The organism is Oceanobacillus sp. MO10714A (assembly GCF_037072045.1).
Lineage (GTDB): Bacteria > Bacillota > Bacilli > Bacillales > Amphibacillaceae > Oceanobacillus > Oceanobacillus indicireducens.
Genome location: NZ_JAXHDC010000029.1, coordinates 1 through 44,611 on the forward strand (window position 1 = coordinate 1; position 44,611 = coordinate 44,611).

Annotated in this window: 45 protein-coding genes and 2 pseudogenes; 34 read left to right on the forward strand and 13 right to left on the reverse strand. The window is 34.9% G+C overall.

Annotated features, from left to right (window positions below; genetic code table 11):
• The 7 genes from SPD53_RS13480 to SPD53_RS13510 form a co-directional block, all read left to right on the forward strand.
• A partial coding sequence (locus SPD53_RS13480) for a helix-turn-helix transcriptional regulator (protein WP_336252870.1) occupies nucleotides 1-190 on the forward strand: 190 nt, incomplete at its 5' end.
• On the forward strand, nucleotides 191-661 hold the full coding sequence (locus SPD53_RS13485; protein WP_336252871.1) for a hypothetical protein: 471 nt from the start codon (nucleotides 191-193) through the stop codon (nucleotides 659-661).
• A 780-nt stretch (nucleotides 662-1,441) separates the two neighbouring features.
• Nucleotides 1,442-2,026 (forward strand): RNA polymerase sigma factor, encoded by a 585-nt coding sequence (locus tag SPD53_RS13490; protein ID WP_336252872.1) that lies wholly within the window; start codon nucleotides 1,442-1,444, stop codon nucleotides 2,024-2,026.
• Nucleotides 2,019-2,795 (forward strand): hypothetical protein, encoded by a 777-nt coding sequence (locus tag SPD53_RS13495; RefSeq protein WP_336252873.1) that lies wholly within the window; start codon nucleotides 2,019-2,021, stop codon nucleotides 2,793-2,795. The genes SPD53_RS13490 and SPD53_RS13495 overlap by 8 nt, the downstream gene beginning before the upstream one ends.
• Before the next feature lie 34 nt (nucleotides 2,796-2,829).
• On the forward strand, nucleotides 2,830-3,657 hold the full coding sequence (locus SPD53_RS13500) for an ABC transporter ATP-binding protein (RefSeq protein ID WP_336252874.1): 828 nt from the start codon (nucleotides 2,830-2,832) through the stop codon (nucleotides 3,655-3,657).
• Nucleotides 3,635-4,786, forward strand: coding sequence for a hypothetical protein (locus SPD53_RS13505; RefSeq protein ID WP_336252875.1), 1,152 nt, complete (start codon nucleotides 3,635-3,637; stop codon nucleotides 4,784-4,786). The genes SPD53_RS13500 and SPD53_RS13505 overlap by 23 nt, the downstream gene beginning before the upstream one ends.
• Nucleotide 4,787: 1 nt before the next feature.
• The gene (locus tag SPD53_RS13510) at nucleotides 4,788-6,014 is read left to right on the forward strand and encodes a hypothetical protein (RefSeq protein ID WP_336252876.1); all 1,227 of its coding nucleotides are present in this window, start codon (nucleotides 4,788-4,790) and stop codon (nucleotides 6,012-6,014) included.
• Nucleotides 6,015-6,966: 952 nt separating this feature from the next.
• Here the strand turns inward: SPD53_RS13510 and SPD53_RS13515 are convergent.
• Entirely contained in the window at nucleotides 6,967-8,388 is a 1,422-nt protein-coding gene (locus SPD53_RS13515) for a sensor histidine kinase (protein WP_336252877.1), read from the reverse strand.
• The gene (locus SPD53_RS13520; RefSeq protein ID WP_336252878.1) at nucleotides 8,385-9,110 is read right to left on the reverse strand and encodes a response regulator transcription factor; all 726 of its coding nucleotides are present in this window, start codon (nucleotides 9,108-9,110) and stop codon (nucleotides 8,385-8,387) included. Before SPD53_RS13520 ends, SPD53_RS13515 begins: the two co-directional genes overlap by 4 nt.
• A 240-nt stretch (nucleotides 9,111-9,350) precedes the next feature.
• Here SPD53_RS13520 and SPD53_RS13525 point away from each other — a divergent pair, with 240 nt between their 5' ends.
• The 3 genes from SPD53_RS13525 to SPD53_RS13535 are packed head-to-tail and all read left to right on the forward strand — an operon-like array spanning nucleotide 9,351 to nucleotide 11,764.
• Nucleotides 9,351-10,262 (forward strand): ABC transporter ATP-binding protein, encoded by a 912-nt coding sequence (locus SPD53_RS13525; RefSeq protein WP_336252879.1) that lies wholly within the window; start codon nucleotides 9,351-9,353, stop codon nucleotides 10,260-10,262.
• Nucleotides 10,259-11,017: an ABC transporter permease gene (locus SPD53_RS13530; protein ID WP_336252880.1), complete on the forward strand. Its 759-nt coding sequence runs from the start codon at nucleotides 10,259-10,261 to the stop codon at nucleotides 11,015-11,017. The genes SPD53_RS13525 and SPD53_RS13530 overlap by 4 nt, the downstream gene beginning before the upstream one ends.
• 9 nt (nucleotides 11,018-11,026) lie before the next feature.
• Complete coding sequence (locus tag SPD53_RS13535) at nucleotides 11,027-11,764, forward strand: ABC transporter permease (RefSeq protein WP_336252881.1); 738 nt, start codon at nucleotides 11,027-11,029, stop codon at nucleotides 11,762-11,764.
• Between the two features lie 662 nt (nucleotides 11,765-12,426).
• Here the strand turns inward: SPD53_RS13535 and SPD53_RS13540 are convergent.
• Nucleotides 12,427-13,255 (reverse strand): annotated as a pseudogene (locus tag SPD53_RS13540) (class I SAM-dependent methyltransferase).
• A gap of 514 nt (nucleotides 13,256-13,769) precedes the next feature.
• Here SPD53_RS13540 and SPD53_RS13545 point away from each other — a divergent pair.
• The 7 genes from SPD53_RS13545 to SPD53_RS13575 all read left to right on the forward strand — a co-directional run bounded on the left by SPD53_RS13545 (nucleotide 13,770) and on the right by SPD53_RS13575 (nucleotide 20,196).
• Nucleotides 13,770-14,240: a DUF6323 family protein gene (locus SPD53_RS13545; protein ID WP_336252882.1), complete on the forward strand. Its 471-nt coding sequence runs from the start codon at nucleotides 13,770-13,772 to the stop codon at nucleotides 14,238-14,240.
• Nucleotides 14,240-15,679 carry a DUF6179 domain-containing protein gene (locus tag SPD53_RS13550; RefSeq protein ID WP_336252883.1) on the forward strand — a complete coding sequence of 480 codons (1,440 nt, stop codon included), beginning with the start codon at nucleotides 14,240-14,242 and terminating at the stop codon, nucleotides 15,677-15,679. The genes SPD53_RS13545 and SPD53_RS13550 overlap by 1 nt, the downstream gene beginning before the upstream one ends.
• A 140-nt stretch (nucleotides 15,680-15,819) precedes the next feature.
• On the forward strand, nucleotides 15,820-16,452 hold the full coding sequence (locus tag SPD53_RS13555; protein ID WP_336252884.1) for a TetR/AcrR family transcriptional regulator: 633 nt from the start codon (nucleotides 15,820-15,822) through the stop codon (nucleotides 16,450-16,452).
• Between the two features lie 68 nt (nucleotides 16,453-16,520).
• Nucleotides 16,521-18,776, forward strand: a complete 2,256-nt coding sequence (locus SPD53_RS13560; RefSeq protein ID WP_336252885.1) for an ABC transporter permease — start codon at nucleotides 16,521-16,523, stop codon at nucleotides 18,774-18,776.
• Between the two features lie 3 nt (nucleotides 18,777-18,779).
• A complete protein-coding gene (locus tag SPD53_RS13565) occupies nucleotides 18,780-19,538 on the forward strand; it encodes an ABC transporter ATP-binding protein (protein WP_336252886.1) in 759 nt (252 codons plus the stop codon).
• A 45-nt stretch (nucleotides 19,539-19,583) separates the two neighbouring features.
• Complete coding sequence (locus tag SPD53_RS13570) at nucleotides 19,584-19,931, forward strand: class I SAM-dependent methyltransferase (RefSeq protein ID WP_336252887.1); 348 nt, start codon at nucleotides 19,584-19,586, stop codon at nucleotides 19,929-19,931.
• 10 nt (nucleotides 19,932-19,941) lie between these two features.
• Complete coding sequence (locus tag SPD53_RS13575) at nucleotides 19,942-20,196, forward strand: hypothetical protein (RefSeq protein ID WP_336252888.1); 255 nt, start codon at nucleotides 19,942-19,944, stop codon at nucleotides 20,194-20,196.
• Between the two features lie 274 nt (nucleotides 20,197-20,470).
• On the opposite strand, the gene SPD53_RS13580 is transcribed toward SPD53_RS13575, so the two are convergent.
• Both SPD53_RS13580 and SPD53_RS13585 read right to left on the reverse strand, forming a co-directional pair.
• A complete protein-coding gene (locus SPD53_RS13580) occupies nucleotides 20,471-21,337 on the reverse strand; it encodes a DNA-3-methyladenine glycosylase family protein (RefSeq protein ID WP_336252889.1) in 867 nt (288 codons plus the stop codon).
• 407 nt (nucleotides 21,338-21,744) lie between these two features.
• Complete coding sequence (locus SPD53_RS13585) at nucleotides 21,745-22,299, reverse strand: CGNR zinc finger domain-containing protein (protein WP_336252890.1); 555 nt, start codon at nucleotides 22,297-22,299, stop codon at nucleotides 21,745-21,747.
• A 98-nt stretch (nucleotides 22,300-22,397) separates the two neighbouring features.
• Here SPD53_RS13585 and SPD53_RS13590 point away from each other — a divergent pair, with 98 nt between their 5' ends.
• Nucleotides 22,398-23,687, forward strand: a complete 1,290-nt coding sequence (locus SPD53_RS13590) for an MFS transporter (RefSeq protein WP_336252891.1) — start codon at nucleotides 22,398-22,400, stop codon at nucleotides 23,685-23,687.
• A gap of 97 nt (nucleotides 23,688-23,784) precedes the next feature.
• On the opposite strand, the gene SPD53_RS13595 is transcribed toward SPD53_RS13590, so the two are convergent.
• Together SPD53_RS13595 and SPD53_RS13600 are read right to left on the reverse strand one after the other, a co-directional pair.
• Nucleotides 23,785-24,003 carry a hypothetical protein gene (locus SPD53_RS13595; protein ID WP_336252892.1) on the reverse strand — a complete coding sequence of 73 codons (219 nt, stop codon included), beginning with the start codon at nucleotides 24,001-24,003 and terminating at the stop codon, nucleotides 23,785-23,787.
• A gap of 297 nt (nucleotides 24,004-24,300) precedes the next feature.
• Nucleotides 24,301-25,266, reverse strand: a complete 966-nt coding sequence (locus tag SPD53_RS13600) for a hypothetical protein (protein WP_336252893.1) — start codon at nucleotides 25,264-25,266, stop codon at nucleotides 24,301-24,303.
• 260 nt (nucleotides 25,267-25,526) lie between these two features.
• Here SPD53_RS13600 and SPD53_RS13605 point away from each other — a divergent pair, with 260 nt between their 5' ends.
• From SPD53_RS13605 to SPD53_RS19880, 3 genes are read left to right on the forward strand one after another with little or no spacing between them, the layout of a single operon-like run.
• Nucleotides 25,527-25,901, forward strand: coding sequence for a MerR family transcriptional regulator (locus SPD53_RS13605; protein WP_336252894.1), 375 nt, complete (start codon nucleotides 25,527-25,529; stop codon nucleotides 25,899-25,901).
• A gap of 7 nt (nucleotides 25,902-25,908) precedes the next feature.
• A complete protein-coding gene (locus SPD53_RS13610; protein ID WP_336252895.1) occupies nucleotides 25,909-26,628 on the forward strand; it encodes an MFS transporter in 720 nt (239 codons plus the stop codon).
• A 54-nt stretch (nucleotides 26,629-26,682) separates the two neighbouring features.
• Nucleotides 26,683-27,081 carry a hypothetical protein gene (locus tag SPD53_RS19880; protein ID WP_442946219.1) on the forward strand — a complete coding sequence of 133 codons (399 nt, stop codon included), beginning with the start codon at nucleotides 26,683-26,685 and terminating at the stop codon, nucleotides 27,079-27,081.
• A gap of 352 nt (nucleotides 27,082-27,433) precedes the next feature.
• Here the strand turns inward: SPD53_RS19880 and SPD53_RS13620 are convergent, their stop codons facing one another.
• Nucleotides 27,434-27,877 carry a hypothetical protein gene (locus SPD53_RS13620; protein ID WP_336252897.1) on the reverse strand — a complete coding sequence of 148 codons (444 nt, stop codon included), beginning with the start codon at nucleotides 27,875-27,877 and terminating at the stop codon, nucleotides 27,434-27,436.
• Nucleotides 27,874-28,179: a PadR family transcriptional regulator gene (locus SPD53_RS13625; RefSeq protein ID WP_336252898.1), complete on the reverse strand. Its 306-nt coding sequence runs from the start codon at nucleotides 28,177-28,179 to the stop codon at nucleotides 27,874-27,876. Before SPD53_RS13625 ends, SPD53_RS13620 begins: the two co-directional genes overlap by 4 nt.
• 611 nt (nucleotides 28,180-28,790) lie before the next feature.
• Between SPD53_RS13625 and SPD53_RS13630 the strand changes: the two genes are divergently transcribed.
• The 4 genes from SPD53_RS13630 (at nucleotide 28,791) to SPD53_RS13645 (ending at nucleotide 32,847) form a co-directional block, all read left to right on the forward strand.
• Complete coding sequence (locus SPD53_RS13630) at nucleotides 28,791-29,699, forward strand: DUF2268 domain-containing protein (RefSeq protein WP_336252899.1); 909 nt, start codon at nucleotides 28,791-28,793, stop codon at nucleotides 29,697-29,699.
• An 833-nt stretch (nucleotides 29,700-30,532) separates the two neighbouring features.
• The gene (locus SPD53_RS13635; RefSeq protein ID WP_336252900.1) at nucleotides 30,533-30,772 is read left to right on the forward strand and encodes a hypothetical protein; all 240 of its coding nucleotides are present in this window, start codon (nucleotides 30,533-30,535) and stop codon (nucleotides 30,770-30,772) included.
• 79 nt (nucleotides 30,773-30,851) lie between these two features.
• Nucleotides 30,852-31,085 carry a hypothetical protein gene (locus SPD53_RS13640; RefSeq protein ID WP_336252901.1) on the forward strand — a complete coding sequence of 78 codons (234 nt, stop codon included), beginning with the start codon at nucleotides 30,852-30,854 and terminating at the stop codon, nucleotides 31,083-31,085.
• 1,561 nt (nucleotides 31,086-32,646) lie between these two features.
• Nucleotides 32,647-32,847: a hypothetical protein gene (locus SPD53_RS13645; RefSeq protein WP_336252902.1), complete on the forward strand. Its 201-nt coding sequence runs from the start codon at nucleotides 32,647-32,649 to the stop codon at nucleotides 32,845-32,847.
• Between the two features lie 180 nt (nucleotides 32,848-33,027).
• Here the strand turns inward: SPD53_RS13645 and SPD53_RS13650 are convergent, their stop codons facing one another.
• Entirely contained in the window at nucleotides 33,028-34,434 is a 1,407-nt protein-coding gene (locus SPD53_RS13650; protein ID WP_336252903.1) for a sensor histidine kinase, read from the reverse strand.
• A gap of 6 nt (nucleotides 34,435-34,440) precedes the next feature.
• The gene (locus SPD53_RS13655) at nucleotides 34,441-35,151 is read right to left on the reverse strand and encodes a response regulator transcription factor (protein WP_336252904.1); all 711 of its coding nucleotides are present in this window, start codon (nucleotides 35,149-35,151) and stop codon (nucleotides 34,441-34,443) included.
• Nucleotides 35,152-35,261: 110 nt separating this feature from the next.
• Here SPD53_RS13655 and SPD53_RS13660 point away from each other — a divergent pair, with 110 nt between their 5' ends.
• Both SPD53_RS13660 and SPD53_RS13665 read left to right on the forward strand, forming a co-directional pair.
• Nucleotides 35,262-35,675 (forward strand): ABC transporter permease, encoded by a 414-nt coding sequence (locus tag SPD53_RS13660; RefSeq protein WP_336252905.1) that lies wholly within the window; start codon nucleotides 35,262-35,264, stop codon nucleotides 35,673-35,675.
• A 19-nt stretch (nucleotides 35,676-35,694) separates the two neighbouring features.
• Nucleotides 35,695-36,057, forward strand: coding sequence for a YxeA family protein (locus SPD53_RS13665; RefSeq protein WP_336252906.1), 363 nt, complete (start codon nucleotides 35,695-35,697; stop codon nucleotides 36,055-36,057).
• Between the two features lie 158 nt (nucleotides 36,058-36,215).
• Here the strand turns inward: SPD53_RS13665 and SPD53_RS13670 are convergent.
• Nucleotides 36,216-36,836, reverse strand: a pseudogene (locus SPD53_RS13670) (ABC transporter ATP-binding protein); the annotation flags it as partial.
• Nucleotides 36,837-37,417: 581 nt separating this feature from the next.
• Between SPD53_RS13670 and SPD53_RS13675 the strand changes: the two are divergent.
• From SPD53_RS13675 to SPD53_RS13705, 7 genes are all read left to right on the forward strand, one after another.
• Nucleotides 37,418-37,588 carry a hypothetical protein gene (locus SPD53_RS13675; RefSeq protein ID WP_188859630.1) on the forward strand — a complete coding sequence of 57 codons (171 nt, stop codon included), beginning with the start codon at nucleotides 37,418-37,420 and terminating at the stop codon, nucleotides 37,586-37,588.
• A gap of 363 nt (nucleotides 37,589-37,951) precedes the next feature.
• The gene (locus SPD53_RS13680; RefSeq protein ID WP_229782801.1) at nucleotides 37,952-38,419 is read left to right on the forward strand and encodes an N-acetyltransferase; all 468 of its coding nucleotides are present in this window, start codon (nucleotides 37,952-37,954) and stop codon (nucleotides 38,417-38,419) included.
• 87 nt (nucleotides 38,420-38,506) lie between these two features.
• Nucleotides 38,507-39,640 carry a sugar diacid recognition domain-containing protein gene (locus SPD53_RS13685; protein ID WP_336252907.1) on the forward strand — a complete coding sequence of 378 codons (1,134 nt, stop codon included), beginning with the start codon at nucleotides 38,507-38,509 and terminating at the stop codon, nucleotides 39,638-39,640.
• Nucleotides 39,641-39,769: 129 nt separating this feature from the next.
• Entirely contained in the window at nucleotides 39,770-41,038 is a 1,269-nt protein-coding gene (locus SPD53_RS13690) for a GntP family permease (RefSeq protein ID WP_188859631.1), read from the forward strand.
• A gap of 99 nt (nucleotides 41,039-41,137) precedes the next feature.
• The gene (locus SPD53_RS13695; RefSeq protein WP_336252911.1) at nucleotides 41,138-42,292 is read left to right on the forward strand and encodes a glycerate kinase; all 1,155 of its coding nucleotides are present in this window, start codon (nucleotides 41,138-41,140) and stop codon (nucleotides 42,290-42,292) included.
• Between the two features lie 139 nt (nucleotides 42,293-42,431).
• Nucleotides 42,432-42,620 (forward strand): hypothetical protein, encoded by a 189-nt coding sequence (locus SPD53_RS13700; protein WP_336252908.1) that lies wholly within the window; start codon nucleotides 42,432-42,434, stop codon nucleotides 42,618-42,620.
• Nucleotides 42,621-42,842: 222 nt separating this feature from the next.
• The gene (locus tag SPD53_RS13705) at nucleotides 42,843-43,856 is read left to right on the forward strand and encodes a S66 family peptidase (protein ID WP_336252909.1); all 1,014 of its coding nucleotides are present in this window, start codon (nucleotides 42,843-42,845) and stop codon (nucleotides 43,854-43,856) included.
• Nucleotides 43,857-44,231: 375 nt separating this feature from the next.
• Here SPD53_RS13705 and SPD53_RS13710 read toward each other — a convergent pair.
• Nucleotides 44,232-44,611, reverse strand: a 380-nt coding sequence (locus tag SPD53_RS13710; RefSeq protein WP_336252910.1) for a TIGR00730 family Rossman fold protein, incomplete at its 5' end; no start/stop codon positions are given.

The window sequence follows — 44,611 nt, forward strand, 5'->3', positions numbered from 1 at the left end:
AAGTAAGTTGAAATTAGCAAGGGTGGAAAAAGGTTTAACTCAGGCACAACTTGCAAAACAAGTGAATGCTACAAGGCAAACAATCGGACTGATTGAAAAAGGGGAGTATAATCCCAGTCTGAATTTGTGTATTGCTATTGCTAAAGAGTTAAACAAAACATTAGATGATTTATTTTGGGAGGGTGATTAAATGATACGTTCATTTTTAAATGCTTTTTTACCAGAAGACGAGTACAAACGGACGAGAATACTTTATTTTATGGCTGAGACCACATTTTTAACAATAGTAATTTTACTAGTATTAGGGCTTTTAAAGTATTTTTTAAATATTAATATAGATACTCAATTTATATTATTGATAGGACCATTCCTTATGATGGGATATTCTTATTTCCGCTATATTTTCTCAGGAATAGAACATACGGAAGTATCGGATAAGCAGGATTATATTAAAAGAAGACGAAAGGTTGTTAAACGTTCTTTGTTAGTAGGCGTGATCTTTTTTATTATAATTCTAATAGTTAAAGGAATTCCGGGTAATTGGGAAGATAGATTAGACTTGATTGCATTGCCGATACTTTTCACGATTTTTTATTTTTTATTTGACTACATTTCACTGAAGCGTTCTTACAAAAAGAATAAGGATCTGACAGATGACTAACGGTAATTCATCAATCGGGAATAATTCACTAAGAGCATTTGAAGCGAAAACGTTGATTTGACTGCATTTTGATGGTACATAAAATGGATGAAATGAATATAATGAATAGGTTCTCCGCCAAGACTCCGCCAGAGGAAACGGAGAAAAGTGAGGGATATTGTGTAAAAGCAATATCTCTTTTTTATTTTCTAGATATTTGCAGGTCTCTGTTTATCAAGCCTTTTTTGCATATTCTTAATTAAGTTGGGATAAACATTTATAAATTTATCAGCACACCTAAGCGCCCTTTGAAGGACTTTCCTCCGCCAAAAGGTCGTTTTTTAGTTGTAGCTAAACTTTGGACTGGTGAAAAATGAAATACAACATTATTTATGCTGATCCACCGTGGCAATATCGACAAAGTAAACACTTGTGTCATTACAAAAAAAGGGAACACGAGCAATAGATTTTGAAATGAAAAATGGAATTATACGAAGAAATTATATCCTTAAAAAGAAGGTTGATTCAGATTGGTTATGTTATGGTACTTTTAATATTCAATCTTGAAAAAGGTTGAAGGCTCCTTTCATATATAACCCCGCCATAAACATCTAAAATGTTCATTTTTCAGGAATATTTTCCTGAATCTTTAACTTTTCATAATAAGCAACAACTAGGGAAGGTGAAAGCTCGTATTTTTTGGAGGAAAGTTAAGTTAGGTAAGGCACAATAAATTTTTATTCTTAGAAATCTGACTTTGATATAGTTTAAAAATAAAAAGTAAAAAAGTGCAACGATTGCATGTTGGATTTCGAATATAAGAGTAATGAAGTCGAAAGGAGTAGAAAAGTGTTAACTGATAAGCGTTTAATCCGTTACATATTAAAAAAAGGGTCGAATCAAGCTGCGGATGAATTGATTCGGCGTTATTACGATGACCTGTATTTTTATCTTTATCGTCAAGTGGGTAATGGAAATGACGCTCTTGATTTAACACAGGAAGTTTTTATCGCTGCTCTAAAAGGGCTTAGCTCTTATGATGATCGCAAATCTTCATTTCGGACGTGGCTCTTTCGTATTGGAACCTATAAAGTCATTGACACACGACGTAAGGTGAAAATGACTTGGTTAGAATTGAAAGATGTAGAGTGGATAGAGGAAAAGGATTTTGATCAAAGTTTGTGTCAGAAGGAACTGTTAGAGGCGATTAATCAGTATGTTGCAAGTTTTCGCCCGGAAATTCAGGAAATTTTCCGGTTACGAGTTTATGGGGAGTTATCATTCCCAGAGATCGCTTCATTGCTTGATCAAAAAGAAGAACGAATCAAAGCTCAGTATTATCGGTTGATTAAAAAAATTAGAGAGGAGTTTCGTGACTATGAATAGAGAAAGTAAACATATCCCTTTCACACAAGATGAAAAAGAAAATAGCATTGCTTTTATTTTAAAAGAAGCCAATCTTCAACCTGTAACGTTTAGAAGATTTCTTCGTTCTTATTTTCAAGAAGTTGGTTTCCGTTATCTTTTTTGGGGAATGGGAGATATTTTATTTATTGTTGGTCTTTTGTTGTTCGGAGCATGGATACTGTATTTTCCTGATTTACATTATTCACTTGAGAAAGGCCATAGTGATAGAATTTATTTTGCTGTCTTTATGGCTTCGCCTCTTTGCTATGCACTTTTGTATTTTCTTGGGATTTGGAAAGAAAAACTATTAGGAACCTTCGAACTAAAGATGACACTACGAGTTTCTTTAAAGGAACTACTCATCTTACGTATGTTGGCGTTTAGCGGAATTTCTTTGATTGTTTCTGTAGGTACTAATGTCCTTATTTGGCAATTACTCGGTCAAGAACTTTCGTTGATAAGATTGTTTAGTTTGTCATTTACTTCTTTGTTTTTATTTGCGAATATTCAACTCCTTTTAGAATTTAAAATACCGTTGCGTTGCAGTTATTGGGTGACGCCAATGATATGGGGTACTGTGGGAGCTTTCTTTATTTGGAAACAAGAAGGGATTACTCAGCTTCTGTTGTATCTCCCGCATTTAATTGTCGCAGGGATAGTTTTTGGATTACTCCTTTTGTTTATCTATTTATTGCGTCACAACTATTTTATGAAAAAGGAAGGAACGATTACCTATGCTAATGCTTAACCACGTCAGTAAGAAATTTCAGTCCAATCTCGTTTTGGAAGATATTTCTTTAACTTTTGAAAATGGTGTTTACGGATTACTGTCTCCAAATGGCGCAGGAAAAACGACATTATTAAAAATGATTACAACACTTTTATTCCCTACTTCTGGTGAAATATTATGGAATGGACAATCAATTAAAGAGCTGGGAGCGGATTATCGTGGAATATTAGGTTATTTGCCGCAAGACTTTGGTTATTATGGCAATTACACTCCTGTAAGGTTTTTAAAATATATTGCAGCATTACAAAAAATGGATAAGAAAGAAGCAAAAAAAATGATTGATGAGCTTTTAGAGCTTGTTGCACTTTCTGAGGTAAAAAACAAGAAAATGAAACGTTTTTCAGGAGGGATGATCCAACGGGTAGGCATTGCTCAAGCGATGTTAAATAATCCGAAGTTACTAATTTTAGACGAGCCAACAGCAGGCCTAGACCCAAAAGAACGTGTTCGTTTTCGTAATTTGATTCATCGTCTTGCTCAAGACAGGATTGTCATTTTATCTACACACATTGTTTCGGATGTGGAGACGATTGCCAAACAAATCATTATGATTAAAAACCATCAATTGCACTGTTGCGAAACGCCCTCTCAAATTACGCGATCAGTGCAAGGGAAAATTTTTGAAGTTCCTGCTACTTATCAATTAACTCAAGAGCAATTGCTATTAAGTGAAACAGAAAGCGATGAAGGTCATTTACTTAGAATTGCCAGTCCATTTATCCCAAAGGAAGGGTTGGAAGTACGCCCAAGCTTGGAAGACGCATTTCTGTATATTTATCGAGATGGGGTGGCTGCAAATGCTTCGGATCATCCCCTTTGAAGTTCGTAAACTATTGGAACAGCCAATGATTCTCCTGTTTTTTATCGCCAGTTTATTGTTAAATACAATCTATATTGCAACAGCAGGACTGGATCAATCTTATTTAGATTATGTTCAGGAAACTAAAGAAAAATCAGGGTCGTTCATTACATCTGAATTTCGGGAAAAGCTTTCCAATCAATCCGCAAGTAGGCAACAACAGCGATTACTGACAGAAACTGCTGAACTGGAGGATATTTTTCAAGGTTATTCAACAGAAGCATTAGGGCAGGAAATCATCAACTTTTATCAAATACAAGGCTCGGTCACCGAAAAAATGAAGCGAAAATATGAAAAATTAACTCCCATTGTCCATGAATTAGCAGAAGAACAAGCTGCATTGGAAATGGGCGCGGCAGGAGAAACAATGAGCGTTTTTACCTTTATTAGAAATCGATTATTTCATGCAATCTTGGGTGAAAGTTTAATTTTTGCTTTATTGCTTGGGTTATATGGAAGTACTTCTGAGAGATTAACCAAAACAGATGTCCTAGTGATGACTTCAAAAACAGGACGTAAAACACAAGTGAGCAAATATGCAGCGAGCTTCATTCTCACCTTTCTTTTTTATGGAGCGATGGTCCTGTTGACTTTTGGTATTTTTAATTATATACACCCTATTGGAACTTTGTGGCAAACAAGTATGTCGACACAATTTCATGTCAATATTTATTTTCCACAATTGCTGGAAATTCCCTTTATCCCTTGGCAACCAATGACATTGTTAAACTACACTATTTTATCTATTGTACTAGGCGGCTTATTAGTCATCTTCTGTCACGGATTTAATTTTCTTGTCGGCTTATGGACAGATCAATTATTTCGAGGATTTATTGTATTCATTGTAATTTATGTTGTCTTTCTTGGGCTGGAACAAATCATTAATCAAATGGGTTGGTGGAATTTGCATTCTCTATTGATGTGGCATCCAATTTCCTTGTGGAAAGTACAAGGCTATTGGTTTACGGAAATGGGACCTTATGCAACAATTCCGTGGCAAGAATCAATTGCAATGGTCATCAACATATTTCTCTTAGGTATTGGCGGTATTTTAACAAGTAAATTCTATGCCACGAAGGAGGTAAAATAAAGTGTTTACTGTGGAGTTTAAAAAATTATTTCAACCGATTTTACTTCTTGTCGCACTCTTGATAACGATTGTGTTCTTCAATCAAGAGTTGACTTTTATCCATAAATTGTGGCCGAATGGCGGTTTAATTCCTATTTATGAGCATGCTTCTGATTGGCAAAATCGATTTGGACAAACGCTTGAAGATGAAGAAATAGCAGAAATCGAAGCGGAGTATGTTACCTTGGTCAAACAAGCGGACAAGATTGTCTCGGAAAACCCTATCGCAAAAAAACTTCAACTTGGAAATTATGCTGAGTTTGAATCATGGTATCAAGAAAATGCTCCCCTTGGGGCAATTAACGAGATGAATGAAGAAGAGATAGAAATCGTAAAACAAAAAGAAGCGATTGAGCAAGATTTAACAGATAATACAGGTCATTCAATGGCGGATCAAATCGATGTCTTACAAAAATTATATCACTCTATGAAACAATTTGATTCATCAGATGTGTTTCTCAATGATGAACATTATACGGAAAAAGAAAGAGAAAGGCTTTCAGAAACATTGTTTATGGAAGAAGGTTGGCGGAATATTTTGCCCAGTTATTTAACTTCAACAGTTGCTAGTTATTTTGAAAATATTCTTATCTTGTTTATTTTTCTATTGTCTTTATTGATTCCTTCTGTTTTTGTTAGAGATCGCTTGTTAGGGTTACAAAAAATTCAATGGAGCAGTCGTCATGGGCGAAACATTCTTTGGACACAATTTATTATTGGTATGACTGCTACTTTTCTGTTGATTACTTGTGTCGTAGGATTTTTTGGAAGTTTGTTGTATTTTACTGATTTTACACAATATTTCTCGAATGGGCTGAATTCATTTTTTATCGATAATGAAGAACCTTTATTACTCTCTTTTTATCAATGGACATTTGCCGAGTGGATAGTGAACGTTGTATTGTTAGTTTATTTGATTGGGATGGCTTATAGTGGAATTCTCATATTCCTCTCTCAGACCAGTCAACATTATTTGTCATTATTAATGAAAATCATTCCAGTTGGCTTTGTTTTTATTTTCATTGCTAATCGAGTACTTAAAGATGCATTTTATCTCAAAAATGATTTGTATCAATGGATAAAAATTCCAATGATTGAATTATATGCGAGCATCCTATTATTGGTTATCAGTATCAGTTTACCGATCATCTTTTGTATTCGTCAACAAAATAAAGATTTATTGGATTGATTTACCATCATGGATTTAAAAAGAAACTTATTTAGAAGAGGATTGGATATCTAATGTTTAAGATGTCAACTATTCCAAAAAAATTGACACTTTCAAATCGATCAAAACACTTATACACCAACGTTTCTACGTATGATTTACTGTTTCCTAATATTTTTTCTCTTCCTGTTTGAAACAGGGGAAAGCGCTGTTTTTCTAAAAAACAGAATTACGAAAGGGGGATTAAGTTCGGCCATTTTTAAGAACACGGTGGTAGGAAGGAGGTTATCGTGTGCAAACACATAATTTTTAACAAAATGAGTCAATTTTTATGCCTAGCTGGCTTATGTTCAGTTAGGATTTTTTGTGTATTTCACAATTTTTTCAAGCAAATCACTCTTATTTTTTGCATTTCATAAAAATTCTTGTTGAAGGTTATGAAAGGGGAAATCATCACCCTCCTTTGCAGTTGCGAAGGGAGAAGAAATGCATGACAGACCCAGATCGCCGTGCAATATAAACACAAAATCAGATACGTTCTGCTGATGGTGAGCTACCTGATTCTTGTGCCATGACTTCTCATAGAAACGAGCGAAAACCAATGAATCTAACGTAATCGTGGTGAATTATTGGTGATGCCTCATCAGTTTGGATAATGATACTCCCCTACCGTCATGGTTCCAGCGTTTGAAGCGTCGCAGGCTATGAGTAGGGCTGGAACCAATACTTGCAGGGGTGAAATTCCCGTGGGGCTGTACCAACAGCCGTCTGATTTTTTAAATAGTCGATTTATCTATGTATATACTTTTGTATACAAAACATCTTTATATACAGATGCAGGTGAAACGCAATGATTGATACATCTTTTTAAAAATACAAATTGATGATGCATTGGGACAGTACATTCTTAAACAGATTGACGAAAAGATGAAGGAAATCGGAACCGATAAGTTATTTTATAGTCTTGATGATTCTATTCGATTGGGAAAGTAATATTACACTGGGTTCCTAATTGAAGTTTACTATTTATCTCAACTTCTCCGCCATGAGCTATTATGATTTGCCTTGCAATTGCCATTCCTAGTCCTGTTCCGGAATTATTGGAAGTTGCATTCGTCCCCCGGAAGTATCGATCGAATAAATGTTCAATCGTTTCTTGATCCATACCGACCCCATCATCTTCAATTAAAACACGAATTTGTCTTGGATGAGACAGGTTTTCATGAAGTATGATCTTAATTTTAGTATTAGGCGGATTATGTTTGATACTATTCGCGATTAAGTTTTCAAATGCTCGCTTTAAGTATTTCGTATCCATATTAAAAAGTATTTGTTCCTTATTCGTTTCAAATGAAAACACCTTATTTTTTGATTCAGGCATTTTTCTCAATTGTTCCAAAGTACCTTTGAGAACATTTACAAGGTCTTTTTGTTCAAGTTGTATCGGAATAGTATCATTTTTCAATTGAAAAGTTAAATTGAAGTCTTCGATTAGTTGCTCCATATACTCCACACGTTCCTCCATGATTTTGGAAAAGTGACGTACTTTATCTTGTTCCCAGTCATGTTCATGTGAAGAAAGGAGTACAGTATACCCTTTGATAACAGACAAAGGCGTCTTTAGATCATGTGAGACTCCCGTCATCCATTCTTCCCTTGTCTTTTCTAATAACTCTCGTTCTTCTTTGTTTCTCTGAAGAGTTGATGTAAGCCTAGAAAGAGCCTGCGTCAATTCTTGATACGTTTTATATTCAGCTTTATTTCGCCAGCGTTGCTTTGAATTAAACTTTCGATTATTAAAAGGTTCTTCATATTTACCTATAGATAGATTTTCAATCCAAGATACAATATAGAGTAAAGGAGCACCTAATTGTCTTCCAAAAAATAAGGCAATTAATATTCCAATAATAATGATGATGGAAAGAACCCATAAATTATTCACCCAATATTGAAAGGGATTATTACTTGTCATCGGTTTCCCCAAAACCCATGTTAGATCCTGATTATCTTTGGTTTCATACCATGTAGATAACTGAAAACCCTTTTTGGCAGGATATAAGTAGTCAGACACTAGTTCTCCAGGGGCATAATGATCTGGCATGCTTTTTGGTTTGTTAATGGAAAAGACTTCATTACCCTGCTCATCCAAGATTTGTACCCACATGTTGTTTTTTATCAAATCTTCTTTTGTCTTCGAGCCTATTGTAGGCTTTTGATCAACCATATCCGTATGTTCAACGATTTTGCTAATCGATAATTGTGGATTTTCTTCTTTGTTATGACCGAGAAAAAAGCTAATCAAAATAACACTAAGAACAATGAGTAAGCCCCAAATAAGCATTAACCAGAAAAGTCGTGATACGAAGTAATAGGCGACACGGTTTTTTAATTTCACAACAATTCCTCATTTACGTCTGTTTCAAATATATATCCTAATCCTCGGACTGTTTTAATCCATTTAGGTCTGCTTGGATCTTCTTCTATTTTTTCACGTAAACGCCGTACATGTACCATCACCGTACTGTCCCCACCATACAATTCTCCCCATACATCTTTATAAATTTGATGCTTACTTAAAATTTGGTTAGGGTGTTCGCAAAAATAGAGTAAAAGTTTCATCTCCTGGGTAGGGCACTCTATTCGTGCACCATTAACAATGAGTCTTCCAGTATTGGGATCTATATTAAAAACGCCATAATCGTAAACTTGCTTCCGTGTATGTTGGGATGGAATTTGAATAGAACGTCGTAATTGAGCCTTCACACGAGCTACTACTTCTAATGGATTAAAAGGTTTTGTAATATAGTCATCTCCTCCAAAGCTAAAACCCTGCAACTTATCTAAATCTGTTGTTTTTGCTGTAAGAAACAATATAGGCACATCTGTCTCCGAACGAATTTTGCCACATAGGGTAAAGCCGTCTATATCAGGCAACATAACATCTAACAATATAATGTGGGGATGATTTTGTGTTGTCATTAAAAGTGCTTCTGCTCCAGTAGCGGCTGTTAAGACATTTTGAAAGCCTTCCTTTTCAAATATTGTGATTAATAAATCTAAAATATGCCGATCATCATCAATGATAAGAATTTTATGATCCTCAAGTTTTAAAGTCACACTTTATCTCCCTTCCTATCTTCATTATTACATTAAACATAAATAAAAAAGCCCATTTAGTAAAGAATTTATATCCCGTTTAGGTTACTGAAAAGTGTAATTACTCCATAACCCAAGCTACTCTAAGTATGTAATTGAGATGGAGAAATATTCGGAATTGGATTGTTAAGCAAATGTTTAGGGAAAGTTTCATTCATGTTTAATTTATTTCGTTTACGATAGAAATGAGGTGAGAAACAGATGAATGATCAAATATTAATGACAAATGATCTAACAAAAAAGTACAAAAAACACATATCTGTAGATGGACTAAATTTACGGATTGAACGTGGACAAATTTACGGATTCCTTGGGCCAAATGGGGCTGGAAAAACGACGACGATTCGCATGTTACTAGGCTTGATAAAACCCACAAAAGGTAATATTGAAATTTTTGGGCAAAGCCTGAAAAAAAATCGTCTGCAAATTTTACAACAGATTGGATCGTTGGTGGAGTCCCCAACATACTATGGAAATTTAACTGGCCGTGAAAATTTAGAGGCGGTTCGAAGGTTACGAGATCTTCCAGAAAAACGTGTGAATGAAGTATTGGAAATAGTTAGATTAACCAAAGTTGCGAACCGGCTAACAAAAGAATATTCTCTTGGAATGAAGCAACGCCTGGGGATTGCCGCTGCAATGCTTAGTAATCCAGATTTATTAATACTTGATGAGCCAACTAATGGTTTAGATCCATCTGGTATCCAAGAGATTAGGGAGTTGATTAAAAAATTGCCTGAAGCAGGAATGAGTGTTCTTGTATCCAGCCACTTGTTAAGTGAAATAGATCAAATGGCTACACAGGTAGGGATCATTAATAATGGAAAAATGATTTTCCAAGATTCGATTGAACGCTTAAGGCAAAAACAGAAACCACTATTAAAAGTCGGCGTTAGTGATGTCATGAAAGCAAATGCAATATTAAAAGAGCAAGGAGTAAAGGCTGATTTACAAAACGATTTCTTGTGGTTAGCCCAAACGGAACCTGCGTTTGTTTCAGATATTAACGCTACTTTGGTTCATTCAGATGTATCTGTCTACCGACTGGAAGAAGTGAAAAGAACACTTGAAGATATCTTCTTAGAATTAACGGGTACAGAGGGTAGCTTATGAGAAAGATATTGTGGGCAGAACAATTAAAATTAAAACGTTCATCGTTATTGATTATTGTATTATTGGTTCCATTACTTATCTTGGCATATGAGTTGGTGAATTTCACCTATCGTGCTGGGTTTGTGGAAAAACAGGCGGAGATGTTCGGTGCTGATTCCATGTGGATATTTTTATTGTATGACAATAGCTTGTTATTTGGACTAGGTTTCCCATTAGCCGTTACACTTACTGCATCAGTGATAGCGAATATTGAACATCAGGCAAATGGATGGAAACAAACCCTTTCAATGCCTATTTCAAGAGGAAAAATCTATTTAAGTAAATTTATTTGGTTAATGATTAGTCTATTCTTTTCTGTTACTATTTTTCTGATTGGAATGGTTTTTCTAGGGAAGGTACTCGGATTTGAAGGGAATATTCCATGGGGCTTATTGATAGGCGACAGTTACGGCATGTTGATTACCGTATTACCAATTATGGCGTTTCAATTTTGGTTATCCATGACCATTAAAAATCAGGCTTTCTCAATTCTTATTGGAGCAATTTCTGCTATTATGGGTTTATTTTTAGCAGCTGCTCAAACGACAAGATGGTTACCCTTAGCCTATCCAAGTCAAGTCTCAACGATTATATTGCAATATGAAGGATTAGGGTATAATCAAGATTTTTCTGCCTTCCTCGTCATCAATTTGTTATTAGGTATCATCCTAATGTTTATCGGAACTATACATTTTGCTAAACAGAATGTGCAGTAAGGAGGGATTATGTTGAAAAATATATTATATGTTGAACGATTAAAGTTAAAACGCTCCAAGTTGTGGTTACTTTATTTGCTAGGTCCGTTATTAGGTGTGTGCCTGGCTTATATCAATTTCTTTAAAAACTATGACCTTTTTATGCAGCCTGGGGATAATGAATGGATAGAGGCGTGGACACAAGTAGCATTGTTTATGGGTCCTTTTGTATTGCCAATTCTAGTGGGGATATTCACGGCTCTTGTTTGCAGAAGTGAACATGTCGGCGGAGGATGGAAACAACTATTAGCCTTACCAATCAAATATTCGGATATCTTCTTAGGGAAGTCTTTAACGGTAGTAATAATGGTAGTTATTTCAATGGTTATCCTATTAATCTTTTTTATAGGATTTGGTTATGTAAAAGGAATAGAAGGCAGTCTTCCGATATTTACAATATTCGGATTCGTGATTAGAGGGATTTTTGCGTGTTTACCATTGATTCTTCTACAACTAACGATATCCATAAGGGCTAAAACCTTTGGTATACCATTGGCTGTTAGTATTGTTTTTACTCTCCCAGCTATTATAGTTGCCAGCACACCTTTAGGGCAGATTTATCCTTGGACGCAACCTATGCTAGCTATGTCACCTGAAGATGAATCACCTATTCAGTCTTACTTGTTATTTTATACGCTAGTTATTGGAACCTTCGTAGTTTTACTAATATATGGTTTACGGAATTTTACTAAGCGGGATACTTTTTAATTACATTTAGCGGGCTCGAATGAGTTATTTCAGTCGATAGAATTCGGAAAATGACTAAAGAACTTTAAAAAGCTGGTTGAGGAACAATCTCTTGATAAAATCTTTGCGTAAAGATAGCTGAAACTGTCGGTGTTGATGAGAAAACCATTAGAAATATTTTAGGGTAATCGGATTATCTTATAAAATTTATAAGCACATTAGGTTTTTGACTGAGGTCTAAACAGAAAAATTTTAAAATCTTAAAAATGGGATCTGATTTTTTGAGCATACTGCATATTTCTTCACTCACTAATACAACCTAAAACCGTTGTTTGTTTAGAGTGCAAAAACAATACAGACAGCTAATATATCAAACGGCGGTTTTGAAAATAAGAAAATTCAAAGCCGCCGTTTTCCCTTTTTAAAAATAGGATTTCGGAGGGTGTATTAAGTGCGCCCTTTTTTAGGACACGGCGGTATGAAGGAGGTTATCACCGTGTTTATTTATGCAGACATTGATTGGTTATTACAATTCATATCAAGAAGCATTTTAAAGTGCTACCGAGTCATTATGCCCATAAAGTGGGAAGTAAAACTGTTCCAACACCCAATAAAAGAGTACTATCAGAAAAAGATATAAAAATATCTATAACTAAATATTTTTTCATTTTTTAGTTGGGGTATTAACTTTTTACAGCATGGATGTAGTGAATTGTTTCGAATGCAGACAAATAGTCCGTACGGTCATGAAAGAAATTTTCGTTAATCGCAACAGGTGATAAATGTTCATCAATGACTAAACCTAAGTCTTTTAATAATTCTTTTATTTCATAATAGGTAAAACATGATTTCATAGACTCTCCACTAGCTGAAGCCAATTGAACCATATTTTGAACGCGATTAGACAATCCTTTTTCTTTAAAAAGATTCTCATCTGCATAATCAAAAACGATAGAGCTTCCCGATGGAACCTTGGTAAATAACTTATTAAGTAAGTTGGTTGTTTCCTTTTTTGTTAAATAATAAGAAACACCTAAAAGACTAAATAAAGTATTTTTATCCGTCTCAAAACCTTCTTCGATAAGATGTTGAACAGTAAAGTCTTTAGTGAAATCGGCTGAAACAAAATGAAGATTGTCTGGAATTTGATAATTAGCCTCTGTTAATCTGATCTTTTTAAAATCTTGTGTGGCTGGGTGATCGACTTCAAATATTTCTAAACTATCGTTTAAATTGGGATGTCGGAAACAAAAGGTATCTAAGCCAGCTCCTAAAATGACATACTGTTTAACACCTTGCGACATCTCATGCAATAATACATTTTCACAATAGGCAGCACGTGCTAAAGGGGTTGGAGAAAGTTGGACTTGTGTAATCCATTTTAATATTTCTTCTGGATCATTTTGAAACTCATTTGCAATTTGACTATTAAAGAATTGAATTCCATTTGCTGTGATAAGCTCGCCCAAAAGCTGAGATTAAGGAAGTTAAGCTTGATTCATTTTTTTTCATACAATAATCCTCCTAAAAACAAAAATAAGATTCCCCTGGCCAGGAGAATCTTATTATATACACAAATGTTTTAACTGTAAATTATAGCATAAGTGAATTTTTTGTCAAATAAAACGACTTCATTTTAATGAAAAAGATTTCTTTCATAACGTGGGCAATCATATAATAATTGTTTTACAATCCTCTATCTATTCGCAATTAGATTGCTTTCCTTATTACCTCTTTCGAAGCCACGCTTTTATATTATGTTAACGATATGAAATACGATTTATCATACATCAGTTAGGTATGAATTTATAAGTTTAGGTGAATGTATGACAAAGGATACAAATATTCTGATTTGTGTTTTGAATATTCAGTTTTTTGTATGGAGAATCAAACGTTGACAAAAGAGGAAGAGAAGAGTAAAATATACTCTTGAATCTTAATTTTTACGCATGTAATTATATCGTAACATTTTTCCGTTTGAAAGTCAATAGTTTTTTAAAAATATTTCTAAGGAGGAAATGTGTATATGTTTTTACCCAAAATGCTTCACACTCTAAATTCTTCGATGTTGGAAAAACATACCGATGAAATAGAAGAGATAAACCAAAAAGCAAAAGAATTTGGGCTCATATTAACTCGTAATGAAATAAAAAACATCATAGTTGCTAGAAATCAAGTCCTCCAAAGCTATGGTCGAGTGGAACTAAGTGTTGACGTAATCAAAGAATTAGCGGGGGTCTTCTGTGCTTCCCCTTACGTTGATGATCAGAATTATGTATCCACCCTATATGAACTGCAAGAAATATTTTATTACTTAAAAAATGAGACGGAAGATAAGATTGGGGACATTCCATTGATTTGTATCATGAAGGATTACTTTGATAATGTTTGCAATGGTTCTTTGGAACTTTTAAAGAGTAAGCTTGAAGAATTTGCGGAACAATTTAGAAGTGATCTCTCATTTAGGAACTCTTTTCTTGAAAAGGAGGAACAATAATGGAATCAAAAAAACGATCCAACGATTGCTCCTTAGTAACACAAGGAAAAATAAATCAAGCTCGTTTATTACAAAACCAGTATACACTTTCCATTTTAAATGAAGGATTACGAGTAGGTTTACTAAATAGTGAAGAAGTACAGGGTACACAAAGACAATTGATGTCTATATTAGAAAGTTTGATTAGACGGTATACCCAGGGAGAAAGCTCTTCTGTCACGTCTGAAACAGCTGTCAGTATACTCACTTCTATTTTATATGCTGTAGACGCTTATCTGTATCATTTAGATGATCCAGATAAGGCAATTGACGTATTAAAAAAAGGCAATATAGCAAGTGCATACGAGCAAGGTGTGGATTTGATTCGCCATTGTTTGGAGGAAACAAAACAACTATATAAAGAGCTCAATAATAATAAACTGGATATTGCGGTAGAAGCTTATAATATAACCATCGATGAGTCCATCCCTGTGTTTTTAAAGAAATATGGCATTATTTTTGATGCACATAATACAATGGCCAGTATTGATTATCCATTAGCGATTGACGATATGAGCATTCAAGGTGTTTATTACCTTAGACAATATTTGACGCATTTAAAAATGGAGACCCAGTTTTGTCTTTTGTTTGATAAAGATGATCTTCAACATCTTTTGGTTAACTATGGGAGAATATGCGGTTTCGATTATCGAATAGAACTATTCAATATATTTGAATTAGTATTCAATAATGCAGTTTTTTCCACGTTATCAGGAGGACATGCTAATCAAATAAAAATCTCAATCAATCAATATGAACAGTTAAATGATTTGTTTCATAAGTTAAATGATAGTCAGATTCAATCCATTATTTTAAAAGCTGTGGATCGTTTACAAGAACATTTCAATATTATTGATCTTCAAATGAATGATTACTTGAACCAATGTGGAATGAACCTTGTGCAGAGGATTAAAAATGTTATAAAACATAACCGCCTTGAGACCGTGGTCATCGTAGAGAAGGAATTGACTTCTAAATCTATTGTAACAGCATTCAAAGCCTCCGATAGAATGAGTGATAATCGTTTTCGATCATTAGTTGAAAAAATCACAAATTACGAAAAGACAGTGGATAAAGTGAACCTGATTCGAAATAATTTTCATTCACTTCCTGATTATATCGATATGCTGAATAGCGACTGTTTATTGGCGGATGAGTATAAACAACTTTTTAAGACGTTTGGCGAAGTAGAGCTGGCCATTTTGGTGAAGATTGTATTCTATGAAGAATTACGGGACAATGCCACAGATTTATCTTCTCTTTATGTCGAGGAAAAGATGTATGAAAACGAATGGCAAAATCATTTTATTGAATTCATTCAAAGCATTGATATTAATAAAAAAAACGCCATTGAGGGGTGCGTTAATGATATTGATTATGAAGAAATTAGTTTTTACTAACTTTGAATTGTAAAGTAATTATAACTATAAGGAAAATCAACTTTATACTATAGAGAAGAATACATTTTGTGTTTTTTTTGATTATAATCTATACTATTCAATAGACAGACAGACGGTCTAAAGTTAAAGGAGCGGTATAGATGAGGAAGTCTAAAGAAGCGCAGGAAAGAAGAAATGAAATATTAGATGTGGCAGAAGTATTATTTAATGAGAAGGGTTATGACGGAACGAGTACGAATGATATCTTAAAAAAAATTGGAATTGCTAGAGGTACGCTTTATTATCATTTTGAAAGTAAGGAAGCCATTATGGATGGGATTATTGACCGCTATCATAAAAAGGTGATCGAAGGAGCACAAGCCATTGCAGAGAAAAAAGAACTGCCTGTGATTGAACGATTACTTATGTCAATTACTTCATTGAATGTGACTGGAGCTGTTTCTGAAGAATTGATGACACATATTCATAAGCCGCAAAATGCTCTTATGCACCAAAAGATTCAAAAGGTGTTATTTAAAGAAGTCACACCGATTATTACACTCATTATTGAAGATGGAATAGAAGAAAACATATTTCATACAGACTATCCTTTTGAAACGGTAGAGATGTTGTTGATATATGCTTCTACTATTTTCGATGATGGAACCATCGAATTAACACAAGAGGAACAATCTCAGCGAATGACAGCTTTTGCTTATAACGCAGAAAGACTTCTCGGGACAGAGCAAGGTGCAGTTAGTCAACAGTTGATTAGAATTTTGACAAAAGAATAGAGGAAAAAATGTATTCTCGAATCATACGAAATGATCTTTTCAGAAATAAACTGATAAGTATAACGACGATGTTATTTATTACTGTTGCGACAACACTTGTCAGCTTAGTAGCTATTCTAACGATTAATCTTATCGGGTCCATCGATACCTTAACGAAACAAGCACAGGTTCCAGATTTCCTGCAAATGCACAGTGGAGATATTGATAAGCAACAAATACAAAGTTTTGCAGCAGCACATGAGAATGTTAAAGATATGCAGGTCCTTGACTTTCTGAATATTACAGGGGCAAAAATTCAATTAGGTAAAAACAGTTTAATAGATAGTGTACAGGATAATGGTTTCTCCACGCAAAGTCCGAATTTTGATCATCTATTAAACTTGGATGGACAGCCGATTCAACCAGCTGAAGGAGAGCTATATGTACCAATCGGCTATATGAAGGAAGGAATTACTCAAATTGGTGATGAAGCTAAAATAGCTGGAAAGGAATTCCAAGTTGCCGGTTTCTTAAGAGATGCACTGATGAATTCACCGTTAGCCTCCTCCAAACGTTTTTTAGTACATGAAAAGGATTATCAGGAACTGGTATCAGAAGGAGCCCTTGAATATTTAATCGAATTTCAATTGAAAGATCCAACTAGAACCAATGAATTTGAAACGGCATATGCTGAAGCAGGCCTAGAGGCAAATGGTCCCACATTAACAGGTGGTTTGTTCAAGATTATTAATGGATTATCTGATGGGATTATGATCGCAATGATTCTATTAGTCGGCTTTTTAATTGTGATGATAGCCTTTATGTGCATTCGTTTTACCTTATTAACCAAAATAGAAGAGGATTATCGAGAGATTGGAACGATGAAAGCAATTGGTTTACGACTGACGGATATCAAAAAAATCTATCTGGCTAAGTATGCTTTGCTTGCTTTTATAGGATGTTTCATCGGGTTATTGCTATCATTTATTTTCAGTGAACCTTTATTAGAGAATATCCGCCTTTATATGGGAGAAAGTGATTATGCTAGTTGGAGTATCTTACTAGCTATTTTGGGAAGTGGCCTTGTTTTTCTATTCGTGATTACTTACATTCATTTTTTATTGAGACGCTTTAGAAAAATATCTGCCGCTACAGCCATCCGTACAGGTAGTCCAGAGGAAAAAATTGCTCGAAAAAATTATTTTTTCCTTAGTAAAAATAGGCTACTACCTGCCAATGTATTTCTTGGAATAAAAGATGTCCTGTCTCGAAAGAAGCTGTATACAACCATGCTGATTGTATTGTTGCTTTCTTGTTTTATAATGATTGTTCCTTGGAATACTTACCAAACTGTTTCTTCTCCAACCTTCACGAAATATCTTGGCTTTGGAGAGATGGATTTGATGGTCAGTATGTATCAGTCCGATGAACCAGTAGATAATGAACAACAAGTTGTAAACTATTTAAATGAGAATGAATCTATTGAACAATACGTCCAAATTACCTCAAAATCCTTTAAAGCAAAAAAAGAGGACGGTTCAGAAGAAAAAATAATTATTGAAGTTGGTGATCATACTGCGTTTCCTATCGAATACACTGCTGGAAAAGCACCAGAACAGCTCAATGAAATTGCATTATCTTCCATGAATGCTGCTGAATTTGATAAACAAGTTGGGGATACGATAGAAATTATTTCGGATCATGGTTCGGAGATTTTTATTGTATCTGGTATTTACTCCAATATTTTAAATGGGGGAAAGACAGCGAAAGCTATTTCTTCTGATGAGTCGGCTCCAACGATGTGGCTAAACTATTATATCAAGCTAAGCGATACGACACAGATAGCGGCTAACGCCAAAGAAATGTCGGAAGCTCTGCCTTTTGTGAAAGTGACAGATGCCGATAACCATAAACAGCAAGTATTTGGAGCGACAATGGCTTCCATTAAAACAGCAGCGAATGTTTCTTTGATTGTAGCTTTATTTATTACAGGATTAGTAAGTCTGTTATTTATGAAATTACTAGTTGCCAAGGATCGACCAGCGATTCCGATGTTAAAAGCCATTGGTTTTACCAATCAAGACATTCCTAAGCAATATACAACTCGTGGAATGTTTATTCTAATCATTGGAGTTGCAGGTGGAAGCATATTGGCTAATACCTTTGGAGAATCCATCGCAGGAATGGTTATGGCTTCTTTTGGTATAGAGGCACTTACCTTTGTCAGTCATCCACTCATTTATTTGGGTTTTCCAATATTGATGTTATTGGTTACGTTACTGGCAACGAAACTAGGTACGAGTCAAGCGGGGAAAATAGCAATTGCAGAAAATATAAAGGAGTAACTGATGAAAAAAGTAATTCATGCACAACACATTCATAAAACGTTTGCTGTGGAAAAAGAAAGAGTCAGGGTCTTAGAGGATGTATCTACAACCATTTACGAAGGAGAATTTGTCTCCGTTATGGGACCATCAGGATCAGGGAAATCAACGTTACTTTACACTTTGAGCGGCATGGATACAATCGACAGTGGTGAGGTAATCTTCAACGACCAAAGCCTTACAGCATGTGGAGAAACAGAACGCTCAGATATCCGTCGTCAACAAATGGGTTTTGTCTTTCAACAGCCTACATTCTTAAAAAACTTAACGATTATCGATAATATTGTACTTCCAGTAATGCGAGATAATCGTAAAAAAGGAAAAGAGTTAGCAAATAAAGCAAAGCTGCTTCTAGAGAGAACTGGGATTGGTGATCTTGCCTACCGAATGACAAACCAAGTATCTGGCGGGCAGCTGCAAAGAGCTGGGATTTGTCGGGCTTTGATTAATGAACCGAAAATGATTTTTGCTGATGAACCAACAGGAGCTTTAAATTCAAAGTCTGCCAAAGAAATCATGAAAAGTTTTCTACAAATTAATCAAGAAGGGTCAACAATTCTCTTGGTGACGCATGACGCGAAAGTTGCTGCCCAAAGCGAACGGATATTATTTATGAAGGATGGACAAATTGTCGATGAACTGCATTTAGGTAAGCTTTCTAATTCGTTTTTAGAGAATCGAATAGAAAAAGTAACAAGGAAAATGTTAAAAGTAGAAATGTAGCCTATTTTACGGAATAGGAATTTAGGAACTAGGAGGTGGTTTTAAGTGAAAACATTTAAATATATAATTTTTATTATGATTCCTTTGAGTATTATTGTCTTTTATCTATGGCGATTTGCTTCACGTAAACATGAAATTCCTTGCCCTTTTTGGTTGCGAGGTTTAGTGGAGATGGATAATCCATTGACAAAAAGTAACAAAGCTAAAGTAATCATTGAGCAATCCAACATTCAACCGGGCATGCATGTCATTGATTTTGGCTGTGGACCTGGCCGGCTTACTCTTCCATTGGCAGATTGTGTTGGTCCCAATGGAACAGTTACAGCAGTAGATATGCAGGTGAAAATGTTACAAAGGGTAGAAAAAAAAAGCGGCAGAAAGAAATTTAAATAATATTAAATTTGTGCAAGGAAAAATAGGGGCAGGAGAACTACAGCTTTCTTCGTGTCATCATGCCTTGCTTGTCAATGTTTTAGGTGAAATTCCCGATCAGCAAGCAGCTTTTAAAGAAATTTATAATACATTAAAGTCTGGTGGCGTTTTGACGGTAACAGAAACAATATTCGATCCACATTTTCAAAAGAGAGAAAACGTGCTGACATTAGCCAATAAAGTAGGATTTCTCTTGGCAATTGGTCATCATATTCATTGTTATTAGAGAAACCAGCAAGGATAATATCAGGTGAATAAAGAAACATAGTCAGATTATTACTTTCATTATTTCACTTTATCCCGTCAAGTAACTTGAGCAATATTTGTTCTATGATATAAACGGTGAACAACAGATTGTTCAAGTTACACACAACTACAGAACTGATGAATAAATAAACATTAGCTTTTATACATGTATTATGGGGCTGTTTTATTCTACGTTATGCCAATTATAGGAAATTACAATTCATTATAGTTCCTCTAATTGTAGGAGTTTCCTTTTAGGAATATATATCATACCAATATGCAAGGAATTTATAATTTCCCCATTTATCGTATACACTTTCAAGTTTTTGCTTACCAGGCTTCTCCCCATTAAAATATTTTTTGATAACATGAGCTTTATATTCTGAATCAACAGGCAACAAATCATATTTTCCAAGTATCATTGCGAGAGTATTAAATGCATAAGGACCAATACCTTTAATATCACTTAAATTTGTAATATCACTTTTTAATAATTTATAAGATTCAAGGTCAAAATCAGGGTCTAAAGCTTTTGTGGATGCATCGATAATATATGTACTTCGGTATCCCACTCGCACGTGTTCTTTTAGGTAGGCCTCTCCTGCTTCTAACACGCGTTCTGGTGTGGGAAAGGTTTTAAATTCATGCTGATGATTGGTTTCTACTGATTCGCCCAATCCATTCACAAGATTGCTCACCATATTCATGGTCTGCTTCCATCTCGTATTTGTTGTTAATATTACCTTTACTACATCTTCATAAAGCGTAGGCGAACGCAAAAGTCTTCCCTTTCTTTTAGTAGGAATATGTAAAAGCTCTTCATAATCGTGACATAGAGCATAGAACGGTTCAAAGGTATCTTGCAATCTAAACATCCATGATACTTGGTCTTTAATCTCTTTGATGTCATTATTTTCTAAAGAAATATTTGTTTCAGTTTCGATAATTAATTGATTATCGTGTTTTGAAATACACAATAATATATTTTTACCATTACTTAACTGGACAGGGCGATAAAATAAATGGTCTTCGTTATTCCAATAGTTTGGTGCCAACATCCACCAGCCATAATCAGTGATAGCAGCTTTGAAATTAAACGGTTCATGTAAAGGAATTATCATGATATATATACCAACCTTTCAAATTAATCTACACCAAGTTCCGACTTCTAAGCGCCTTGTTGCTTTCGAATGTCTACAATTAGCCCAATATGATAAGCATTATGAATTGTTAAATGGGTAAGATTCTCCACTTTTTCACTGAAGTGATTACATATGGATCTTCAATGACTTGCTTCCATTCCTGCATAATTTGATGAATAGAAATTAATGTTTCCTCCTACGAATATCCTTCTAGGTTATTAAAGGACTGTGCATTTGTGTTAATTTTATAACGAGTTCCTCTAGGACACCTTGCTTCGTCAACAGTTACATCTTTTAATGCTTGTGTTATCAAGACGTGACAAACCAACCAATCTTGTTATGAACTGCATCTAACTGTGATAATGATAACTCTTTAGTATTCAATGCTAGTCCTCCTTGAGAGTATCTCTATGCTTTCGTACTCTGGATAAGTTTCCGCATGTATCACTACTGCACCAGTGTTTACGGCCATTCTTTGTATTGTCATGAAAGACCCAACGACAATCTTCATTCTTGCAAAATTTCACACGCTTATATTCATTTTTTGTGAATAACTCTGAAAAGGAAAGAGCAATTTCAGACATGAAAGTGCTCCAACTCTGTTTATCAGCTACCAATTCTAATTCAAAATGATTTTCTTTTTTGATTAATACGGGACTCCGTTTTGCTTTATCCATAAAAGTATTTAATTTCATTAATTCATCGGCTGAAGGTAATTGATTCTGAGTTGTTTTTTGAAGAATATCCCTCATTAGTTGACGTAAATTCTGCAGTTCCTTAATTGTTTCATCGGAAGGGTAAGATAAATGAGTCAGATTCCAATCCTTCATAAAATATTCTATCCATTTAGGGTTTGTTAACCTGTCTTCGGACTTTCCTGTCCCGCGATAGTCATACCACATCGTATTAATAATATCTAAGCAAATCATATCATTAGCCAAATTGTTTTCTCCTTCTTTATTTTTTGTGTTGCTTTTATTTATTATATCATGTAATGTTTAAAATAAAAATTAACCATTACAAAAAGGGGATTTAATTTATGAAAATAAAGATGGGTGAGTTATGGAAACACGCAGATTTTATGAAGTTTTGGACAGGTGAAACACTGGCTATGTTTGGCTCTACAATTGCTGCGTTTGTATTTCCATTAGTTGCAGCAATAACATTATCAGCTACACCAATGCAGATGGGGTTATTAAATGCTGCACAATTTGCTCCATTTCTACTTGTAACACTATTCGCTGGTGTTTGGATTGATCGTGTAAGAAGGAAACCTTTAATGATTATCGCTAATTTACTTCGGGCTTTTCTTTATCTATCTATACCTTTGAGTTATTATTTTGGAATTTTACAAATAGAAGGCTTATATATAATTGCCTTCTTTATTGGTACTCTAACCGTTTTATTTGATGTTTCTTATCAATCCTTTTTACCTTCTTTAGTTACTAGGGATTCTCTTGTTGAAGCGAATAGTAAGCTTGAAATGAGCCGTTCAGTTGCACAAATAAGTGGTCCTGGAATTGGGGGAGGATTAGTCAGCTTAATAGCTGCACCTTTTGCAATGCTGATTCATTCAATTACACTTTTTATATCTGCGCTTTTTTTAATTTTTATTCGTTCAAAAGAAACTGCTCCTATAAAACATCAAAAAGTGACACCAATATTTACCGATATAAAAAAGGGATTACAGTTTGTACTATCAAATAAATACATACGTGCAATTTCGGGCGAAGCTGCTACGTATAACTTTTTTAATCAAATAACTTGGGCAGTTGTAATTTTATACATTACTCGAGAATTAGAAATAGGACCTACTTTACTTGGAGTCATTATGGCTACCTCTAGTATTGGTGCTATTATTGGTTCGCTGATTGCAAATTACTTAGCTCAACGGTTTAAAATAGGTAGGACGATTCTCTGGACAATGTTTATTGCTTGTAGTTCACCTTTATTAATTCCTATAGCTACAGGTCCTATTTACATTTCAGCACCTATTTTAATTATTTCGTTCTTTTTCGGTGGAATGGGAGTTGTGATTTCTAATATTCATGTCATTAGTATGCGCCAAACGGTGACTCCTGACCGAATGTTAGGGAAAATGAATGCTAGCTATCGTTTTTTGGTTACTGGAGTGGCTCCATTGGGAGCATTGTTAGGTGGCGCTCTCGGTACCATTATTGGTTTGAGACTAACACTTGTGGTAGGTGGGCTAGGATCTATTGCAGCAGTTCTTTGGGTTCTATTTTCACCTGTACCTAGTGTAGAAACTTTGAATGAAGAAGAATTAAAAAATAAGGAATCTTTAATTGGAGGAAAAACAACATTTTGACAGTAAACCCAACAACTGCTTAAGTATTCTTAAAGGGTCAGGAGTTCTCGTTAACTGCAAAGGAGTTTTTTGTGAAAATCCAATAAGATGTTTAGTATCAGTCCCAACCCTCATAAACGATCGCATGGCTTACCTCGTGACTCTTATTCTTTTCTGTTGATTGAATGAATACCCCATCAGCTTCTGCATAGAGAAACTCAACTTCTTTACCTTCTGGAAATTCAGCGGACTCCTCTAAATCGATGACTAAATCAATTAAGTTGTCTGTTTGCTGTATTAATCCGTATAATTTTGAAAAAAGAACGCTTATAAACATATGAATTGAATCGAAAATTGTACTTTGCAGAAATAGAAGAAATTAGTTAAAGATACCTATAGTTTGAAGGCAGACGGGGTTTATACATTAGAGCATGCTATTCCTGAATTAATCAAAATTATTGATTTACTTGAGCTAGAACAGCGAGCTATAATGCTTGAAATTAATCGTATAGTGGACTTATCTGATTAAATATGAATCTATGTCAAGAAGTTCAGCATTTCTAATGTCCAATTTCTTGACATAGTTCCAAAAATCATCTGGTAATGAAAGCAGAAACGGAATCAGGATAGTACATCAATCATCTTCAGATACTGGACCATCATATTCGGGATTATCAGAAGGGGGTTGAATTTCAGTCATCAATAAAGCGACATGTCCTTCTTCGTCTCTAATGGTGAACAACAACGACTGCCCTTCTTGCAATCCTGCTTCTCCTGCTGCTACGTATGGGAAATTAGAAAAGTCCCCGCTAAAATCTCCGTTCTCATCAGCTTCCAATTCCATTGTATCTCCGATGAATGCGTCTACCTCTGAGACTTGCACATCAACTTCTGGTAATGTTTTTCCATAATAGGTCGATGTATTCTCGTAAAATTCCGGTAAATAAGTAGCCTCTTTGATTTCTTCTATTGCTTCTGTTGCTGAACTACTTTCTATCAATTCCATTCCTTCTTCTGCCGGCTGAATAGGGAGAACAAATTGCTGCTCATGGGGCATGTCACCCATAACATACACGATCAACTCATCACCAGCATCAAGTTCTGTTCCTCCAAGTGGAATTGTAAAATAACCTTCGTCTGACACATCTGGTTCAACCGTTTCCGTATCATCTGTATCTGGCAACGGTAGCTCAAATCGAATATTTTGATTAGGATTAATCGTACCGCTATAAACAACCGTATTTTCATATATATAAGGTAATTCAAGATTCTCTAAGGCTTCAGGGTATACGATATTACCATCACCATCTGGATCTTCTCGCCCGCTCACTTCCTCAGGGTCATAAATGCCAGGTTCAGATGTTTCTCGATTCTCTTCATTCCCCTCGTTTTCTCCGTTTGTATCACTAGGTTGCTCTTGATGGTTTTCTTCATTATTAGAAGATACGTTGTCTTCCGGCTCTGCTTCTCCATGCTGTTCATTTTCTTCGTTTTCTGTTGCATTACGATCTTCAATGTCTGTTTCCTCTGAGCCTAAACCGGTGCATGCTGTAAGAATAACGATGAAACTTAGTAAACCAGGGTATACAAATGCTCGCATTAATAATTCATCTCCCATTTTAAAAGATTGTATAGTGACTTATTCCCAATGGTAGAGCTGTAAAAACGTTTATTGTTCTCTGTATTTGCCTTTTGGGAATATTCTTTGAATTTGAATCAATTCTAAGTCATGTACAACAAATTATGCTTGTAATTCATTCTAATAATGACAAGTGTACTGGGTAAAGTAAACAGTTGACCCTGACACGGTGTTATGGTTTATGATGTGTCTACAGTAAAAGATCAAAAGGGGAATGAAAAATGAAAATTGGAGAATTATCAAAAAAAACGGGAGTAAGCATTCGTTCGTTACGTTATTACGAACAGAAGAATCTGATTCGACCTTCGAGGTTAGAAAATGGATATCGAGAATTTGAGAAATCTGATATTGAAAAAGTAAAAGCTGTTCAATTGTTTTTAAAGATAGGAATGAATACAGATGAGATTTATCATGTATTATCTTGTGATGATTTCCATCTCACTGAAAATAATGGGTGTGCTCATATTGCAGTAGAGCTTTACTCTGAGCGATTAACAAATGTCCGTCAGCAGATAAATTACTTGCAAAAGATTGAACACCAGCTAGAAAACCTTGTGGATTATTGGGATAAAGAAAAAGAAAAAGCTAGAAAGTAGGGATTAAATGAATTACAGACTTCTTATATTAGTACTTGGAATATTTATCATTGGGACAGATGATTTTGTAATTGCTGGCTTACTGCCTCATATTTCTAATGAAATGAATGTTACAATTGCTACAGCAGGTCAGCTAGTAACTGCATTCGCTATTGCATATGCTATAGGAGCTCCTCTTTTCGGAACTTTGATGATGAATTTACCTTTAAAATCGCTTTTGGTTATATCTATGTTGATGTTTGCTATTGCTAATACACTGTCATCAGTTGTGACTTCTTATGAAATGCTCTTTTTAACAAGAATATTAGCTGCGTTAGCTGCTGCTATATTCACCCCGTTAGCGATGACTGCTTCTACCAGTCTAGTACCCGATAAAATGAGAGGCAAAGCATTGTCATTTATATTAGCAGGAATAACCATGGGATTAGTTTTAGGAGCACCGATTGGAACATGGCTTGGAAATGTTTTTACTTGGCGTTATTCTTTTGTTTTTGTTGCTGTAGTTTCTTTCATTACTGTCATAGGAGTTCTGATATTCTTGCCTAAAATTGAAAGAGAAGCAGAACTAACGATTAGGGAAAGATTAAAAGGTTTCAATAAAATTATTCTATTAACGTTATGTGTAAACATTATTGGTACCACTGGCGGTTTCATGACATATACGTATATAGCTCCTATCATTACAGGTATCACGAACGTAGAGAATATTAGTATTTTTCTTATGTAGTTTGGAATAGGTGCACTTTTCGGGAATTTAGTTGGAGGTTACTTCACAGATAAGATTGGCGCTCCAAAAACATTAAAACTATCGCTAGGAGGCTTTGCTATATTATTAGCAGCATTCTCATTATTATCACTGTTAAATCCATCTACATTTGCAATTATAATGGTTTCAATTGTGGCGATATTGTGGGGAATCCCTGGTTTTGGTATGAACCCTGCTCTTAATTCATTTCTCATATCTTTGAATCCTAAGCAGGCCCAAATGGTTTTATCATTCAGTGCCTCGGCTCTTTATATTGGAATTGGATTAGGAGCATTTGTGGGAGGAGGCGTTATAAGTATAAGTTCAGTAAATTATGTGGGAATAGGAAGTAGTGTATTAGTTCTTATTGCATTAGTATTATTTACTTTTATTAATAGAACAGCTAATAAGAAAGTAAAATCGAGATTTTCCTAATATAATATATAATGAAAGAAGAGCCAGTTATAAATGTTTCACCCTTACTTTAAGGGAGTAAAGAGCTAACTTAATTTGAAAAGAGAATGCCTGTTTAACAGCATTTGTTTTAAGCTAAAATGGACAAAATAAGTTAAAAATAATATAGTTCCCTGCCAAAAACCCTGCCAATAAAAAATTTTGGCAGGGAAATTTTTGAACTAAATTAGGTAAGAGTTAGACATGATTAATTAATAAAACAAAAAAAGAATCCATTTTGAGAAAGGCTTGGTTCAAAATGGATTCTTTCTAAAATTCATTTATACTGTGAGAGAAAGAACCGTACAACTTTAGTAACACAATGTTTGATTAATTAATTTGCTAAGACTAAAAATGTTATAAAAAAGATTGCATATGATCCCATTAAAGCAACTGATATTTTAGCTAACCTTGTTTTAATTGAAAAGGCTGGTATAATTCCAACTTTAAACATATTCACTATTAAAACAACAATCGCTAAGAAAAATGATAACATAGCGACTATCAACGCAATTTGTTCCAACAAGATAACCTCCCTTAATGATATCAATTTTGAAATAATAAGGACATTAATTAAGCTAATTAAAGCTAATACTTGACTCATACGAAATCCATAAATCTCCCTTTCCCTTAGTTCTATGTGCCAAGCATCAATTCCGCCTAAAAGCAAGTCAAATATTGTTTTAAATGACATGTCTGTTTGTTTTAATACCTCAATTAACTCATTGCCATACCGTTTTCTCCAGCTTTTAGGATAAAGATAAATAAACCACTTCATACTAAACCAAGCCTTTTCATACCAAGTGAGGTAACTTTTTGAATTTCTTTAATTTGCTCAGTTAAATATATTTGTCCTTCCTCTGTCAGCTTGTAAGGTTTTTTACGGTCTTGTGATTCAAGGACACTTATATACCCTGCTTTCTCTAAACGTGAAATTGCTCCGTATAATGTACCTGGGCCTAACTTGATGTCGTAATTTTTTTCAATGTCCTCCATAATTGCATAGCCGTGACGTTTTTTTTCAGCAAGACTTATTAATATCAATAATGAAGGTTCCGAAAATCTGTTTTTATTAACCACGTTCCCACTCCCTTCTAATAATTATTACGTTCAGTGTTATATCGTATGACGTAATAATAAACTATATTTGAGATAATGTCAATAAAATAAATTAATTCGTGTTAAGTTATATCGTTAAAAGTATTTCCACACGATAATCCGAATACCCGATTAATTAATTATCTAATTGACCGCGGTTTTTATTTGTAGTTGCAGTCGATGCTTATAATTTTACTTGACTTTAACGTAGCGTAATACCTTAGTCTTGAAATATGGAGGTGAATTACACCACAACGGGCGACGTTTGCAAAAGAACTGGACTTACATACGATACTATTCTAATTTGGATTAATTAAAAGCAAAGAATGCTAACGGCCAGTTAGTTTTATCCAAATTAGTCTTAGAAAAAATTGCATAAATACTTGCCGGGAAGATTACAGGTTATAAACTTAAAGATTTAGTAAACCGACAACCTTCATTAGGATTTGTTAAAATTGACTTAACACAAATAATTGCTAACTTAAAAAATATATTATTTCATTTAGACCTAACTGACTCCGTGAAAATTTTATGGAAAATATAAAGTTGCTTCAAGATTATAATGTTAAATATTTGTTAAAAAGGTGATTAAAATGGGTGTGACTTATAAGGTAATCGATACAGTGGAACAATACGAAGAATTACTTGCGATTACGGATTTGGAAAAAAGAAAAAATTACTTTCGTTATACAATGATGGAGCCATTTAAGGAAATGTGGAATTTAATTAATGTTCCTTTAAAAGCAAAACAAGAAAATGGTTATGATGTTATAATGGCTACAAAAATGCTTGGTTATGCAGATATTTCCAACGGTAAACAAATCGAACAGGGGTTATCAATCCTAAATGAAAATAACGCTTATATAGTGGCGGATAATACCATCAAAAACTGTATAGAAAACGCTAATAAGTCGGGTTTGAAAGTAAACGCTGATGAAATAAAGTTTGGATTGTATGTTGCAAATCCTGATAAACTAAAGCTACAGAAAGGATATACAGGGTTCGGAGGTATTCCCGGGTTTATTACTGTGAATATCTATCCAAATGAATATAATTTACCGAAACTTCCCGCAGTTATAGCTCATGAATTTCATCACAATATTCGTTTTTCTTATTTTGATTGGGACCATGGTAACGTAACATTAGGAGATTATCTTGTTATAGAAGGTTTAGCCGAGTCATTTGCCAAAGAATTATACGGAACAGAACAATTAGGACCTTGGGTTACTAGCATGGATAAAGAGGAATTAGAGTATTCAACCGATGTTATTAGGGAAGCTCTTGACGTAAAAGGGTTTGCCGAAGTGAGCAGTTATATGTTTGGTGATGAAATTGCGGCACAAGAAGGGTATCAACCTGTTGGGCTTCCTTTCTGTGCCGGTTACGCAGTAGGATATAAGGCTGTTCAGTCCTATATGAAAAAGTATAATAAGACAATTTACGAAGCAACTTTGGCTTCCACTGATGAAATAATTCATGGATGTGACTTGTTTTCTGAGTAACCCTCATAGTCTGCAAAAGGGCGCTATTTTGGGACAAAAAGGATACACATACTAGTTATGTGCTATCCTCTTTTATTAAAGAGTGGGAATGACAGGCAAAGTAACCAAGGGCAACTTTCCTTGTTTTAAATGGATTTAAAAGAAAGTTATTTGTTTAGCGTAACATTTAAGCAGATAGTTCCTTGCAATTTCTCCCACCGAAGTGGATTTTTAACCAAACTTGAGTAATCGATTTTAACGAAAAAATATATTTTAGTAAAGAGAAGGGGAAATTCCTAACGGGTTCTCTTGAAAGTGTAAGAACGCAATTTATATCGTAAACAGGGTATTAAATCAATTGGGATGTAGTACCCTGTTTTTTATTGATGTACCAATGTTTTTAATAAAAATGACCTTATAATTGTAAACCTATTAGCAATCCAATTCGTTACATTAAAAAATAGTGTATCGGTGCTAATTGGTGTGCGAATTAACATGCGAATTGATCCACAAGTTAAGACGATAAAAAACACCCAGATTATAAATGTCTAAGTGATAGTGAGTATTGTGCAATTAATATCTTGCACTGCAATCGCACCCTGTTCCGTAAGATATTACAAGTATCTCATATAAAAAATTATATCCCATCATTATTAAGTTTTTTCAGTATTGATTATATGTTATTATAGGTTAAATGAAAGTTATTCTAATTGAGGTGATTTTCTTTCATAAACACGTGTTAAAAAGAATGGTATTGATGATTTTTTCTATCAGCCTAGTAGATGTGGAAATTCAGAAGCTAAAACAAAAAAATTTAACCTATGAGGATATAGTAAATTTAGCTACTTGAGAAAGTGCAGTCAGAAATCGCTGAACGAAGTAATATAGAATATAATATTTCTAGTATAGATTATAGAAATGATTTGAGAAGTAGTTTAGATATTATAATGAGAGAAAATGGAAAATATATAGAATTTGTTGTTTATGATAAAGAAGATAATCTTCGATTTGGAGTAAAACGTTATAGATTAAAAGATGATGAATTAGTGAATATAAACGGTCATCCAGACATTGACTTTGATTCTATAGAGTAACAAGAGCCCGATTATATAGAAGAAAAAGGAAAAATAATTTAGCAGTAATTAATTAGATAAAACTATAGGAGGTAATAATATGAGTAAAGAAGTGACTAATGAGCATATTTTACAAGCTATTACTGAATTGTCAAAAGAAACAAGGGATGTAAAACAAGAGGTAAATGATTTAAAACAAGAGGTAAGAGATGTAAAACAAGAGATAAAGAAAAATGCTGATAAAATCGACAAGTTGGATGCTAAAGTAACCGTATTATCAGAGGGGTTACTAGACACGCAAGCAGAAGTAAAAATTCTTAAAAATGCAAAATGATAATTGCAACGAAAAGCAATGTTTTGAGTTAAATGGTTCCGATTAGCGTGTGGAATTATGGTTGATTGGCGTATATTAAACTAACTATAAAATTTATAGGCCCGTTTCCTCCAACAAACGGGCCATTTTACGTAATAAAAGCTGTGTATTTTACGTACTAACTGAAAGAATAACAGGAGTGACTATAGAAAGGAGAAATAAAATTATGCATGATAAAAAAATACAGAACCTGACCACACAGCAATACGGGTTGCATTGTGGCGTACTTTGCATGTACAGGTCGATTCACCACCATATGTGCTTGATAGATGAGATCGGCTTACAATTGATTGCTCCTGACAATGAATGGCGCCAAAGACCCGACATGGATCAAAAGTTTTCTAGGGGTTTCTGTGCTTCTAATGTTGCACTTTTTTGTCATCTTATTTTCTTAAAGCGTCTACAGTAAAATGAAAGTTGTGAAGTTATAAATACTCTTAAAGTTATGGGTATATTGTTAATAATAGGTGGTGTTATAATATTAAATACTACAAAAAGTAATGAAACAGCGACAGAACCTTTAAAATAAGGTTCTGTCTTTTATCGTTAAACTAAACTGCCCCTTTAGTTTAAGTGCATTTCTTCACAATTCCACATAAATATCCAGTCTTGTTTAAAGTCTTACTCCCGTTCTGCCATTATGGCTGGGTATAACAAAATATGTTGAAAACATATGCTTCAACCTAGGGCCTTGCTTAGTAATCATGATATTAGCTAAACGTAAGATAAAGAAGAATGAGGAACGATGTAATAAATAACAATTTATAAGAAGTTTTGAGAGCGTTACCACACTTGATTTGGTAACATTTGATGCTCCAGAAAAATTTGAAATTTTATAAGCTAACTACAGATACAATTTATATATCTACAGATATTACCTAATATATATATATTCAGTTGGGTTTTTTGTAGTTTGGATAATTTTTTTAAAAAAATTTTACTTATTTTTGCCATTTCTTAAAAATACTTGTTGAAAGTTATGAAGAGGGAAATCTTCACCCATCTTTGCAGTTACAAAGGGAGAGGAAATAAAGCCACATAACAAACTTGTCCATGCGTAACTCCGTGTTAAGCATGGGTTACTTATTGGAGCGTTGTTGAAGATGCATGTAATCGCTTGCAGCCGAAGCTTATATAATCCGTTTTACCTTTCAAGATTTGAACACAAAATGATTAGTTTTCTCCTTTCATTCATCATATCTTTGTTCTTTGACAAAGAAAGCACGGAAGATAACGCCGTGCAATATAAACAAAAACCAGATATGTTCTACTGATGATGAGCTACTAGATTCATACTCCATGACTCCCAATAGGGATGAGCGATAATCAATGAATCTCGCGCAATCGTGGTAGATTGCTGATGAAGACTTATCAGTTAGGGCATTTTTGTTTTTTTCATTAATTTTGGTAGGGAACAATATAGCAGGAAACATAGGTTGATTATTAGGCATTTTTCTCGGACAGATATGTACATGTGGGTTTAGTAAAAGGTGGTTAGTGTAGTTAAAAATAGAAAGAAGGAATGTTTTTAAGGAATGAATTGAATCGAAAATTGCACTTTTCTGAGATAGGGGAAAAACTAGTAAAAGTCACCTATGGCTTGATGGCAGATAATGTGTATACAATGGACTATGCTATTCCTGAATTGATAAAATTTATTAATTTTCTTGAGCTAGAACAGCGGGCCATAATGCTTGAAATTAATCGAATAGCGGAGAATTAACTGATTAAATTTTGATAAAGACGGTGAAGTCCTTTAATTTACTTACCTTTCCTTTCAATGACTCTAAGAAAATAAAAAAATCACTACTTGAACAAGTGGTGATCTTTTCATGATTGTATATCCATATATTACTTAACTGTATGCAGGCTCTGCCATATGAGACAGTTGACAGTATACTACTTACTTTTTATCTATTCCATTATTGGATAAAGGAATTGTTATGATCACTTTCACACCTTGTTGAGAAGTATTTCTTTCAATCTGAAATGTTCCTTTATGTGCTTCAATAATTCTGGATACCATAGGCAATCCCAAGCCATGCCCTTTTTTGACCTTATTTATTCTTTCTGAAGCATAAGGTAAAAACGCTAATTGAGAAATAACTTCTTCGGGAATACCTATTCCATCGTCTTTAACAATTAAATAATACACCGAAAGGTCTTCGGATATTTGTGTTTCTATGACGATATTGCACCCTTCAGGATTATGAGTAATACTATTTTGTACTAGATTCGTAATAGCACGTGCCAGTAATTTTTCATCGGCAATAATTTTTCCTTCATCATTAGAAATTTTTAAGTCAATCGTATATTTCTCTTCTAATCCTCCATTCAAAAATTCTGCTGCTACATTCCGTACGATGACAGAAGGTCGCAACTCTTTTAAATCTAGTGGTTGCATTTCATACTCCAACATTGAAATTAAGTTTAAATCATTGACAAGTTCTCGAATTTTTTCCGTACGACGTCTAATGATGGAAGCCTGCTCCTTTTGTTCATCAGGCAAATTTTTATTATCTTCCAAATCACTTGCGTAACCTAATATAACGGATAAAGGAGTTCGTATATCATGAGAAATACCAGCAATCCAATTGGACCGTGCCGCATCTCTTTCTTTTAACGCTTGTTTATTTTCTTGAATATTTGAAGATGTTGCATTAATACTTCTTGCTAAATCGCTGAATAACCCTTTTGTATCTAAGTTTACTTTTTTCTCTTTACTTAAATCATGAATACCGCTAATTAATGGACGAATCCCCTTAATGAACTTTGTACTGATAATAATAGAAATAAGTATCGCTACCACTATATTCACGATCACTAAAATCCCTATTCTTAATGGAATGGACTGTGCCCCTTCTGACCAAAATTGTATTTGGTATTTCCATAAACTAGCTTTGGGATAGCCAACTACTACTAATCCATCTTGGTGTTCCCAACTGTATACCGGATATTCATTCAAATAGTACCTTGAAAACTTCGCAACGTCTGTAAGGCTATAGGAATGTGGAATATCACTTGGTAAATCATATTCCCATACCACATTGCCGTCATCATTTATTAACATTGCCCACATATCGTTATTTTGGAGAAACGTCTGACTACGATTTTGTAACGTATATTTATCATCTTGTAATGTTAAATCCTGTGTTACACCTTTCATTACTTTTTCTGGAGAAGGGGTATTGCTCATTTCATCGCTAAATATCAAGGTTCCTAATAGAATAAAATTGACAATAACCAACAAAAAAGCAATTAATATTGTAATCATGAGATAACGACGTATTATTCGAATTACACCAGCCATTTAAACTCATTCCTCTTCTGCTTGCAGTTTGTATCCAAGTCCTCTTACTGTTAATAAAAATTGAGGTTTGGAAGGATCAGCTTCAATTTTCTCTCTAACTCTTCTTATATGAACCATCAGAGTGTTCTCATAACCAAAGTTATCTTCACCCCATAGAAATTGACATAAAGAATCAATGGTTACAATCCTGCCTTTGTTTTCATAAAGTTTTATTAATATTGCATGTTCTTTCGCTGTTAATTGTAACGTACGCTCACCTTTTTGTACCGTTGCACTTTCTAAATCGATCATTGTTTCTCCTAATTGAAATTTGCTAGTCAGATTGGTTTCTTGAGGGGCATACACTCGTTTTAAAACAGCTGTTAAACGTAATACAAGTTCCCGAGGAAGAAAAGGCTTCACGATATAATCGTCTGCACCAAGCCCTAAACCAAGTAACCGATCATCTCCCTCATCTCGAGCAGTTAGAAATATCACTGGTAAATCACTAAATTTCCTTATCGATGACAACAAAGTGAATCCATCTCCGTCTGGTAACATCACGTCCAATATCGCAATATCTGGTTTAACAGAATGGAATGTTTCAATTGCTGTTTTATAATCTTTGGCTGGATATATCTGCGTAAACCCATTTTTTCGTAGTATATCTTCTATCATTACTCTTATTTCCTTTTCATCTTCCACAAGTAGTATTTTTTTATCATTAATATTATTCATAAAATACCTCCGCAACATTTCATTCATATTAATAAATATACCAAAAATAAAAAATGGAATTACAGGCTGTAATAAGTTTACTATAATACATCATGATTTAAACAATTAGCATGTTAATCTTGTTTGCCCAACTTGTCTTTGTTGGCCTATATTGGGTCGCAGGAACTTTACTATCCTTGCAAGGTTCATTTCCTGTGGAAATAATCGGATGGACATTAAGAGGCTGGTTTGCTTCTTTATCTATTATTACTTTTCAATTAGGTCTTTCACTCCGCTTACGTAGTTTTGCTACCCCGATAGGAATAAGCTTGTGTGCCGTCTTTTTTGGTTTATTGATGTATGTATCACGTGTAGGTGTGCTTTTTCCATTTTCTTTACTGACGATTGGCTTAAGTGTACTTAGCCAGGATAGCTTAGCAGGGATGCAAAATATATTATTTTGGGTAATGACTATTTTCTTCATTGTACTATTCTCCAGCCTATCTATTCGCCATTTGAAAACAAAAGATATTGTTTCATCTTAATTTACGAGGAGGTTCTTATATGAAATTTAAGTTATGGAAAGTCATACTATTGATTGTTGGTTTAGTAATGATTATTGGAATAGGCTCATTGGTACTTTTTTATGATTATGATAAACTCTCTCATGATCATCCAAAAGGGAAAGATATGTATTATACCGTCATTACTAGTGAAGGAACGAAAGACAGTGATGATCGATACACTTATGAAGTGATGGCATATGATGAAAATGCAAAAGAAAAAGAGCTAGAGTTTTCGGCAAGTAATCAACTTAGAGAGGGCGCTTATATTCAACTCTATTATACAAGATTTCGGGGAGTTACTTATTGGGAAGAAGTTGACTTAGAAGAATTATCTGCAACAGTTCAAGAACAATTTGAATAGAAGCTATAAATATGCATAATAAAAATTCTATGTCCTCTTCCATCAAACACATCAACCAATAGATGAATTTTGATTCATGTGTTTTCATTTTAATAGAACATCATTATGTATGGCAATAAGAATTGGCAGAAAAAACTCACCATAGAAAAGACCGACCTGATAATCCCGACAGATGTCGCCATTTGTTCAATTTCTGATAGAAGATGACTGGATAGTAAAACTGTTATTCCATAACGGGATGGTAAAGATTTAATAAGTTCCCTCATCTCACCAATACCTGATGGATCAAGCCCATTGGTTGGTTCATCCAAAATTAATAATTTGGGAAACGATAGTAAGGAGATAGCCATTCCTAATCGTTGTTTCATACCTAAAGAGTATTGGTTTACTTTCTTATCTTTTTGCTTTTCTAATCTGTCAATACGAAGTACTTCATCAACATTTTTCCTTGGGACATTTCGAAGACGTTTCATAACGAGCAGGTTCTCTAAACCTGTTAAATGTCCATAGTAAGATGGAGACTCCACTAAGGAACCCGTATTCTGTAAAATAGATGCCCGAGACTTACGAAGATTCTTTCCAAATACCTGAATGTCTCCTGCAGAAGGTTTAATCAAACCTAATAACATTTTGATAGTTGTTGTTTTGCCCGCCCCATTTGGCCCCAAAAAACCATAAATTTCACCTTCTGGTACGTGAAGGTCAACATTGTTTACACTTTTAACAGCACCATGTGTTTTGGTTAAATTTTTTGTTTGTACTATAATCGGTTTATTCATCATGTCATTTCCTCCATATCATTATGATTAATGTAAGTATAACGAGTGAACCTTGCGCCTTCCTGAAAGCTACCTGAAGATTACCTTAAGAATTTAAAAATCAAATTCATTCACTTCACTTGATCAACTAAAAAGGCATATTCAGAGTTCCATTAATCAAAATTATTAAACCAGCAAGTATGTAACTTTTTCTTATTGAGACATGTATTTTTAAAGAATAATTGCTTGAATAATTTGGTCAAAATTGGAAATTGCCTTTTGCGAGAGAAATAGGGATTTGGAACATTAAGTATCTTTTTATTAAAAAACCTAACTTAACTCTTAAATTTTAAGTGAAAGTTAGGCTTATTTTCTTTCATGAGGAAGGATATATTTCAAAGAATCCAGCTGTTAAACTGAAAGAACCAAAATTAGAACAACAAATTCCAAAGTTTCTCTCCAAACTTGAGATTGAACATCAACACGGGTGGTGTCATACTCCAATGGTATCTTGGGAAACGCGATGATGAAGGAAGATCGTTCATTTAGGCTAGCGAAAAAATAAGGTATAATAAGTGTATGGAGTGACGGAGGTGCGTCATATGTCTATTCCTGATAAAATCATAAAAGAAATTGATATGTTAAGTGAACAAGAACAGCAAAAGGAACTAGATAAAATTAAAGAAATATATATGGCTGAGGACGTTGTTTTATTGGGGGAAAACTACTCCTGGTGGGATAACGAAGCGGATGATATATACAGTGAGCAGTAAAAAGAAGCAGGGTGAAGTTTGGTTGGCAGATGTTCTATTTAAAGGCATACGGCAAACTAAACAGTGCTAATGTTTTATTGTCGGCAACGAATTAGCCTTGGATATAGATGTTATTATTGCACCAGTTACCGATCAGGAAATCAATTTGTCCCCAATTTGTCAAAGTCTTAAAGTATTGGGAAGAAGCCGGATTATTAAAACCGTCAGTTTGTACGTACTTCCAAAATTACTTCCATTCACGACACAGAATTGAAACGTCATTTGGGAGAATTACATAGCCATGATCTTGAAAACGTATTAAATATGTGTAGATAGTTATTTTAATATTTAGTTATCAATTCAACAATAGGGTCTTTTAATTGAATGAAGCATTTAGATTTATATGATAGGGATGATAAGGTGAATATTAGACCAAACAAGAAAACAGAAGTCAATAAATTAGTAGAGATATGGTATGAGGGTTCTTTAATAGCACACGACTTTATTGATAAGAATTATTGGAAATCACAGCAAACGAAGATGGAAGAAAAGTATATCCCAATGTCTGAAACCTATGTTGTAAGTAATGAAAAAGACATTGTCGGCTTCGTATCGATGATGAATAATTATTTGGCTGCATTATTTATTGATGTTAAGCATCAAGGTGGAGGATATGGAAAGGGCTTGTTAGATTTTGTTAAAAGGCAAAGGGAAAATATACAATTAAAAGTATACAAGAAAAATAACAAAGCTGTTGATTTCTATTTAAAAAATGGCTTTGTAATAAAAGAAGAAACATTAGATGAACAGACTTCCGAGGAAGAATATTTAATGGAATGGGAAAAGGATTAAGTGTCGTTTGACGAGTTTGCTGTTTATTTAAACAATGGTATATCGTGATGAAAATGAATATACATCTTTTTGAAAGTAGGGCTATCAATGACTATGTTAACAAAGGCTATAGCAGAAGATATTGTGAACAGGACGATGCGGATACTTACTCATAATATTAATGTAATGGATCAAGACGGCGTGATTATAGGAAGTGGTGAAAAAGATAGATTAGGTCACTTTCATGCGGCAGCACTTCAGGTAATTCGGGAAAATAAACGAATAGATATAGATCACGTTAAAAGCAAGCAGTTACCGGGAACGAAACCTGGGATTAATTTGCCGATTGTGTTTGAAAAAAAGATTGTCGGCGTGGTAGGTATTACAGGTCGTCCCGAAGATATTTCCCAGTTTGGAGAGTTAGTTAAAATGGGAGCGGAACTTACCTTGGAACAGGCTGCACTCACTCATCAATTACAGTGGGAAGAACGTTTGCGTGAAGAATTAGTTTTTGAGGTCATTAACGATCAGACGAATGATTTATTAATCGAGAGGGCAGCTAGAATGGGGATTGACTTACGCACACCGCGCATCGCAGTCCTTCTCCATTTTATGTCTGATGAGAATGAAAGAGAGTTAGCAAAAATTAAGCAAGATAGTTTAACTTATTTAAAAAATTATTGTGATACAAATGATCTTGTCGCAAGCGTGCAAACGACTAAAATAGTGATATTAAAACAATTTTCTGAGTCTCAATCCATTGAATCATTGTATAAAAGAATAGAGGCATTACTTAAGCAGTTAACATTTAGATCAAATGGACAGTGGCAAGCCAGTATTGGTAATCCATTTTCCGAGTTAGAAGATGCGAAACGTTCATATCAATATGCTCGAGAAGCTTTGGCAGTGGGGACGATACTATATCCCGAAAATACAATTTATGTTTATGACGATTTATATTTATCTATTCTTTTACATGCCAATCGTTTGCCTGCTGATTTTTCAAAACACTATCATTCCCTCGTTATGGAAGATCAAAGTGGTGATTTGCAAACGACGCTAGAGACATATATTGATAGTCAAGGGGAGTTATCTCGTGTTGCAGAGAGATTGTTCATCCATCGTAATACGCTGAGTTATCGACTGGAAAAAATTAAACGTATTACCGGGAGAGACCCTAGAAACATACATGATTTGTTAAATTTGTATATCGAACAAATAGCATATAAATTACAATCTTAAATTGTGCAGATGACTTAAAGTATAATCTTTTATGTGCCTTCTTTTGTTTATTTGCTTAATGTAATCGCTTTTGCAAAACGATACAATAGTATTATCATCATGATTATAATACAAAAGGAATGACACTAGATGGAAATAGAAGTAAGCGCTTTAGGCGCTATCATTGCACTCGTTATTGCTATTTTTCTTATCCTTATTAAAGTACCACCGGCATACGGGATGGTAGCAGGAGCATTGTTAGGTGGTCTTTTTGGCGGAGTCGGTATAGAAGATACAGTGACGCTCATGATTGAAGGAGCTGAAAGCATTATTCCGGCTGTTCTTCGTATATTAGCGGCAGGAATTTTAGCAGGGGTCCTTATTCAGTCGGGAGCAGCATCAACAATTGCTGAAACAATAGTTCAACGGCTAGGTGAAAAGAAAGCGCTTTTGGCTTTAATACTTGCTACCTTGTTATTAACAACGGTTGGTGTATTTATTGACATTGCCGTCATAACTGTGGCGCCGATTGCTTTAGCGATTGGACATCGAGCTGGGCTTTCAAAAATGGCTATACTCATCGCGATGATTGGTGGAGGTAAGGCTGGTAATATTATGTCACCGAACCCTAATGCTATTGCAGCATCTGATGCTTTTGATGTACCGTTAACGTCTATCATGGCTGCGGGAATTATCCCCGCTATGTTTGGTATTGTGGTCACATACGTGATTGCTAAACGACTAATAAACAAGGGAAGCTTTACAACATCAGAAGAACTACAAGCAGCAAGTGGCGAGAAAGCACCATCATTTCTTCTAGCCATCATCGCCCCTTTAACAGCGATTGTTTTACTTGCCTTGCGACCTCTATTTGATATTATTATCGATCCAATGATTGCGCTTCCCATTGGTGGAATCGTTGGAGCACTCGCAATGGGAAGAATGAAACGTATAAATGAATACGCTGTACTGGGGCTTGGAAAAATGACAGGGGTTGCTGTCATGTTGCTTGGAACTGGGACGCTTGCAGGAATTATTTCTAATTCAGCCTTGGACCAAGTCATCACGAATGGACTTGAAGCCCTTGGTCTTCCAGCTTATATATTAGCTCCATTTTCGGGCGCACTCATGTCCATGGCTACTGCTTCAACAACCGCTGGAACGGTGGTGGCGAGTAACGTATTCGGCTCAACGATTATGGAACTGGGAGTTGCCGGTTTGGCAGGTGGTGCGATGATTCACGCAGGAGCAACGGTGTTTGACCATTTGCCACATGGTAGCTTTTTCCACGCCACAGGTGGTAGTGTATTTATGGATATGAAAGAACGAATGAAATTGATCCCTTATGAATCACTTGTTGGTTTAACCTTAGCCATTATTTCAACACTCATCTTTGGTGTTTTTAAGTTATTTATCTAAAATGGAGTTTTAAAAGGCTTAGTGATATCAGAAATAGATGTTGTTTAATGACTTCTCTACTAGTTTTAGTTATTACGATAAGAAATGGAGTTGACCCTTATGAAAATAGTCATTGCTCCTGATTCATTTAAGGAGAGTATTACCGCTTTAGAAGCGGCTGAAGCTATTGAAACAGGTTTTAAAAAAGTATGGCCTGAAGCCACTTATCTAAAAGTTCCCATGGCGGATGGGGGAGAAGGGACGGTACAATCTCTTGTTGATGCTACTGATGGGAAAATTATAAAGCAAACTGTGACAGGTCCGGCGGGAACTCCTGTTGAAGCTTTTTACGGCATAACGGGGGATGGAAACACAGCTATAATCGAAATGGCTGCCGCTTCTGGTTTACATTTGATTAAAAAAGAATCTCGCAACCCACTTCAGACAACGACAAAAGGAACGGGGGAATTAATTTTAGCTGCACTTGATCAAGGAATTGATCATATGATTATCGGAATAGGTGGTAGTGCGACAAATGATGGTGGTTCAGGTATGGCTCAAGCTTTAGGAGCTAAGCTGCTCGATAAAAATGGAGAGCAGATTGGCTACGGGGGCGAAGCATTAAGTCAATTAAAATCTATTGATCTAGCAGACTTAGATCCGCGTTTAGCCAATGTGACGGTTGATGTAGCGTGCGATGTCGACAATCCCTTGACAGGTGAGCGCGGTGCTTCGGCTGTATTCGGCCCACAAAAAGGCGCCACACCTGAGATGGTCGCCAGATTAGATCAAAATCTTACGCATTACGGTTATGTTTTGAAAAATGAACTAGGACAAGATGTGATGAATATGCCCGGGGCCGGTGCAGCCGGGGGGTTAGGTGCAGGATTTGTAGCGTTTTTGAATGGACGGCTCAAACGCGGCGTCGATATTGTTATCCAGTCTGTAAAGTTAGATGAATGTGTACGAGATGCTACGCTTGTCATCACAGGTGAAGGTAAAATCGACGTTCAGACGATTTATGGAAAAACGCCCATCGGTGTCGCAAACATATCGAAAAAATACGGCATTCCGGTCATTGGTATTGCTGGTGCGATAGGTCATGAAAGTGACGCTATTTACAATCATGGAATTGACGCCATGTTTTCCATTGTTCCTGGTGCAGTGACATTAGAGGAATCTTTGGAACAGGCAAAAGTCAATACGATGAAACTCTCTGAAAATATTGCCCGAACGCTAGCCATGAGCGGACATTTAACAGTTGAAAAGTCATAAAAAAAAACGAGCCGTCTGCTCGTTTTTTTTATAGTTGTTGCTCATACATTTTCTGCCGACCATATTCAATTCCGGGAAATCGATATGGTTGAATCGTTAAAAGGGGTAGAATAGTTTTTAATCAATTAATATCTTTAGTTTGCCCAACTGGCTTGTTGTTGGCGGTGGGCATCGTCATCGTTATTATAAACCAGCCGAGCTGATTGCGGCGTTGGGTGAAGCGTTGGAATCAAATGGAGATCTGAATGGGAAAACAAAGTTGATAGAGTATTATAAAAAAGCGCATTCTCGTAAAAGTGCTTTTAAAGCAGAGTTTAATGCTTTATAAGAGGAGCATATTTACCTTTTATAAAAGGCAAAAAAACATCTAAAAATATAGTTCCCTACTAAAAACCATACCAAGAAAAAATTTTGGTAGGGGACTTAAATAAATTTCCTGTATAATAATGTTAAATGACAAAAAAGATATTCCATTACAATAATGTTGTTTAAACACAAACGGGCTGGATTGTTTGATAGTATATTTTAAATTCAGAGGAGATGAATGATTATGGACTTTTTAAAAAAGGGAGATACAATTGGTATATTTACTCCTTCTTCCCCTACAACAGTTACAGATAAATTGCGTTTTGAACGGGCAAAGTCTTTTCTAGAGGAGAAAGGATTTACTATCGCTGAAGGAATTTTAACAGGTCGAAAGGACGGCTATCGCTCGGGATCACCTAAAGAGCGTGCAGAGGAATTAAATAAGCTAATAAAAGATCCTAGTGTGAAGATGATAATGTCAACTATTGGAGGAACAAACTCGAATAGTGTGTTGCCATATATTGATTATGAAGCATTTAAACAAAACCCTAAGTTAGTGGTTGGGTATTCTGATGCTACAGCTATTTTACTTGCACTTTATTCAAAAACAGGCATACCAACGTACTATGGTCCTGCATTAGTCCCTTCATTTGGAGAATTTGAACCTTTGGTAAATGATACATATCATTATTTTGAGCAATATTTTATGCAAAAGAATGAGATGCCTTACGAAGTACCGACTCCAGCTTTTTGGTCGGATGAACCTGTAAACTGGCTAGAAAAAACGACAGAGAAAAAGCTTTATAAAAACGAATGGGTCACTGGGCAAAGTGGAATTGCAGAAGGTAGATTAATAGGTGGTAATGTCAATGCTATGTATGGATTTATTGGCTCTCCCTATTTTCCTGTGATTAAGCAAGGGGATATTTTAATGATTGAGGATTGTATGAAAAACGCTTCAATTGTTGAGAAAAACTTCGCTATGTTAAGAGTGCAAGGTATTTTTGACAAAGTTGCTGGTATTATCCTTGGAAAACATGAACAATACGATGATCTAGGTACAGGAAAACAGCCATTAGATTTACTGGTAGAGCAATTAGATGGATTAGATATACCGATTTTAGCTGAATTTGATACATGTCATACCCACCCTATGCATCCACTGGCCATTGGTAAGAAAGTTAAATTAGACGCTGGAAATAAAAAGGTTTTTTGTACGGAAGATTGGTTAGACTTCTCTACTTGTATTGAAAATTAATCTACTGTAATCGGTCGCGATTGTCGCACAAAAAGTTGTTTCAGAATCGGGCCATTTAACGTAATAAATGCAGAAGTTTATTTGTAGAAAGTTGAATGAACCATGAACCTAAAATAAATTAAAAGGGAGCTTGGAAATGGATATACTAACTATTAAAGAGCTTCATTCCCATGAAGAAATCCTTGAAGCTTTTCCATTGCTGTAAAGGAAAAGTAAGCTTATTCATGAATAGGGCGCGATTGTGGGACAGAAAGGATACACATACTAGTTATGTGCTATCCTTTTTTAGTTTTTTGAAAAGAGTTTAGGGATGAACCCTTAATTTCTTTCCACTCATATAAATTACGCCCGTTTGTTGCAGTATTATCCAAATCATTAAGTCCATTTCACAGCGTGGCTCGGACTAAAGGAATCGATTTTTTCTAATAATTCTTTGGGATCTGGGGAGATAATTATCATTTCTCGATAATCTTTATTCATAAACCCCTGTTCAATCGTATGATCTAACATGGTAATTAGCGGATCGAAAAAGTTATTTACATTTAGCAATCCACAAGGCTTTGCATGATAACCCAGCTGTGACCAAGTAAATACTTCAAACCATTCTTCTAATGTTCCTGCGCCCCCAGGCAAAGCGACAAATCCGTCCGCTAATTCTGCCATTTTTGATTTACGCTCGTGCATTGTATTAACAACATGTAGCTCTGATAATTGATCATGAGCAATCTCTACAGCTTTTAATTTTTGAGGAATCA

Coding starts and splice junctions, on each gene's coding strand:
- SPD53_RS13485 (WP_336252871.1), top strand. CDS start 191: ATGATACGTTCATTTTTAAATGCTTTTTTACCAGAAGACGAGTACAAA.
- SPD53_RS13490 (WP_336252872.1), top strand. CDS start 1,442: ATGTTGGATTTCGAATATAAGAGTAATGAAGTCGAAAGGAGTAGAAAA.
- SPD53_RS13495 (WP_336252873.1), top strand. CDS start 2,019: ATGAATAGAGAAAGTAAACATATCCCTTTCACACAAGATGAAAAAGAA.
- SPD53_RS13505 (WP_336252875.1), top strand. CDS start 3,635: ATGCTTCGGATCATCCCCTTTGAAGTTCGTAAACTATTGGAACAGCCA.
- SPD53_RS13525 (WP_336252879.1), top strand. CDS start 9,351: ATGAATGATCAAATATTAATGACAAATGATCTAACAAAAAAGTACAAA.
- SPD53_RS13530 (WP_336252880.1), top strand. CDS start 10,259: ATGAGAAAGATATTGTGGGCAGAACAATTAAAATTAAAACGTTCATCG.
- SPD53_RS13535 (WP_336252881.1), top strand. CDS start 11,027: ATGTTGAAAAATATATTATATGTTGAACGATTAAAGTTAAAACGCTCC.
- SPD53_RS13545 (WP_336252882.1), top strand. CDS start 13,770: ATGTTTTTACCCAAAATGCTTCACACTCTAAATTCTTCGATGTTGGAA.
- SPD53_RS13550 (WP_336252883.1), top strand. CDS start 14,240: ATGGAATCAAAAAAACGATCCAACGATTGCTCCTTAGTAACACAAGGA.
- SPD53_RS13555 (WP_336252884.1), top strand. CDS start 15,820: ATGAGGAAGTCTAAAGAAGCGCAGGAAAGAAGAAATGAAATATTAGAT.
- SPD53_RS13560 (WP_336252885.1), top strand. CDS start 16,521: ATGTTATTTATTACTGTTGCGACAACACTTGTCAGCTTAGTAGCTATT.
- SPD53_RS13565 (WP_336252886.1), top strand. CDS start 18,780: ATGAAAAAAGTAATTCATGCACAACACATTCATAAAACGTTTGCTGTG.
- SPD53_RS13580 (WP_336252889.1), bottom strand. CDS start 21,337: ATGATAATTCCTTTACATGAACCGTTTAATTTCAAAGCTGCTATCACT.
- SPD53_RS13590 (WP_336252891.1), top strand. CDS start 22,398: ATGAAAATAAAGATGGGTGAGTTATGGAAACACGCAGATTTTATGAAG.
- SPD53_RS13595 (WP_336252892.1), bottom strand. CDS start 24,003: ATGTTTATAAGCGTTCTTTTTTCAAAATTATACGGATTAATACAGCAA.
- SPD53_RS13600 (WP_336252893.1), bottom strand. CDS start 25,266: ATGCGAGCATTTGTATACCCTGGTTTACTAAGTTTCATCGTTATTCTT.
- SPD53_RS13605 (WP_336252894.1), top strand. CDS start 25,527: ATGAAAATTGGAGAATTATCAAAAAAAACGGGAGTAAGCATTCGTTCG.
- SPD53_RS13610 (WP_336252895.1), top strand. CDS start 25,909: ATGAATTACAGACTTCTTATATTAGTACTTGGAATATTTATCATTGGG.
- SPD53_RS13620 (WP_336252897.1), bottom strand. CDS start 27,877: ATGAAGTGGTTTATTTATCTTTATCCTAAAAGCTGGAGAAAACGGTAT.
- SPD53_RS13630 (WP_336252899.1), top strand. CDS start 28,791: ATGGGTGTGACTTATAAGGTAATCGATACAGTGGAACAATACGAAGAA.
- SPD53_RS13640 (WP_336252901.1), top strand. CDS start 30,852: ATGAGTAAAGAAGTGACTAATGAGCATATTTTACAAGCTATTACTGAA.
- SPD53_RS13645 (WP_336252902.1), top strand. CDS start 32,647: ATGTTTTTAAGGAATGAATTGAATCGAAAATTGCACTTTTCTGAGATA.
- SPD53_RS13650 (WP_336252903.1), bottom strand. CDS start 34,434: ATGGCTGGTGTAATTCGAATAATACGTCGTTATCTCATGATTACAATA.
- SPD53_RS13655 (WP_336252904.1), bottom strand. CDS start 35,151: ATGAATAATATTAATGATAAAAAAATACTACTTGTGGAAGATGAAAAG.
- SPD53_RS13660 (WP_336252905.1), top strand. CDS start 35,262: ATGTTAATCTTGTTTGCCCAACTTGTCTTTGTTGGCCTATATTGGGTC.
- SPD53_RS13665 (WP_336252906.1), top strand. CDS start 35,695: ATGAAATTTAAGTTATGGAAAGTCATACTATTGATTGTTGGTTTAGTA.
- SPD53_RS13675 (WP_188859630.1), top strand. CDS start 37,418: ATGTCTATTCCTGATAAAATCATAAAAGAAATTGATATGTTAAGTGAA.
- SPD53_RS13680 (WP_229782801.1), top strand. CDS start 37,952: ATGAAGCATTTAGATTTATATGATAGGGATGATAAGGTGAATATTAGA.
- SPD53_RS13685 (WP_336252907.1), top strand. CDS start 38,507: ATGACTATGTTAACAAAGGCTATAGCAGAAGATATTGTGAACAGGACG.
- SPD53_RS13690 (WP_188859631.1), top strand. CDS start 39,770: ATGGAAATAGAAGTAAGCGCTTTAGGCGCTATCATTGCACTCGTTATT.
- SPD53_RS13695 (WP_336252911.1), top strand. CDS start 41,138: ATGAAAATAGTCATTGCTCCTGATTCATTTAAGGAGAGTATTACCGCT.
- SPD53_RS13705 (WP_336252909.1), top strand. CDS start 42,843: ATGGACTTTTTAAAAAAGGGAGATACAATTGGTATATTTACTCCTTCT.